The sequence below is a fragment of the Prosthecobacter sp. SYSU 5D2 genome, from assembly GCF_039655865.1.
Taxonomy (GTDB): Bacteria; Verrucomicrobiota; Verrucomicrobiia; order Verrucomicrobiales; family Verrucomicrobiaceae; genus Prosthecobacter.
Genome location: NZ_JBBYXL010000001.1, coordinates 287975 through 345645, shown reverse-complemented (window position 1 = coordinate 345645; position 57671 = coordinate 287975). Strand labels below are relative to the sequence as shown.

Sequence of the window (57671 nt, the reverse complement as noted above, 5' to 3'; positions counted from 1 at the left end):
TGTCCTCAAGCGTCCAGACGAAAAATACGTCACCGAGGCCGCCTACGACAATCCCGTTTTCGTCGAAGACCTCGTCCGCAGCATTGCCCAGAAGGCCTCTGCGCACAAAAAGATCAAATGGTTCCGGGTGGAGGCTGAAAACTACGAGTCCATCCACAATCACAACGCCTGGGCCGTCATCGAGAGCACCAATACGGTCGAAAGCTGATCATCGGGGGCATCTTCCCGTCTTGCGCAAAATCAGGCCCAGAAGCTGCGTAGGTTTCAGTTGTCCATGCCAGTTCCGCTATCATCATTGCGTCTGTTAACCTTGCTTGCCCTCGGGGCAGTCGCCGCTCATGGAAAAGACGCCCCCTCCTTTCGCAATGATGTCATGGCCGCCATTTCCAAGGCCGGTTGCAACCTCGGCACCTGTCATGGCAATGCCACCGGCAAAGGCGGCTTCAAGCTCTCCCTGCGCGGTCAGGACATGGACTATGATTTTACGGCCCTCAGCCGCGACGTCTCTGGCCGCCGCGTCAATGCCTTCTCTCCGGATGACAGTCTCATCTTGGTCAAAGGCAGCAACAAACTGGCCCACGAAGGCGGCAAGCGTCTGGACCCCAAGGGTTGGGAATATCGGGTCCTCCGGGATTGGATTGCCTACGGCATGCCCCCTGCCAGAGCCAAGGACCTGCGCGTCAAAAAACTAGAAGTCACCCCGCCTGAAGCCATTCTTGATGAAGCCCAGGACACCGTCCAACTGACCGCCAAAGTCACTTTTTCCGATGGCAGCCAGCGCGATGTCACCGCCCAGGCCGTCTATGAACCTTTGCAAAACGGCCTCGTGGAAGTCTCCCACGGCGGCCTCGTCAAGCGCCTCGAATTTGGCGAGCCCACCGTCCTCGTCCGCTTCCTGGACCAGAGCGTCCCCGTCCGCCTCACCTTCCTCCGCGCCAGTCCGGACTTTGTCTGGGCCCGCCCTCGCCGCGATAACTATGTGGACGGCCACATCTTCACCAAGCTGAAGACCCTGCGCATCAATCCTAGCGCCGTCTGCTCCGATGATGTCTTCCTCCGCCGGGCCTCGCTGGATCTCCTCGGCATGGTCCCCACTGCCGAAGAAGCCCGCACCTTTGCCGCCGACAAGCGCCCGGACAAACGCGCCCGTCTTGTGGACAAACTTCTGGTTCGCCAGGAATTCGCAGACTTCTGGGCCCTCAAATGGGCCGATGTCCTCAAGGCCGAAGGCCGCACCCTGGATGACACCGGCCTCAAAGCCTTCCATGGCTGGATCCGCGACTGCATCGCCCAAAACCGGCCTGTGGATTCCATGGTGCGGGACATGGTCGCCGCCCGCGGCAGCACCTACAAAGAAGCCCCGTCTAATTTTTACCGCGCCAACCGCACCCCCGCCGCCCGCGCCGTCGCCGCCGCCCAGGTCTTCCTCGGCACCCGACTCCAGTGCGCCGAATGCCATAACCACCCCTTTGACCGCTGGACCCAGGACGACTACTACAACTGGTCCGCCGTCTTCAGCCAGGTGGATTACAAAATCATTGGGGATAACAAAAGGCGTGACAAAAATGACAAGCACGAGTTCAACGGCGAGCAAATCGTCTTCTTGAATCCCAAGCTGTCCGTGGACAATCCCCGCACTGGGGAAAAAGCCAGCCCCCGCTTCCTCGGTGCCGATATGCCCAAGCTCGCCGGAGGTCAGGATTCCCTCCAGGCCGCCTCCGTCTGGCTCACCGGACCGGAGAATCCCCTTTTCGCCAAATCCCAGGTCAACCGCATCTGGTATCATCTCATGGGCCGTGGTCTCGTGGACCCTGTGGATGACTTCCGACTCACCAACCCCGCCAGCCATCCCGCTCTGCTGGATGACCTCGCCCAGGATTTCGTCAAAAGCGGTTTCGATCTCCGCCACCTGATCCGCACCATCATGCTCAGCCGCACCTATCAGCTGGACAGCAAGCCCAGCAGCACGAATGCCGCCGATGAGATCAACTACTCCCACAACCTCCCCCGCCGCCTCAGTGCCGAGCAGCTTTTTGATTCCCTGCACCTCGCCCTCGGCGTCCGCCCCTCATTGGATAAACAGGGCACCCGTGCCGGGCAGCTCGCCGGCCCCAAAGGCGGTCGCGGCAGCCCCGACCCCATGTCCCCGGAGGCTTTCCTCGTCCAGTTCGGCCGTCCCAAGCGCGAGCTGAGCTGCGAGTGCGAGCGCGCCAGCGATACCAATCTCGGCCAGATCTTTCAGTTCATCAGCGGCCCCATCGTGGGCCGGCTCCTCAGCGACAAGGACAACCGCCTCGCCTCCCTCGACAAAAACAACGACTCCGCCGCCGTCGTCCGCGACCTCTACTGGGCCCTCCTGACCCGCGCCCCTAGCCGCGATGAGTCCACCGTCATGGAGTCCCTCCTCTCCTCCGCCCAAGATCGCCGCGCCGCCCTGGAGGACATCGCCTGGTCCCTCATCAACGCCAAGGAATTCGTCCTCCGCCGGTGAGGGGCGGCAGATTGCCCCCACTCAATCGAGAGAAAACACCGCATCTACCGGCTGAGACCGTGCCGCCAGCACCTGCTCAATCAGCCCGTTTTCCCGGATCACCGTTTGGTTGAATTCGATAAACCGCTCATAGTGTTCCGTATTCAGACGCGGTGTTTCAAAGTCAGGTCCTGCACAATCAGGAAGCTCGAAATCGAAGTCAATTTTCATAAAAACGCCGCCAGTCGGATGGCCAGTTCAGGTGTGCCTAACTGTTCGCACAGTTGTTTCAGTTCTTCACGGGAAACTTTTCCTGGATTGAGAGTCAGGAATTACCTCACCTGCCCCGCCCCCTCAACCCACGAAAAAGCGCGATCCCTTTTGGAATCGCGCCCACTTTTTTCGTTCTCAGTCAGCGGAAAAATCCGCTTTTAGATTACAAGTTCGCTTCGATCAGCTTTTCCAGCTTCACGATGTCCTTGCCAAAGTTGCGGATGCCTTCGGCTGTCTTCTCCGTCGCCATCGCGTCTTCGTTGAACAGCCAGCGGAAGGTCTTCTCGTCGCTGCCGATGCGGTCAATCTTCAGGGACTTCGCGTTTTCCACGTTCAGCTTGGCCGTGATCGGCTCTTCAGCCGCCGCCAGCTCACCCAGCAGACCGGGGCTGATGGTCAGCAGGTCGCAGCCGGCCAGTTCGGTGATCTCGCCCTTGTTGCGGAAGCTGGCACCCATCACTTCCGTCTGGTAGCCGAAGTGCTTGTAGTAATTGTAGATCTGCGTCACGGATTCCACACCAGGGTCTTCGCTTGGTGCGTAGTCTTTGCCCGTGCTTTTCTTGTGCCAGTCCAGGATGCGGCCCACAAAGGGGGAGATGAGCTTGATGCCGCCCTCTGCGCACGCCACTGCCTGCGCCAGGCTGAACAGCAGCGTCAGGTTGCAGTTGATGCCTTCCTTCTGCAGGATCTCCGCCGCCTTGATGCCTTCCCAGGTGGAGGCGATCTTGATCAGCACGCGCTCGCGGCCGATGCCTTCCTTTTCATACATGCCGATGAGGTGGCGGGCCTTGTCCACATTCCCCTGGGTGTCAAAGGACAGGCGGGCATCCACTTCCGTGGAGACGCGGCCTGGCACGATCTTCAAAATTTCTGCGCCAAACAGGATCAAAATCCGGTCCATGATCGCTTCCACCTTCGCCGCTCCGGAAAGTGTGCCGCCTTTGTATTCAGCGATCGCCTGGTCCACCAGCGATTTATACTCCGCCTTCTGGGAGGCCTGGAGGATGAGGGAGGGGTTCGTGGTCGCGTCCTGCGGCTTATAGGCCTTCATGGCCTCAAAGTCGCCAGTGTCCGCCACAACGGTGGTGTGCTGCTTGAGCTGATCGAGCTGGTTCATACTTGGTATTTTGGGCAGGCAGAATACGTCCATGCCGCCCGGATGCAAGTAGTGGTGAATACGGCCTCAAATTGAGCCGGCTCAGCTCACGTCCCGGTCCGTCGGCTCCTTGCCCAGCATCAGCGCCAAAACCACCCCCGCAAGCGTCCATTCGATCACACAATCCGCCATCCCCACGACCACCTCCCGCAGCGGCAGCTCAAACCAGATCCGCTCCGGCACGATGCACACCACTGCCGCAAACAGCCCCGCGCCCGCACAGAAAGCCAGCCGTGCCGGGAAAGCCAGCACCGTCTGGTGCAGCAACGCCCCCAGCAGAAGCGCCGCCAGGAAGGACCGCCCAAAGCTCCACCCCAGGCTTTCATACAAATTCGCCTCCAGTTTCCCTGGCCGCACCGTCGCATACACATACGGTCCAGCCTCTTTGCGTTCGATGAGGGTGTCATTTAGCCGCTCCTTTTCAGCCGGGTCCGCATAGCTTACCGGCTTGCGCGGGAAGGGCAGGGTATAAATGCCCGTCCCATGGGTCGCATTCGCCTTGATCACCTCCGCCACCGCCGCTTCGTCTTTAAAATCATGCAGCCCCTGCTCATGCCAGTCCATGACCATCCAGGAGCAGGCACCCCAGGCAAAGGAAACAATCGCGGCCAGCAGTGCAGCAAGAATGACTTTCATGGGTTTATCCTGCAACGCCCCGGCAAATCTGACAACCTGCCATTTTCACACCACTGGCGTCAGCAGCGCCTCTCCCGCGAAGTGCGCTGCCACATTCCCCACACACAGCCGCGCCATTTCCCGCCGCGTCTCCTGCGTCCCGCTGCCCACATGCGGCAGCAGCACCACCCGCTCACTTTTCAGCAGCGCCTCCGGCACCGCCGGTTCATGCTCAAAAACATCCAGCCCCGCCCCTCTCAGGCTCCCCTTTTCCAGAGCCGCCACCAGTGCCCCTTCATCCACCACGCTCCCGCGGGCGATGTTGATCAGCGTCCCGTCCGGCCCCAGCGCAGACAAAATATCCGCATCCACCAGGTGCCGCGTCCCCGGTCCGCCCGGGCAGGCCACGATCAGGAAATCCGCCACCTCCGCCAGCTCCTTCAGGCTGTCACAAAACCGGTATGCCACCGCCTGCGCCTTCCGCCCGTGATAGGCCACCTGCATCCCATGCGCCCTCAGCCGCTCCGCGATTGCCTTGCCGATCCTCCCCAGGCCCAGGATCCCCGCCGTCTTCCCCCGCAGCGCATGTGCCAGCGGAAAAGCCCCCTTCATCCACTCCCCGTTCCGCACAAACCGCTCCGCCGCTGCCAGCCGCCTGCTGGTCATCAGCACCAGTGCCACCGCAATGTCCGCCACATCATCCGTCAGCACATCCGGCGTATTCGTCACCCGGATGCCGCGCTTTTCACAGTAGCCCACCGGCACCCCGTCATAGCCCACGCCAAAGACGCTGACGATCTCCAGTGCAGGCAGCCTCTCCAGCATCTCCACCGGTGCCACACTTCCCCCCGCCATCACCACACCTCGGATTCGCGGCCCCGCCTCCGTCAGCAGTGCTTCTTTGTCCGCATCATCCGCCTGCCAAAAATCATGACATACCGCCACCGCCCTCAGCGGCTCCATCAAAAAATCCGGCAGCGCCGCCAGCACCAGTACGTCTGGTTTCATGGCTGCTCCTCCCGGTTCCGCATGAAGTCCGCCGTCTGCGCAAAAAACGCTCCCACCACCGGCACCAGTTCCACCGGCATCTCAACCTCCCGCATCGCCGCCCCCATCAGGTCCAGCCACCGGTCCCTCTCCGCCACCCCGATGGAAAACGGCATGTGCCGCCCCCGCAGCCTCGGATGTCCCCGTTCCTCAATGTATGTCTGCGGCCCGCCAAATCGGTAGATCAAAAAGTCCGCCAGCCTCTTCTCCGCCCCCTCCCAGTCATCTGGCGGATACATCTTGCCGATCAGATCATCCTCCCGCACCCGTCTATAAAACGCCCCCACCAGCATCCGCAGCCGTTCCTCGCCCAGTTCATGATATAAATTGCCTACAGCATCCATGCCCCTATCCATGGCCAGCCCTGCCTTCATTTCCAGCATCGGATGGATTTTGCACAAGCCGCAGTTATAAAATCCCCGCCCCATGCCCCCCTTCCTCCTCTCCACCGATCCCATCCCGGATACCACCTCCCCCTTCGGCCCCGGTCTCGGTGCAGAGGTACGATTCCTTGGCGTCGTCCGCGAGCTGGAGGCTGACCAGGAAATCACCGGTATAGATTACACTGCCTACCTCCCCATGGCCTCCCGCATGTTGGAAGAGCTCATCGCCCAGGGCCAGCAGGACCACGGCTCCCACCAGGTCTTCATCCAGCACCGGCTCGGCTTCGTCCCCGCTGCCCAGCCTTCCATTCTCATCTGGGTGCGTACCAAGCACAGTGCCGCCGCCTTCGACCTCTGCCGCTGGTACCTCCATGAGATCAAGACGCGCGTCCCCATCTGGAAGCGCCCTGTAGCTCAGTTGCGCCGCAACTGACATCCCGGATATCCGCAGCACTTTTGCAAATTTTCGCCCGCAGCATCCCCAAACCTCAGTTGGAGCCCAACTGAGCCACGTAGCACTGCTGCGCCGCAACTGATTTTTATCAGGGAAAAACAGCCCATTGCCCGCAACCAACTCTTCCCCTCATTCCCATAAACTTCACCTCCGGCTACACCTGATGATCAACCAGCCTAAAAAAATTCCATCGAATTACCACAATCACCAAACTCACTCGAAATAAACGCACCTTCCTCCTTTAATCGTCAGTTTCAGAAGGCACACCTCTTGTTACATTTTCAGGCCTATGCTGCCTGAATTCACCCAACGCACGCTCCTGCTCTCCTCCTGCGTCGCCCTTTTGCTCAGCAGTTGCCAGCTTCCTGAGGAAGGCATCACCACCGTCCGCCGGGCGGAAGCTGCAGGCCGGACCAGCCTCTACACGGGTGCCGCGGCCCTCAACGTCCCCCTGCGCGCCTCCGCCATCAATGACGTCGCCCGCATGCTCGCCGGGCTGGAGTCATCCGGCCGCCAGTCCTCCGCCTGGCCTTACCACCAGCAGCAGATGAATGCCATGTGGCAGCGGCACGAGCTTGGCCGCGGCCAGCGCGTCCGCACCTGGGCCACTCAGGAGATCAGTGATTTGCAACGCTACCGAGCCCTCTTCTACCCCTTCAGCGGCCCAGATTATCTCTTTGCTCACCAGCTCTTCCCGTCAGCGGAAACCTACATTCTTTGCGGCCTCGAGCCCGCCGAGCCTCTTCCAGATCTCCGCACCCTCACGGAAGGGGAGATCGCCATAGGCCTCAACGGCCTACGCCAGTCCCTCGCCAGCATCCTGGGTGCTGGTTACTTCATCACCAAGGACATGCGCAGCGACCTCCAGTCCACCCGCTTCCGGGGCACACTTCCCGTCCTCCTCGCCTTCCTTGCCCGCACCGGTGCCTCCGTCGAGAGTGTGGACATTGTCCGCCTTGACGGCACCGGCACCCCAGTTCTGACGACCGTCAGCAATGGCTCCGCCCCTGGACTGATGATCCGCTTTCGCTCCGGCTCCGGCGGCATGAAGCGCCTCTTTTACTTCCGGCAGGACCTCTCCAATGGCAGCACCAAGCCCGGCGGCCCCTTCCTCACCTTCGTTGCCAAGCAGGGCACCCCGCCCGCCCTTGTCAAGAGCGCCTCTTACCTCATGCACGACAGCGGCTTCTCCAACATCCGCCACTACCTCCTTCATGGCACTCCCGGCATCGTCCAGGACCCCTCTGGCATCCCCTATCGTGATCTCATCCAGGCCGGCCTCACCGTGGATCTTTACGGCAACTACCAGGGCACCCTCGGCATCTTCGGCCAGCAGCAGCCCGACCTAATGGCCGCCTACCGCAGCGGCCAGCATCGCGTCCAGCCCGTGGATTTCGGCTTCGGCTACCTCTACAATCGCGCCACCACCAGCATCCTCGTCGCCCGCCGCAGGTAGCCCAGCCTTGGAAAATCCATAAAATCACCATTGGCTGATTGCCCTTGCCGCCTGGGATGTTAGCTTTCCGTCCGCGCGCCGGTTTGGCGCGTATAGATTTCTCTTTCCTTATGCAATGGCTTTCCTCTCTTGGCACCGTCGGTGAAGTGCTCCGCATCATCATCCTTATTTTTGAGGTGCTCCTCGTCTTCAATTTGATGATCCTCGTCCACGAGTGGGGGCATTTCCTCGCCGCCCGCTGGCGCGGCCTCAAAGTGGAGGCCTTCTACATTTGGTTCGGCAAGCCCCTCTGGAAAAAAACCATCAACGGCGTTGAGTACGGCCTCGGCAGCATCCCAGCCGGCGGTTTCGTCAAACTCCCTCAAATGGCTCCCATGGGTGCTATCGAAGGCGAATCCACCTCCGAGGAGCCCCTCCCGCCCATCAAGCCGCTAGACAAAATGATCGTCGCTTTCGCCGGTCCCCTCTTCAGCTTCGGCCTCGCCTGTGTCTTCGCCCTCCTGGTGAGCTGGCTCGGCAAACCCCAGTCAGAAGCCTTCGTCACCACCACCATCGGTTACGTCGCCGAGGGCAGCCCCTCTGCGGAAGCAGGTCTCAAGCCCGGCGATGTCATCAAGACCATTGACGGACTTCCCATCCGCCGTTTCGAAGGGTTTGTGGACAGCGTCCGCTGGGGCGTCATCGCCAGCGAAGGCAGCGAAATCCTCTTCGAAGTCGAGCGTCCGGGTGAAGGCATCAAAAAAATCCCCGTTGCGGCCCAATGGCCCGATGTGGACAAAAAACCCAGTTCCTGGTGGAAAAGCATCTTCGAGCGTCCCGTCCTTCGCGAGGTCGGCATCATGGGCAAGTCCACGCCCATGGTTGGCAAAGTACAGGAAAACAGCCCCGCCGCCGATGCCGGACTCCAGCCCCTTGACGAAGTCCTCAGCGTGGACGGCACCCCCCTTCTTGGCCCCATCCAGCTTTCCAAATACCTCGAAGACAAAGCCGGACAGCCCGTTCAGCTCCTGGTGCGCCGGAAGGATAAAAAGGCCACGACCGCCACCACCAACGAGATTTCCGTCACGCTGACCCCGCGTTTTCCTGACAAGCGTCCCGAAGGAGAAGCCTACAACCGCCCCATGATCGGGATTGAGTGGCACGCCACGGGCGAGCGCAAGCTGGCGTACCCCCCTGTCTCTGAGCAGATCTCCGATGCCGCTCGCAGCATGTTCAGCATGATCAGCAAACTGGTGTCCGGTAATTCCGACATCAGCCCCGCCCACATGAGCGGCCCTGTCGGCATTGGACGGGTGTATTACAATCTCCTTCAGGATCCCGCAGCCCTCCTGCAGATCCTCTGGTTCAGCGTCGTCCTGAACATCAACCTCGCCATCATGAACATGCTGCCTTTCCCCGTGCTGGACGGCGGCCATATCACCATGGCCATTGCCGAGGCCATCCGCCGCAAGCCCCTCCACTCCCGCGCCCTTGAGTGGGTCCAGACCGCCTGCGCCCTCACCCTTTTCGGATTCATCTTCTTCGTCACCTTCAAGGATCTCGGCGACATCTTCATTGGCGGCAATAAAAAACCTGCCCCTGCTGAAGAGCTCAAATGGCTCCCCAAAGACCAGCGCCCCGTGCAGTAATCAGCACTCCCCGAAGTACAGTATTCATCACTCTCCGAGTGATGCGATTCCCCTGCGTCCACCCCGAGCCCATGAATGCTTAACCACTCCAAGCAGAGGTGAAGCTGGCATTTCAACCTGCCATCTTTAGACCCGCTCCGCTTGTTCACCCGGCACCAGCCCTTCAAAAAGCTCCCGCACCGCCACCCTCACCCCCGGAAGGCTCTCGCAAACAACCGTTCCCTCCAGCGGAATGCTTTCAACCTTGATGTATCCCGCCGGGGTCGGCTCCCGGTAAACCTCAATCGCCTGCTGCCGGACATTCACGATCCAAAACTCAGCCACTCCGGCCTCAGCATAAATCAACGCCATCTCCCGGTCCTCCTCCAGCGTGGAAACGGAGACCTCCACCGTCAGTAGAGCGGTGGCAGGATGAGCCACATAATCAGTTTCGTGTCCTGACACATCTGATTCCGGCTCCGAATCGGTCAATGTGAGCGGGTCTTCCTTGCGCACCCAGTGAGTGCTGCCCACCCAAGTTTGCAACAACTGCAGCAGCCGCCCGACCAGTTTCACATGCAGAATGGATTTAGGCGTCTTCTCAACAATCATTCCGCGGATGAGTTCAGACCTCTTCGGCACCAAGTTCTTGGTGATTAATCCATGCCACGCCGCCACGGATAATGGCAAGGCACGCTTTTGAAAAGCGGGCTTGGTCAGCAAATCAATCATACCTCTAAATTGCTTCTTCTCCCCCATCTCGCAAGCCGTACAGGTATCCATCACTCCCTGTCCCGCGACTGCGGCGATCCGAGTGATGTGCCCCCCCGGGTCGGCCCCATACCCATCACACCCCACCGCCCCAATCCCTCTTCGATCCCCAATCCCCCATTGCACACGTGCCACCTTGGGGGTTTCATACCCGCTATCCCATGACCGCCACCAGCCTGCTCCGTTACTGCCCTGACCTTTACCATTACCAGCGCCGTGAGACGCGCCTGGTGACCGTGGGCAATGTCGGCATCGGCGGCGGCAACCCCATCCGCGTGCAATCCATGATCACCAGCGATACGCGCGATGTTGAGGCTTGCGTCCGCCAGTCTTTGGATCTGGCCGCCGCCGGGTGCGAGATCGTTCGCATCACCGCGCAGACCCGAGTCATTGCTGAAAATCTCCAGCACATCCGTGACGGCATTCGCGCCGCCGGTTGTGATGTCCCTCTCGTCGCCGACATCCATTTCAAGCCCGATGCCGCCATGGAGGCCGTCAAGTGGGTGGAAAAAGTTCGCGTCAATCCTGGCAACTACGCCGACAAAAAGAAGTTCGCCGTCAAGGAATACACGGACGAGCAATACGCCGAAGAAGTGGCCTACATGGAGGCCCAGTTCGTGCCCCTGGTGCAGGAGTGTAAACGTCTTGGCCGCGCCATGCGCATCGGCACCAATCACGGCAGCCTAAGCGACCGCATCATGAACCGCCATGGGGACACCCCCCATGGCATGGTGGAAAGCGCCCTGGAATTTGCCCGCATCGCCCGCGCCAACGATTTCCATAACTTCCTCTTCTCGATGAAGGCCAGCAACCCCAAGGTCATGATCGAGGCCTACCGCCTCCTCGTCGCCCATTTGAATGACCTCGGCAGCGACTGGAACTACCCCATCCACCTCGGCGTCACCGAGGCTGGCGATGGCGAAGACGGCCGCATCAAGAGCGCCATCGGCATCGGCTCCCTCCTTTCCGATGGCATTGGCGATACTATCCGCGTCTCCCTCACTGAGGACGCCATCTATGAGATCCCCGTGGCCCAGGCCCTGGTGAAATCCGTGCTCGCCGGTGTTCGCGATGGCCATTGCGGAGCCACCAGCACCAGCCTGCCCATCAGCTACGATCCCTTCACCTACAGCCGCCGCGCCACCGACCGCCTCACTATCAACGGCGTCGAGATCGGCGGCGGCGCGACCGTCGCCGTCTTCACCTCCCGCCGCAAATGGGATGCCGTTTCCCACAAAATGGACAAACTGGGCGACTTCAAACCCGAGGTCATCCTCGAAGACAGCGGCGTCATCGCCATTGACCCCCGCCAGGACAGCGCCCTGCACGACCTCAATGCCTCCGTCGGCCCCGCCCTCGTCACCATCGCCGACGGTCTCGATCTCGCCCCCATCCACGCCTTCCGCCTCCTCGCCGCCAAGCTCGACGCCCGCCACTCCATCCTGCTCAAGGATACCCTGTCACAGGCAGAGCCCTCAGAACTGAAAACTGAAAACGGAACACCGAATACGGACTCCGACTTCACCGCCAATCTTCTCACCGCCGCCACCAACATCGGCTCCCTCCTCTGCGACGGCATTGGCGATGCCATCCTGGTCCAGGGTGAGGAAGCCCCTGGCCAGTCCCTCCGCCTGAGCTACAACATCCTGCAGGCCGCCGGTGTCCGCATCTTCAAGACCGACTATGTCGCCTGCCCGAGCTGTGGCCGCACACTATTCAATCTGCAAAGCACCACCCAGAAGATCCGCGCCTCCACCGGTCACCTCAAAGGCGTTCGCATCGCCGTCATGGGTTGCATCGTCAACGGCCCCGGCGAGATGGCCGATGCCGACTTTGGCTATGTCGGCGGCGCACCCGGCAAGATCAATCTCTACGTCGGCAAAACCGCCGTCAAATTCAACATCCCTGAAGAGGAAGCCGTTGAGCGCCTTGTGGACCTCATCAAAGAGCATGGCCGCTGGTTCGATGCACCCCTTGCCGCCTGAAATCGCAGGTCGCAGATAATCAATGACTGTGCCTAACGTTCTTTGACGAAAAGGAGACGCAGGCTGTTCAGGCACACCACCACGGTGCTGCCTTCATGGGTGAGCACGCCGAGCGTCAGCGGGACGATGCCGAAGAGGGAGGCGACGGCCATGATGACGACGGAGCCGAGGGAGATGGCGAGATTTTGCCGGATGATGCGGCGGGCCTGCTGGCTGATGTGGCGGGCAGAGAGGAGCTTTTCAATCTTGTCCTGCATGAGCACGACATCCGCCTGCTCCAGGGCCGCATCACTGCCGCGCGCGCCCATGGCGATGCTGACATACGCGGCGGCGAGGCTGGGGGCATCGTTGACGCCATCACCCACCATCGCCACTTTTTTACCCTGGAGGGTCAGCTCGCGGATGGCGCTGACTTTATCCTCCGGATGCAGTCCGGCGCGGACATCCGCTACGCCCAGCTCCTCCGCCACCTGGATGGCAGCGGCGCGACGGTCGCCGGTGAGCATGATGGTGCGGACGTTTTGCTCCGCCAGGGCGGCAAGCACGGCCTTACTGCCGCTGCGGATCTCATCCTTCAGCAGCACGCGGCCCATGGTTTGGGCATTCAGCACCCACACTTCAGAAAAGCCCAGCGGGGCATCCGGCACATCCTTCAGCCATTTGGCGAAGTCGCCCTGGTCCATGAGTTCGCGGCGGCCCACGTAGGTGATGCCATCTTTGGTTAGGCCGCGCAGCCCCTGGCCGGGGATGGAGTGAAATTCGAGCAGCGTGCCAGGCTCGATGCCCTGTTCCTTCGCATGCCGGGTGATGGCGTGGGCGATGGGGTGGTTAGAGTTCGCATCCAGGGTCACACATAGGCGTAGCACCTCCGTTTCCTTGCCCGGAGGGAAACTTTCCACCTGGGCCACGCGCAGGTTGCCCTCGGTAAGTGTGCCGGTTTTATCCATGGCGATGACGTCCACCTCCGCCAGTTTTTCAATGGCCGCTCCACCTCGGAAAAGGATGCCCCTGCGTGCGCCCCAGGCGATGGCCGCGAGGATGGCCGACGGGATGGAAAGCACGAGCGCACAGGGGCTCATGACCACCAGTAGCGTCATGGCACGGTAAAAGGAGGATTTGGAAACCTCTGTGTTTTCAAACGGGGGGATGCCGATGACCAGCCACCAGACGAAAAACATGAGCAGAACGCTGGCCAGGGTGAAGAGGGTGTAGCGGGTGCCGAATCGGTCCGTGAAGCGCTGGCTGGGCGCACGCAGATGCTGGGCGGTCTGGATCATGGTGATGATCCGCGCCAGGGCGCTCTGAGTGGCCGGGCGGTCCACACGCATTTGAATCAGGCCCCACAGATTCAGCGTTCCGCCGAAGACCTCCGCGCCAACGCCTTTGTCAATGGGCACGGCCTCGCCCGTGAGGGTGGATTCATCTGCTGCGGACTCGCCGGTCGTGACGGTGCCATCCACCGGGAAAAGCTCCGCCGGACGCACCTGGAGGACATCGCCCACACGCAGGCCGGAGACGGCTCGTTCCTCCGTTTTGCCATCCGGCAACACGACGCGAGCGAGCTTGGGTGCGGCCTTGGTGAGGGCATTGATTTCACGATGCGTGCGGTGTAGGACGTAGTGCTCCAATGCGCCGGAGGTGGAGAACAGGAAGAGCAACAGAGCACCCTCTTCCCAAGCGCCGATGGCCACGGCTCCAGTCGCCACGGCGAGCATGAGGAAGTGCACATCCAGGCGCTTTTCTTGGATGTTTTCCCAAGCGTCCTTGGCCGCATCCCAGCCGCCGCTGATGAGCGCCACACCATAGAAACAGCGCACCATCCACTCCGGTACGGCGAATGCATTTTCGGCCACATATCCCGCCACCAAGGCCACCCCGCAGATGGCGGCCTGCACGGCCATCATTCGCCATTCCTCGGCGCTTTGACGCTCCAATTCCTCGGCCTCCGGCCATTCGAAATCGCGCCATTTCCAGAACTTCGGTGCAGTAATGCAGCTTGGTTTTTGCAGGGTCAGTTCGCCATCATGGCTGCTCATTTTCAGACCGCTGACTGTGCTGCCTGGGGACTCCGTCAGCAGGCTGGCGTCCAGGGAGCGCAATACCTGGTTAAGCTGCGCCTGCAAAAGCTCCGCATCCACCTGCCCCAGCGTGGCAATCTGGACACTGCGCTCGTCTGGATTCACCCGGATGGCCTCCACGCCCTGCTGCTCCAAAAGGAAATCGGCGAGCGCCTGGCTCCAGGAGTTTGAGGGAGGAGCGTCGGTGGTCATGCAGGATACACGATACGGTATTATCTGGGAAACACTGCGCGTTTTTTGGGAATTTAGGCGTCGTTTTGGAAGGCTGGCATCTCCTTTCAGATAATGGAGAGGACATCCACACACCTTGCCCAAAGCGGCTACAGCGTGTAGATTGGCCGAAATCTTGCGCCTGTGAGGCACGTAGTCTCTTGGTCCCCCCTTCATGAAAAATTCTTCCCAGTCTTCCCGTCGTCAGTTCCTGCGTGGTGCAGGCATCCTGCTCGGCCTGCCGTGGTTTGAGTCGGTTTCGTCCTTTGGCGCTCCGGTGGTCAAAGGTACGCCGCAGGCTCCACGGCGTCTGGGCATCTGCTTTTTCGGCAATGGGGTGAACCCGCATCATTGGGGTGCCTCGAACGGCCCTGGCGGCCTGGAGTTTCTGCAAACGCTGAAGCCGCTGGAGCCGGTGAAGAATAAAGTGATGGTCTTCAAAGGCCTGTGGAATCCGTCCACCGTTGCAGGTCCCGGCGGGCATTATCCGAAGATGAACATCCTCTCCGGCCTGAAGGTGAAGCAGACGACGACGGATGTGGAAGTGGGCCTGACGATGGATCAGATCATCGCCAACAAGATCGGCCAGCAGACACCCGTGGCCAGCCTGGCCATTGGTACCGAGGGCCCCCGCTACAGCACCGACAGCGGTTATACCTCCCTTTACTCCGCCTACCTTTCCTGGAGCAGCCCGACGACGCCTGCGCCCAAGGAGATCTATCCGCAGCAGGCCTTCGACCAGCTCTTTGATGACGGCAGCAAACGCGCCCGTGACAAGAGTGTGCTGGACCTGGTGATGCAGGATGCCAGCAGCCTGCGCGGCAAACTGAGCCGCCGCGACGGCCAGAAGCTGGACGAATACCTCACCTCCGTGCGAGACCTGGAGCAGCGCATCGAGCGCTCTGAAAAACTCAGCACTGCTGAGGCCACCACGCGCGGCTGGCATCCAAGTGTGACCAAGCCCTGGCTGGCACGCCCCGCCTCCGGCATCCCTGCGCAGCAGGAAGAGCATGTGAAGCTGATGCTGGACATCATGGTCCTGGCCTTCCAGATGGACCGCACCCGCGTGGTGACAAACATGCTGACCAATGACCTTTCCAACATGAACTTCGGTTTCCTGGGCATCAAAGGTGGCCAGCATGAGCTTTCCCATCACGCCAATGATGCCGACCGCCTGGCCTCCTACCAGAAGGCCAATGAATACATGGTAAAGGTGTGGTCTGAGGCCCTGCAAAAAATGGAAGCCACCCAGGAGGGTGAACGCACCCTTTTGGACAACAGCATGATCATGCTCACCTCCAGCCTGTATGATGGCAATGCCCACGACTCCACCCAGCTTCCCCTCATCCTCGCCGGTGGCGGTGGCGGCACGCTGCGCGGCGGACGCTACTTCGATTACAGCAAGGACCCCAACCGCAAACTCTGCCGCCTGCACCTGGCCATGATGGACCGCATGGGCGTGAAGACCAGCCAGTTTGGCGATGCGGACAATCCGCTGCCGGATCTGGTGTGAGGGGCGATTAAAGTGATGCGGGCATTCGCTTCCCAAACAGCGTCCCTTCAGCCCTGGATTCTATCAAGTGACATCATGGGTAATATACTCATCATGTCACTTGGTGAAAGAACAGGGAACTGCCATTCCCTTCGCCCTGAAACTGCGGCCTTGTGCAGCGGCTGATCCTTCGCAATTTCCGGGCTGACCTCTCCCGCCTATGAACCGCATTGACCGGCTTACCGGCATGATCCTGCTGCTGCAAAGCCACCGTGTCATTACGGCAGAACAGATCGCCGCGCATTATGAGATGAGCGTGCGCACGGTGTACCGGGACCTGGCGGCGCTGGGGGAGGCGGGGGTGCCCATTGTGGCGGAGGCAGGCGTGGGTTACAGCCTCATGCGCGGTTACCACATCCCGCCGGTCATGTTTACGGAACATGAAGCGGCGGCCCTTTTCATGAGCGGGGAGGTGACGGAGCAGGTGGCGGATGACTCCCTTCGCGGGGCTCTGCGTTCGGCTTTATTAAAAGTCCGCGCGGTGCTGCCCAAGGAGCGCCAGGATCATCTGAGCAAGCTGAAAAAATCCGTCGGGGTGTGGATCAGCTCGCCGCTGAAGGAGGAAGAAGGGCGCTCCCTCATGCCGCTGCAGCAGGCACTGGTGCAACGCCGCTGCGTGGCCCTGTGCTACAATGCCGGCGGGCGCGGGGAGCACACCACCCGCACGGTGGAACCGCTGGGCATGATGTTTTATGCGCGGGAATGGCACCTCATTGCCTACTGCCGCCTGCGGGGGGATTTCCGCGATTTTCGCCTGGACAGAGTGGTGAGCTGGGAGGTGCTGCCGGAGGTCTTCAGCGGTCATGATGACTTCTCCGTGAAGACCTTTCTGGCCAGTGTGCTCCATGAGCAGGAGCCCACCCGCGTCACCATCGTTTTTCATCCTTCCGTCATGGATCGGGTCCGGCGGGAGATGATGTGCCCGCAAGTGACCGAGGAGCCCCTTCCGGATGGCCGGGTGCGTGTGGAGATGGTGGCTTATTCGCAGGACTGGCTGGTGGGCTGGCTGCTCAGCCTCGGCCCTCAGGCCCAGGTGCTGCATCCGCCGGAGATGCGGGCCACGATGCATGAGATGGCGGTGAAGATCGCCCAGGCTCATGCCTGAATGAAAATTATTTCACTCTTGTAAAACCCTCCTGACATAGGGTTGTCAGCGGTCCCTGCTTTTATGCCTCCGACCTCCAAAATGGAGGGCGATCAAACCAAACACACATCCGTACCTTTATGAAAACCAACGCCATCAACTGGTTCGAACTCTACGTTACCGACCTCTCCCGCGCCCGCAGCTTTTATGAAACCATCCTCCATACCAAGCTCCAGGATGCCGCTATGGAAGGCTGTGAAATGGCCATTTTTCCCTATGACAACATGCAGGGCATCGGCGGTGCGCTCACGGTCATGGAAGGCTGCCAGCCCGGCCCTGGCGGCACCCTTGTTTACCTGAATGTGGAGGGTGATCTGGATGCCGTCCTTTCTCGCATCCCCGATGCCGGGGGGAAAGTGGTCCGTGGCCGTCTGCCCATTCCTCCTCATGGTTTCATCGGCATTTTTGAGGACACCGAGGGCAATGTCGTGGGCCTGCACAGCATGGTCTGAGGTCACCAGGATTTGAAGGTGCGAGAGGCAGATTTTCTGCCCCCGCACCTTCAAAACATTGCAGGCGTAGTGCCCGCATCACTTGCTGACGGGTGAGATTCTTTTCAAGGAATCAAAGCTGACCTGTTTCATCACGGAAATGAATTCCCTCATATAAGCAGTCTGGGAAAGGCTGCGGGTGGTGGCGGCGTGGAGGTTGGCAAAGAGGCCTTGTTTGCGCACGGGACGGGATTCGACATAGCCTTTTTCAAGATAAGGCTGCACGGCCCAGCCGGGCATGGCGGCGATGCCACGATGGCTGGCCACAAGCTGCAAAATGGCCACGGTGAGCATGGCGGTGCGGCGCACGGGGTTGACGCCAACGGGGCCTAAAACCTCCCGCACAATGTCAATGCGATCATCGGGAATGGGATAGGTGATGAGCGTTTCTTTGGCGAAGTCCTGCGCCGTGAGGAAGGTCTTGCGGGCGAGCGGGTGCTTGCGGGCGATGAGGGCCAGCACTTCGTAACGAAAAAGAGGGTGATAGACGACATCCTTGCGCGAAGGGGCCTTGGAGACGATGACAAGATCCGCCTGGTCCTCCAGCAGGAGGCCGGTGGGGTCAGGCTGGAAGCCGGAAACGAGGTCCATCTCCACCTCCGGCCAGGATTCGCGGAAGCGGTCCATGGCGGGCATCAGCCAGTCGAAGCACGAGTGGCATTCGACCGCGATGCGGAGCTGGCCGGCCTTTCCCTCGGCAATGCGGGCCACATCGCGCTCGCACTGCTGCATGGTTTTCATCACCTCATAGGCCGTGCCTAACAAACGCTCGCCGGCGGGGCTGAGCCGCAGCGGGCTGCTCTTGCGCTGGAAAAGCTCCACGCCCAGATGCTCCTCCACCGCCTTGATCTGGTGGGATAGCGCTGGCTGGGAAAGGTGCAGGCGGCGGCCTGCCTTGGACAGGTTGCCTGTTTCAGAAAGGGCGATGAGGGCCTGGAGATGGCGGACTTCGAGCATAGCTCATCATAACTCATTTGAATGATGATCCACAAAACTCTGTGGATTGTTTATATTCACTCTGGCGATAGTTGTCTTGTCGCCATGAGCGACATCCATACACACAACCTGGGCTACCCGCGTATCGGGCAGCAACGCGAACTGAAAAAAGCCACCGAAGCCTACTGGCACGGACGCCTGTCCCGTGAGGAACTGGAGGCCACAGGCCGCCGCCTGCGGCAGGACAACTGGGCCCGGCAGCAGGCCGCTGGCATTGACCTGCTGCCCTGCAACGACTTCACCTTTTATGACCAGATGCTGGATTTCTCCTGCCTCATCGGCAATGTGCCGCCACGTTTCGGCTGGAAGGGGGAGGGCATGGACCTGGACACCCTGTTCCTGATGGCCCGTGGCTCGCGAGGTGAAGCGCGGGAAACCTGCGGCAGCGGCTGCTCCCACCAGCCCTCCTTTGCCTGTGAGATGACCAAGTGGTTCGACACCAACTACCATTACATCGTCCCGGAATTCCGCGCCGACACCCGTTTTCAACTGGTGGGAGACAAGGTCTTCCGTGAATTCGAGGAGGCCGCCGGCCTCGGGCATAAAGTCAAGCCGGTGCTCCCTGGACCCGTGACGTACTTGACGTTAGGCAAGGTGCAGGATGAGGACCACCCCAACTTTGACCGCTACACCCTGCTTGACGGTCTGGTGGATGTTTACGTGCAGATCCTTCAGCGCCTGGCCACGCAGGGGGCGGAGTGGGTGCAGATAGATGAGCCGGTCTTTGGACTGGACCTTTCGCCGGTGCAGAAGGATGCCCTGCTTTCATCCTGGGAGCGGCTTTCCAGGGCGGCACCGGGGCTGAAGATCCTGGTGACGAGCTACTTCAGCGAACTGCACGAAAACCTGCCGCTCTTCCTTTCCCTGCCGGTGCAGGCACTGCATTATGATGCGGTGCGGGGCAGTGCTGAGCTGGAGGCTTTGCTCACCCGGTTTCCCAAGGACAAGATCCTTTCCCTGGGCGTCGTGAACGGACGGAATATCTGGAAAAATGATTTCTCCAAGTCGCTGGCCCTTTTGGAAAAAGCCAGGCATGCAGTGGGGGCCGATCGCCTCTGGCTGGCCCCTTCTTGCTCTCTCCAGCACGCTCCCATCACCCTGGCGAATGAACCGGCGCTGGATGCGGAATTGAAAAGCTGGATGGCCTTTGCGGATGAGAAGCTGGAGGAGGTCGTGATCTTGAACGGCCTCCTGCGCGGCACGGCGGATGCGGCCTTGCTGACGGCGAATCAGTCAGCCATCCAGTCCCGTCGTGAAAGCCCGCGCATCCATCGTGCGGCGGTAAAGGCGCGCCTGGCAGCGGTGAAGCCTGCGGACTCTGAGCGGCAGTCGCCCTTCGCCCAGCGGAGACCTTTGCAGCAGCAGAAACTGAAGCTCCCCGAGTTTCCCACGACGACCATCGGCTCCTTCCCGCAAACAGCGGAGGTGCGGGCCATGCGCGCCCGCTGGAAGAAGGGGGAACTCAGCACCGAATCCTATGAGGTCTTCCTCCAGCAGGAGATCCGCCACTGCGTGAGCTTCCAGGACGAGGCGGGCATTGACATGCCTGTGCATGGCGAGTTCGAGCGCAACGACATGGTGGAATACTTTGGCGAGCAGCTTGACGGTTTCTCCTTCACCCAAAACGGTTGGGTGCAAAGCTACGGCTCACGGTATGTCAAACCGCCTGTGATCTTTGGTGATGTCAGCCGGCCTGCGCCGATGACCGTTCGCTGGTCACGCTATGCGCAGTCGCTGACGGACCGTCCGATGAAGGGCATGCTCACAGGGCCGGTGACCATCCTGCAATGGAGCTTTGTGCGCGATGACCAGCCGCGCTCAGAAACCACGCGTCAGATCGCCCTGGCCATCCGTGATGAAGTCGTGGACCTGGAGGCGGCAGGGATCGCCGCCATCCAGATTGACGAACCCGCCATCCGCGAAGGCCTGCCCCTGCGCCGCAGCGACTGGGCCGCGTATCTGGACTGGGCCGTGAATGCCTTCCGCCTGTGCGCCAGCGGTGTGCGTGATGAAACACAGATCCACACGCACATGTGCTATGCCGAGTTCAACGACATCATCGAATCCATCGCTGCTCTGGATGCGGATGTCATCACCATCGAGACCTCCCGCTCCAACATGGAGCTGCTGGAGGCTTTTGTGGACTTCAAGTATCTGAATGAAATCGGCCCCGGCGTCTATGACATCCACTCCCCCCGAATCCCGGCGGTGGAAGAAATGGTGGCGCTGATGCGCAAGGCGGAGGCCGTCATCCCGAGGGCGCAGCTCTGGATCAATCCTGACTGCGGACTGAAAACCCGTGGCTGGGCAGAGGTGAAAACCTCTCTCCTGCATCTGGTGGAAACGGCCCGCCGCCTGCGTGTGGAAAAACCTGCATTGGTCTAACAATATGCACATCAAAGACATCCTGGCCGGCGCAGACCGCCCCACTTTCTCCTTCGAGTTCTTTCCGCCCCGCAGCCCGGAGGCGGTGAAGGACCTGCAGGAATCCCTGAACCAGCTCGCGCCCTGGCGGCCTGACTTTGTCAGCGTCACCTACGGTGCAGGCGGCGGCACACGGGACCGCACGCAGGCCCTGGTTGGGGAGCTGCGCCAGTCGGATGTCTTTGATCCCGTGCCTCATCTCACCTGTGTGGGGCACACGGAGGCCGACATCATGCGCCTTCTGGAGGGCTACGCCGCTGCCGGGGTCAGCAACCTGCTGGCCCTGCGCGGCGACCTGCCCGGTCAGCCCGTAGCTGAGGGCGATTTTAAAACCGCCGCCGATCTGGTGCGCTTCATCCGCCGGTTCAATGAGCGCGGCCTGCATCCCGGTCCACAAGGCTTTGGCATCGGCGTGGCCTGTTTCCCTGAAGGACACCCTGCCACACCTAACCGGATGTTGGAAATGGATTATCTGAAGGCCAAGGTGGATGCCGGGGCGGACTGGATGTGCACCCAGGTCTTCTTCGACAATCACGACTTTCATGACTTCCGCGCCCGTTGTGATCTTGCAGGCATCCGCTTGCCCATCCTGGCCGGCATCCTGCCGCTGACCCAGCCCGGCAGCCTGCGCCGCATGGCGGAGCTGGCGGCAGGATCCCGGTATCCGGCGCGTTTGTTGCGGTCATTGAAAAGGGCAGGGGATGATGCAGAGGCCTTTCAGGAGATTGGCATTCATCATGCGGTGATGCAGTGTGCAGATCTGCTGGACCATGAGGCGGCCGGCATCCATTTTTATACCCTGAACAAAGCGGCCGCTACGGTGCGTGTTTTACGAGGGCTGGGATACAGTACTCATCACTACCTGTCCCGCGACTGCGGTGATCCGAGTGATGCGAATGGTGACAGGTAAGCTTAATTGCCGAAAAGACATCATTCCTGGATCTCATCACTCGGAGAGTGATGAGTACTGTACGCTCCGCAGCACATCGGCCCATGGCTCACGCTGCCACTTGCCGGCCTCAGGCCGCAGACCGATACCGGCGGCGAAGTCGCCCCGGACATCATACATCTCGATGCATATAATCTCCTCACCTCCCAGCACAAAACGGGTGGCCCAGGTCTGTCCGCGATGCCCGCACCCGCGCAGGGTGAGCTGCGAGGCCTCGCCAAAAAACGTGATGCCGCATCCGCATTCCCCCCAGTGGGTGGAGTAAAAACCGGTGGGCATGAACACGGCTTCATTGCGTATCGCTCCGCCCAGCGGCACCTGGCTGAGCGTCATAGATTGTAGCGCCTGCCGCACCACCCTGCGCGGCAGACGCCAGGCCAGATCCTGCCCCACAGCTTCCAGTGCAGAGAGGCGTGAAACGCCCTCCAGACCGGGAAAAACGGTGTCAGGCAGGCTGCGCGAAAGTCCGTTCCAGAGCTGCCGCACCGTCTTCGCATCAGGTGCAGGCGTCTCCTTCCTGGTTCCAGGCTTCTGGCCAAATGAGATGGACCGCCGCCCGCTGGCGTGGCGGGCGACGAGGTCTTCAAAAACCTCATGGTCAGACCAGTTGGTGACGAGGATCTTCAGGCATCCCTCGCCACTGCGGTCGAAAAATTGAAAGCTGGCCACCTGCTGGTCACCCACGTCCTCTACGACCGCCATGGCACCGCCAAAAGCCGCCGGGCGGATCTCCGTGCCGGATTCCAGGCACAGCCATTCATCACTGCCAGGATAGCTTTGGAAGACAGGCTTCTCCCACGCAGTGGCCATGCTCACGGGACCGCGCGCCGCCGTCACCATTACTAGTCCCAGCTCACGCAGATTCTTGAAAAAGCCTGCCCAATCGCCATCCAGATGAATGGCCTGCGCCGCGCCGCCATCCGCCTCAAAACACCACTCCGCCCTCACCCGGCGCAGATCAAAGGTGAACGAGGGAAAGCTATACGCGATGCGCGGCGAAGGATGGGAGGTCGAATCCATGAAGGTGGTTTTATGAAGTATTGTTAGGCGGCAAGCATCCGTTCCTCCGCCAGCGCGGCGAAGACACCTTCGATCCAGGCCTCGCAGGGCTCGTCATAGTCAATGTCGCAGTCCACACGGGAGTGGAACCGGATGGCCCCCTGGGCCTCCAGCGCCTCATCGTAATCCTTCCCGCATTGGCAGAAGCGGTCATAGCAGGAATCCCCCAGAGCGAGCACCGCATATCGCAGATGGTCCAGCCGCAGACGCGGGCGGTTCACCACCTCCTCATAAAAACTCTCCGTGCCGTCCGGCGGATCGCCATCGCCATAAGTGCTGGTGATGAGTAATGCGGTGTCAAACTGCAGCAGCACATCCGCCGTGGAGTCCATCATGTTTTCCAGGACCGGATCATACCCGCGCTGCCGGGCGGCACGGGCCGCATTTTCTGCACAGGATTCCGAGTTTCCTGAGAAGGTGCCGAAGAGGATGAGCAGTGGCTTGGACATAGTTTCTTGATGCCCCATTCTTCCTCCGGTCCCAGAGTCGCGCTGCTGCTGGTTTGTCATGAATTGTAGTGGAAATGACCTGGCTCCGATGTCCGTATATACAGGCTCCCCACCATGAAAAATGTGTTTCTCCTTCTCGCTTTCAGTCTGTCCATCCAGGCTGGCGATTGGCCGCGCTGGCGCGGCGCATCAGGCGATGGCGTGTGGAATCCGGAAAAGGTGCCCGCGGATTTTGCCGCCCAGCAGCCGCAGGAGCTCTGGCAGGCGGACATCGGCGGCGGCTACGGTGGCGTGACAGTAAGCGATGGCCGCGTGTATGTGCTGGACCGGCCCAAAGAACCTGCGGACATTGAACGCATCCTTTGTTATGCCGCGGAAGGCGGCAAGCACCTCTGGTCACATCAATGGCCGGCAGTTTATGGGCGGATGGAGTATGGCACTGGCCCACGATCCTCCGTCACGGTTCATGAGGGACGGGCTTACGTGCTCGGAGCCGCAGGCATGGCTATGTGCCTGGAGGCCGCCTCGGGCAAGGTTGTGTGGCAGGTGGATACCGTGAAGGACCATGGAGCCATCGTGCCCACCTGGGGCTTTGCCGCCTCCCCCGTGCTGGATGAAAAACGGGTGCTGCTGCATGTCGGTGCCCAGCCGGATGGCAGCGTCATTGCACTGGATCAGGCCACCGGCAAACCCGTCTGGCAGGGCGGCCCGGACCCTGCCGGTTATAGCACCCCGGAGATCATCACGCATGAAGGCACGCGCCAGATTATCGCCTGGGGCCCGGAGCACATCCAGAGCCTGAACCCGGAGACCGGGGCCACCCTTTGGACTTATCCTTATAAGATCACGTATGGCGTCAGCATCGCCCAGCCATTGTATCGCGATGGCATCCTGCTGGTCTCCGGCTACTGGCACGGCACCAAGGCTCTGCGTCCCGACGCCCAACCAACCTTGCTTTGGGAAAATGAAAAGGACATGTGCGGCCTCATGTCATCCCCCTTGTACAAAGACGGCACCGTCTATCTGCTGGATAAAAAGACCGGCCTCCAGGCCATCGAACTGGCCACCGGCAAGATCCTTTGGAGCGATGACAACACCCTGACCCCCAAGGACCGCAACCCCCAAATGAGCCTCGTCTGGCTGCGCGAATCCGTAGGCCTCGCCGCACTGCTGAACGCCAGCGGAGAGCTGGTCTATGTGCGCCTGAAACCCGACGGCTTTGAGGAACTCGCCCGCCACCAGATCATCGGCAAGACCTGGGCGCATCCGGCTTTCGTAGGTAACCGCATCTATGCGCGGTCAGACACCTCGCTGGTCGCTTGGCGGCTGTGGCCAGACTGACCAAAACCAGGTCAAAGGTTCCTCAACTCGAGAACCCGCTGCCGGTATAACGCCGCCCACTTTTGCACTTCCTCATTCGTAAGCTGGCGCACGTTCTGAATCACAAAAGGCTCCAGATACTCCATGCCGCAGAGCCTGGCTGTCTGGTCAAAAGGGGCCAGCAGTTCCTTCAGGGTATAGTGATTGTATCCGCCGCGCTGATAGGCCTCCGCCGGTCCGCCCGTGGTCAGCGCGCTCATCACTTTTTTTCCCGCCAGGCGCGTGCCACCTTCACCATAGGCAAAGCCGTATTCCAGCACCACATCCAGCCATTCCTTCAGGATGGCCGGGGCAGAGTACCAGTAAAACGGATGCTGCCAGACAATGATGTCATGCTCCAGCAACAGCTCCTGCTCCGTTTCAAAATCAATGTTCAGATTCGGATACTCCTCATAAAGATCCCGAAACGTCACCCCTTCCATCCCCTGCACCGCCTCGATCAACGCCGCATTGATGCGGGAGCGATGTAACGCCGGATGGGCAAAGAGGATGAGGACACGGGTCATGGGATTTAATGGCAGAACTTTCAGCCTTCGCCAAGCTGAAGGATGGAAACAATAAGGGAGGCTGTTGCCAGCCTCCCTTGGAGTATTGATTCGATAAGGGGAAGGCGGACAAGAGTGTCCGCGCTCCAATCACGCCAGAGCCTTGGCCACCGCTTCACCCGTGATGCCGAGCTCTTTAAAGACGATGTTGCCGGGGGCGCTGATGCCGAAGCGGTCAATGCCGATGATCTGGCCGTGGGTGCCGACGTATTTCCACCAGAGACCGGACACGCCGGCTTCGATGGCCACGCGCTTGGTGCAGGCGGCAGGCAGGACGGACTCACGATAAGCAGCGTCCTGGCGGTCGAAGCGCTCCATGCACGGCATGCTGACGACACGGACACCGGACTTGCCCTTGGCACCTTCCACAGCCCACTGGACTTCGGAACCGGTGGCGATGACGATGGCCTCAAGCGGGCCGCTTTCCTTGATCAGGATGTAGCCGCCCTTCAGGGTGCCTTCGCGGCGGGTCTTCACACTGGCCACGCCCTGGTGGGGCAGGTCCTGGCGGCTGAGGGCCAGCAAAGTCGGTCCGTCCGTGCGGCTGAAGGCGGCGGCAAAGGCAGCGGCAGCTTCTTCCGCATCGCCCGGACGGATGACATCCAGGTTCGGGATCACGCGCAGGCCACTGACGGTTTCCACCGGCTGGTGGGTCGGGCCGTCTTCACCCACCCCCACAGAGTCATGCGTGAAAATATAGGTGACAGGCAGCTTGGCCAGGGCGGCCAGACGGATGCTTGGGCGGCAGTAATCCGCGAAGACGAGGAAGGTCGCGCAGCTGCCCAGGAACAGGCCGTCATAGGCGATGCCGTTGCAAATCGCGCCCATGGCGTGCTCACGGATGCCGAACCAAATGTTACGTCCCAGGGGATTTTCACCGCTGAAATCACCACCGTCTTTGATGTAGTTTTTCGTGGAGCCGAAGAGGTCGGCACTGCCGGTGATGAGATGCGGCACCGCCTTGGCCAGGGCGTTCAGGATCTCGCCGCCGCTGTTGCGGGTGGCGGCTTTGCCTTCTGCCGGATATTCCGGGATGGACTTCAGCAGTTCTTCAGCGCTCAGGCTGCCATGGCGGGCGGCTTCCAGCTCAGCGGCCAGGCCGGGATTGGCGGCGCTCCAGGCGGAGAAGCTCTGGTTCCACTCCGCATAGGCGGAAGCGCGTTGCGACTTGAGGTCGGCGAAGTAAGCCTTCACTTCATCGCTGACGTAGAAATGCGTGCCCTCAGGGATGCCGAGGCCTTTTTTGGCCGCGTCCACAAACTTGGCTCCGCCTTCACCGTGGCCCTTGGCGGTGCCTGCCACTTCCGGGATGCCTTTGCCAATGATGGTCTTGGCGATGATGATGGAAGGCTTGCCGTTGTCGCTCTTCTTGGCGTCTTCAATGGCGGACTTCACGGCGTCCAGATCGTGACCGTCAATGGTCACTGCGTTCCAGCCGAGGGCCAGGAAAAGTGCCTGCGTGTCTTCGCTCTGCGTCACCTTGGCCATGGCATCCAGCGTGACATCGTTGGAGTCAAAAATGATGATGAGGTTGTCCAGCTTGTTGTGGGCGGCAAAGGCAACGGCTTCACGGGCCACGCCTTCCTGAAGGCAGCCGTCGCCAGCCAGGGCGATGATGTGGTTATCAATGATCTTGTGCTCAGCCGTGTTGTACTTCGCAGCGGCCATCTTGCCAGAGAGCGCATAGCCCACCGCATTGCCGATGCCCTGGCCCAGAGGTCCCGTGGTGGACTCCACGCCTGGTGTTTCATGAAACTCAGGGTGCCCCGGCGTGATGGAATGCAGCACGCGGAAATTCGACACATCTTCAATCGTCACTGCATAGCCGCTCAGGTGCAGCCAGGAGTAAATGAACATGGAGCCGTGACCGGCGGAGAGGATGAAACGGTCGCGGTTCAGCCACTTCGGCTCGTCCGGATTGCACTGGAGGGAGTCGCCAAAAAGAACCGCGCCGATCTCAGCCGAGCCGAGGGGCAGACCGAGGTGGCCGGAGGAGCACTTGTGCACTGCGTCCATGGCGAGACCACGGGCTTCATTGGCGGCTTGAGCGAGGATGGCTTTATTCATGTCAGATGTCTGTCTTGGATCAGGATTTCAAAAAAGTGCGGCTAGAGGCGGCCAGGCGCGCGGGAGGGCGCTATTTACTGGCGCAGGGGGCGGATTCAAGAAAGAAAACAGAATGCAGGGGCGTCAGCCGGGTATAAAAACCCTCATTTAATATTCGGCGGCGCATTCAACTGCCAGTCCGGTGCCCCCCGGCGCTGGCGGATGAAGGTCTCTGGCGAGACACGATTCAGCGGACTGTCCGCATACCCCTGGCCCGGATTGACGTACGGCCCCTCTCGCACTTCAAAGTGCAGATGCGCCAGGTATAAACCGCCCCCGGTGCCAACCGTGCCGATTTGTTCCCCCCGCTGCACCAGCGCCTCCGGCTCCACCAAAATCTCATCCAGATGCGCATACACCGTCTGGTAAACCCGCTCCTGTGTCAGATCCTCCAGATCCGGCACCCGGTGCGCCAGGATCACCATCTTTCCCCAGCCCTGGCCCGGAATCCCTGCATATACCACCCGTCCGGTCCCGGCCGCATACACCCCATCTCCCAGATCAGAGTTTCCCCCGCCGATGCCATTCAGGTCATCCCCCAGATGCCGCGAGATGCGAAACGGCTGCGCATTGTAGGTCAGCGCCGCGTTTTGTGACCCCATCGGGTGGTCAAATCGCACTGCCAAAGGCAGGGCTGCCACCTCCAGCGGGCTCAGCCGCAGAAAAGCCGGGTCCAATGGTCTCGCAGGCTCCTCTTTTAACCGCGCCACCCAGTCTTTCAGCCCGATTTCCTCCCATACCACCCAGCTCAGCAGGGCGAGCAAAAGGAAGGTGATGAAAGTGGACAGACGCATGGTATTCCAAGATTCCAGTTTCCGGCCTTCGTGCGAACAAAATGAGCAAAAGGTGATCCAAACTTGCGTTCAGTCTCAATTAGGTTACACGTTTCTCAATATGGATCCACGAGTCAAAGAACGTCTGGAAGCTCACCTGACCGCCACCGGCCTTCGCCGCACGCGTCAGCGGGAGACCATTGTCGAGGCCGCCTTCGCCACGGATGATCACTTCAATGCGGAAGAGCTTTTGGAAAAGGCTCGCAAGCTGGATCGCACGGTCTCCCGTGCCACCGTTTACCGCACCCTCCAGCTCCTGGTGGACTGCGACCTGCTGCGCGAGGTAGATCTGGGCCGTGACCAGACCTATTACGACCCCAACTTCCTCGACAAGCCCCAGCACAACCACCTCATCTGCCTGGATTGCGACCGCGTGGTGGAATTTGAGGATGACCACAGCGCCGTTCTGCATGACTGCATCACCCGCCGTCTTGGCTTCCAGCCACAGATGAAAGCCATGCGCATCCAGGCCCACTGTGATGAATTTTCCAAAACCGGCCAGTGCAAATTCAAGACGGAACGCGAGTTGAGCCTGGCAAACGCCCACTGAGGGCGCTTCTTGTTGGTGACATATGATTAAGATGGATGCTGCCCATCAATAAAGTTGTATTCCTCTAAAAAGGGGCCTTTATAGCATGCCGTCGTTCCCCCCCCGGACAGGCACCCCCCAACCACCCCCCGCCCTCAGCCTGCGCTGATCTGTCATGGATCTGTGCATACGATGGTCCCCCCGTTTTCCATGCGTTCCCCCCAACCCCGCAGAGTCATTGCCGCTTGTCTCCAGGCACTTTCCATTTTGGCGTTATCCATCTTTGGGCCGTCCTTAAATGCAGCAAACGGGTCCTGGCTCAGCGGCCAGACGGGCACGCAGAATTGGGCGGATGGGGCCAACTGGACCGGAGGCATCATTCCAGGTTCCACCTCGGGCAGCACGAATGCGGATACGGCAACCTTTGGCAGCAATACAGGCGCGGCCTTCATCACCATTGATGCTGGTCGCATCATCCGCACCATGACCTTCAACGGCCAGAACACGGCCGGTTTGTACACATTGGGCAGCGCCGGGATCAATCTTGGGGAGGCGTTGAGCCTCAGCAGCGGCGGCAACATGACGATGCCTTTGAATACCACCACGGCCCTGACAGTACATGCTCCCTTGATCCTCCAGCCTGCCAGTTCCACCACGGCCGGTACTTACACCATCACAAACAATTCCACCTCGGCTACGAATGTAAATTCCGATACGAATACTTATAAGATCAACCTTTTAGGGGATATTACCGGAGGGACGACATCCAGCACCATTACATTGACACTCGGCGGCACCGCTGGAAACCGTACCCACAATCCCTCTGCCAATGTTCTCAGCGGTCTCGTCTCCGATGGTGGCGCGGCAGGCGGGCTGGGCATCTCAGTGACCGGGCCTTCCGGTGGCAGTCTGGGTGCCTGGACCATCACGAATGCAGCTAACAGCTATACCGGCCCCACCACCATTGGTAACGGCACTCTGATTGTGGATTCCATGACGAACGCAGGCGTGAACAGTGCCATTGGGGCCGGCAGTGTCATCAATCTGAATTCCAATGCCCAGTTTAAATACACCGGTTCCGCCACCAGTACAGACCGCAGCATCATCAGCAATGGCGGTGTTTTTTACGCCAGCGGTTCTGGTGATGTCACTCTCACCGGCACGATCCAGCTTAATGGCAATCTCACTTTCCGGGGCGGGCGGGCTTTCCATGTGGATACGGTCATCACTGGCAGTGGCGGCATCAGCCGGACGGACAGTGGCGTCGTGAATCTGAACCGGATCAATACCTTTAGCGGAGATGTGGGTATTTCCGACGGTGCCTTTCGCATTGCCAGCATTGCCGACGTTGGTGTGGATTCTCCCCTGGGAAGCGGGAACACCATCCGCCTCAGCCAGTCTAGCGGCACGGTGGGGCGTCTGGAATTCACCGGTCTTTCTGGCGGCTCCAGCAACCGCGATTTCACCCTCAGCAATGGGGCGGGCGCCAGCTCAGGAAACGGCCGTATTAATAATACTGTGGCCGGGCAGACCCTGGCCCTGAGCGGCACGGTGCGCGCCACCAGCAGCACAGCTGCGCATGTCTCCAAGCTGAATCTTACCGGTGTGGGGGATGGCCTTATGAGCGGCGTCATCGGCGGTACGGTGGCCTCCCCGGCCACTGCCACTAACACCTCCCTTGTCAAAGATGGCACCGGCACCTGGGCACTTTCCAACGCTAACAACTACTACGGCGGCACCACCATCTCTGCTGGTACCCTTCTGGTTCTCAATACCACCGGCTCAGCAACCGGGACCGGGGATGTCATCCTTTCGGGAACGGGTGCGCTGGGAGGAACAGGGATCGTGACTGCTTCCGCTGGCCGGAGCATCACCATGGGAGAAACCAACCGACTCATCGTAGGCACCACCCATGGGCAGCAGGTCGGCACGGCCGGTCCTGCCGGCACCAGCAGCGCCCCCGGCCAGCTCACTCTTGGCAGCATGGCGGATGTCGCACTCACCCTCGCTGGCAACCTGCAGTTTGATCTATTCGGAAGCTCTTCTGACCGTCTTGTCCTGCAAACGACCGCCCCCACGGTCACGCTGGGCGGCACGCTCACGGTGGCCGATGCCGCCCCGCGCCTGCTGCAGGCCGGGAGCTGGCAGTTAATAGACTGGAGCGGCATCGGCACCGCCACGCTGGCAGGGGGCCTCTCCTATGACCTGCCCACCTTCCGGCTGGCCAGCGGCTATGAGTGGAATACATCGGCCGTTCTGACCACAGGCATCATTTCCATCGAAAAAACGGCGCTCAACCACACATGGACCGGAGCCGTGGACAATTCCTGGGCCAATGCTGGCAACTGGGAGGCAGGGACCGTGCCCTCTGCCTCCACCGATGTCTTTTTCAATGCAGGCACGCAAAACCTCTCGCACCTCCTCAATGCTGACAAGAGCGTCAGGGACATGTTTTTCAGCGGCGAGTCCAACCATACCATCAGCCGCGGCAGCGGTGGCGTGCTGTATGCCCATGGCAGCATCATCCAGGTCCTCGGTGGCACTCAGCGCTTCACCGTCGCGGTGCGGCCGCGCAACGGTAATATTGGGCAGTTTGACATCGTCAATGAAGGCACACTCTCTTTTGATGCGGGCATGATGTATCACCGCAGCAGCGGCAGCGGGAACATGGCCTTTGCCTTCAGCGGCAGCGGTGACACCACCCTGAGTTTCATCCAGCGCCGCACCAGCTCATACGATGCCAGCATCATCATCAACGGTCCCGGAACCGTCACCTTCACTAGCGGAACCAATACGGTGGCAAGTGGCACAGAAGGTTTCATCACCGGCTCCACCACGGTCAATGGCGGCACCCTGCGCCTAAATGCCGAATTCAACCTGGGCGGCAGTCCAGCTGCCTTCAATCCGGCTCAGCTCACGCTGAATGGCGGCACCCTTTCGGCCTATGCCACCTTCACCATGGATGATGAAAATCGCGGCATTACCTTCGGCCCTGTAGCCAGCACCGTCCATGTCGAAGACACACATGCGCTCACATTGGCCACGCCTGTCACAGGGGAGGGAAATTTGACCAAGACCGGCCCAGGCACTCTCATCCTCAGCGGTGCCAGCACGCACAGCGGCAGCACCACGGTCAGCGCCGGCATCCTCCAGGTTGGCCTGGCAGGGCAGGGGAGCAGCGGCGCGGGAGCCACCACCATCGCCACCGGTGCGCAGCTCACCGGTACGGGCACCGTCCAGAGCTCCGCCTTTACCTTGCAGAGCGGCGCCACCCTGCAGGCAGGAGATATTACCACCGGCACCCTCACCGGCAATGGCATCCTGACGTTTGCTCCTGAGGGAGTCGCCACCTTTAACTTCCAGGCCGGGTCCAGCACCCTGCTCAGCCTTTCCACCGCCACCAATCAGGCCGACCTAGCCCTACCCTTCGGCGGGCACAGCCCAGGCACTCCGGAATACAATGCCTATCTGGACAGCCTGACGGGCATTGGCAGCGGCAGCCATGACCTCCTTGTCTTCAATGGTAGCGCCGGTTCAACCCTCACTTTCAGCGGCGGCCTGGAAGTCACCGCCACGGATTTCACCCCTGCCTACGGCCAGGTTTACAATCTGCTGGACTGGTCCGAGCTGCTCAACGCTGACTTCTCGCTCTTCGATGCTGGTGTGAACCGTGACGGCTCCGGCGATGATCTGGCCCAGTTCAACCTTCCTGATATCAGTGCTTCCGGCTTCTTTTGGGACGTCAGCCGCTTCACCCTTTCCGGCACCATCGCCATCATTCCTGAGCCCTCCCGTGCCCTCCTTGTGTGCCTCGGTCTCGCCACGACTCTGATGCGCCGTCGGCGGCAGGTGTGAGTTATCGAGCCACTGTGCTGGCCAGAAAGTGGGCCGGGCTTTTCGCCCGCCCCCAAAATCCACCCCCAGGCTTGCACCGGCCCGCATTGCCGCTACCATCTCCGCCCCGTCTATGTGGAAAGGTCGTTTTGCCCAAGAAACCAGCCAGCTCGTGCAGAGTTATGGAGAGTCCGTGTCCTTTGACTGGAGGCTTTTCGCGCATGACATTCGCGGCTCCATTGCCCATTCCAAAGGCCTCGTGAAGGCGGGCATCCTGACGGATGAAGAGCAGGCCGCGATTGAAAATGGTCTCCTCGAAATCCGTGCCGAAATTGAGACCGGCAAGTTCGAGTTCAAGAAGTCCCTGGAGGACGTGCACATGAACATCGAGTCCGAGCTGACGCGCCGCATCGGCCCGGCCGGGGCCAAGCTGCACACCGCCCGCAGTCGCAATGACCAAGTCGCCACCGATGTGCGGCTTTACACCCGCGATGCCGTTACGGAGATCGTTGACCTCGTCGCCGGTCTCCAGCGTTCCCTCGTTGAGGCTGCCGAGCGCGCAGGCCCCGCCGTCGTTCCCGGGTATACCCACCTCCAGCGCGGGCAGCCCGTCCTCTTCGCCCATCATCTCCTGGCTTATGTGGAGATGCTGGAGCGGGACGCCCAGCGCTTGCTGGATGCGAATGACCGCCTCAATGTCATGCCCCTGGGCTCAGGCGCCCTCGCCGGGTCCACCATCATCCTGGACCGTGAATACGTCGCCGAACTGCTGGACTTCGATTCCGTCTCCCAAAACAGTATGGATGCCGTCAGCGACCGCGACTTCGCTGCCGAGGTCCTCTTCGCCATCGCGCTCTGCGGCGTGCATCTCTCCCGCCTGAGCGAGGACATCATCCTCTGGTGCAGCGCCGAGTTTGGCTTCGTCACCCTCAGTGATGCCCACACCACCGGCTCCAGCCTGATGCCGCAGAAAAAGAACCCGGACGTGGCTGAGCTGACCCGTGGCAAATCCGGCCGCCTCGTCGGCAATCTCATGGCGCTGCTGACCCTTCTCAAAGGGCTGCCCATGACTTACAATCGCGACATGCAGGAGGACAAAGAACCCCTCTTTGATTCTCTGGATACCATCCAGGCCGCCCTGTCCGTCTTTGCGGAAATGATCTCCGGCATGGAGGTGAATGAAACCCGCACCCGCGCCGCCACCAGCGACCCCATGCTGCTCGCCACGGATCTGGCGGATTACCTGGTCAATCACGGCGTACCTTTCCGTCAGGCACACGAGGTCATCGGCAAGCTCGTCGCCCATTCCATCGCGGAGAAGGTCGCCTTTGCCGATATTCCCCTGGCCCAATACCAGGCATTCTCCCCCGCTTTTGAGGCCGATCTCTTCGATTGTCTCAATCTGGATACTGCCCTGGCCGCCCGCAAAGGCATCGGCGCACCTTCACCCAAAAACGTGGCGGCGCAGATCGCCTTCTGGAAAGAAGCCCTCAGCGAATGAGCCTGGACGCCACCGATTTCCCCCTGTTCAAAGTCGAGGACCGCGACGGCTGGAAACGCGTGTCCAATGAGCGCCTTTTTGACAATCCCCACATCAGTGTGGACAAGGTGGAATGCCTGACCCCGCACCGGCAGGAGAAGGCCGTGCCCTGGCTGGTGGTGCAAAGAAAGGCCGCCGTGGCCATCGCCCCTGTCACCGAGGACGGCCAGTTTGTGCTCATTTCCCAGGAGCGCATCCCCGTGCAGCAGACCCTGTGGGAATTCCCCGCCGGCCAGATTGACGTCCCCCTGGACGCGATCACGCCGGACATCATTGTGGACACCGCCATGCGCGAGCTGCTGGAAGAGACCGGCTACGCCCTCGCCCCCGGTGCCGAACTCGAACCCCTCGGCTGGTTTCTTCCTTCGCAAGGTTTTACCGACGAGCACGTTTACTTATTTCAAGCGAAGCCCGTGTGCGTCGTCAGCCGTCCCACCCCGGATGGAAGCGAGCACATCAGCGACGTGCGCTTGGTCAGTTCAGGAGAATTGCGGAGGATGATCGCTGCCAATGAGATCACCACCGCCCTGACGCTGGCCTTGTATGCGCGGATGGCGGCCAAGGGAACGGTTTGAGGCGTTAACCAAAACCTCCAAAAACTTCACCTGATATGTGGCAAGGCATCCTGAACAAAGTCTTTCAAGTGCGCGAAAAAGTCGCGATGAACCTCAACAAAGAGGACGAGGAAAAGCCGTTCCTGGAGCACCTGGATGATCTCCGCACCATGCTTATCCGCATGGCCACCACGCTGCTCACCGTGGCCGTCGTGACGTTTATTTTCTACAAGGAGCTCTTCAAAGGGATCCAGTATCCGCTGGTGCTGTCTGGACTGGTCGAGTCCATCGAGCAGGCGACAGAGTCCGGTTATCTGATCAATACCGACATTGCAGGGCCGTTCATGATGGCGGTGAACGTGGCGTTGATCGCCGCAGTCATCGTGTCCTTTCCCCTGCTGCTCATTTTCCTGTTGCAGTTCATCCTGCCGGGTCTCAAGGACACAGAGAAGAAGCTCCTGTTCCCGGCTATCGGCATTGGCACAGGGCTGTTTTTGGGTGGAGTCAGTTTTGCCTTTTGGGTGGTGCTGCCACGGGCGCTCCTTTTCTTCGATGAATTCGCTCAGAGCCTGGGCACAAAACAGATGTGGGAGCTCAGCAACTACGTCACCTTCAGCACCCGCTTTATCCTGGTTTTTGGGATTGCCTTTGAGCTGCCCGTGCTGGTCATGGCCCTGGTGAAGCTGGACATCCTGAACTTCCGCATCATGAAGTCCACCTGGCGCTACGCGATGGTGGCCATCATGCTTTTTGCCGCCATCATCACGCCCACGCCAGACATCCTGACCCTCCTGCTCATGTCCGGACCGCTTTACCTGCTGTATGGTGGCTGCATGGTCATGGCCTACTTCATGGAGAAGAAGGACAAGGAAGCCTACCCCGAATACTACGCCGAGCTGGAAAAAGACCAGAAGGAGCTGGAGAAAGAAGGCACCGACGACTGGGACAATGAAAACTACAATCCCTGGTTCTCCGAGGATGAAAAAGACGAGGACGATGAATATCAAAAACCCCGCGTCACCCCCTCCGCCCCGCCACCAGAGATCGAGAAGGCCCCGAAAACCGTCTCCATGAGCGACCCGCTGGACGAGCCCGTGGATGAAGGCGAAGACCAAAGCTCCGTCATGCCCGATGAGGATGAAATCGAGCCCGAGCCACCCGCTCCTGCTCCTCCTTCGGCTCCGGCGGATGACAAACCCGCCACCGAGAAATCCACCGAAGAACTCGCCCGCGAGGACGAATCCCGCAGCGGCAATCCTCCAATGTGATTTGGGCACGCCTTGCAGGCAGTCAATTAACTCATCGGCATTGAGTCCGCTGAACCGTAATCGGCTTACTCGGCCAGATGCTCCTGCACCGTGCGGTACAGTTCCACCACATGCTGATCTTGCAGGCGGTAAAACACCTGCCGACCTTCGTTGCGATAGCCCACCAGTCGCGCTGCGTGCAGGCTCCGCAGCGGGTGGGAGATCGCCGATTCCGTCATGCCCAGCCGCTCCGCCAGGTCGCACACGCAACACTCCTCCGCAGCCAGCAGGGAGACCAGCCTGAGCCGTGTCGTGTCCGCCAGCGCGGCAAAGAATTCTGCCATTCGCTGCGCTTCAGATACCTCCAGTGGCTCCAGCACCAGCGCCTTCGCATGCACATGGTGCTCCGTGCACACTGCAGCCTCCTCACCCGCTGTGGCAGCAGCGGAGGCCAGCCGTGAGGCCCGCGTGCTCCTGAAGGCGCCCCCCGCCTTTAACGCCCCCCGTCCCCGCATCCCCAGCCGCAGAGCGGCGTCCGTCCATTAGCCGCGCCTTTCAAGGCATTTCCCCCCCATCGCCGCCTACGCTCATCGCTTCGAAGCGCGATGCCCGAACCGCCGAACATCTCCCAACCAATGAACAAGGTCAAAATGAAGGACGGCAATTTATGGCAGGCAACTGGTGAACCCGGCTGGCTGATGGTGCTACCGGATCAACCCTGGAGCGCGCGGAGACGCTCGATGAGGGGCGGGTGGCTGTAGTGGAGCCAGACGGCCAGGGGATGCGGCTGCGGGTGGGCCAGGTGGTCGCGGGAGAGGCGCTTGAGGCCCTCGACGAGGGGCTGGGAACTGCCGACGGCCTTGGCTGCGAAGGCATCCGCCTCGAACTCGTTTTTGCGGCTCATGGCCAGGCCGAGCAGGCCGGTGAGGACGCCGAGGGGCTTGTAGATCATGCCGAATAGGACGAGGCCCATGCCGACGGGCGTGCCCTGGACGCCGAACGCGGCGAAGAACTGCGGGGACTTCAGCGCCCAGCCGATGAGGGCGAGCATGAGGCCCATCTCTGCCAGGCTGAGGGCGATCATGACGGGTACGTGGCGGCATTTGTTATGGCCGATCTCGTGGGCCAGGATGGCCACGATCTCCTCCGTGGTGTGGCTTTTCAAAAGGGTGTCGTAGAGGGCGATGCGGCGGGTTTTGCCAAAGCCGGCAAAGAAGGCATTGGCCTTGGTGGAGCGGCGGGAGCCGTCCACGACGCTGACTTCCATGACCGGGAAATCCAGCTTCTTGGCGAGGTCAAAGATAGCCTCGCGGAGCTGGCCGTCCTCCATGGGCTGAAATTTAAGGTAGATGGGCATGATGACGCGGGGGGACAGCCAGGTCATGAGGATGGTGAAGGCGGCGATGAAGAGCCAGGCGTAGAGGGCGGCCAGGGCCTGCGTCTGGAAGAACCAGACGATGACGGCGGCGACGGGCAGGCCGATGATGGCCATGAGGGCCAGGCTTTTAAAATGGTCGCTGATGAAGGTGCCGACGGTGGTCTTGTTAAAACCGTAGCGGGCCTCCACGCCAAAAGTGTCCCAGGCCTCAAAGGGCAGGCTGAGCCAGGTCTGGACGAGCAGGATTAGGGCGATGACGAGGACGCCGGTGATGACGGGCCCGTGGCCCTGCGCCTCCGCCCAGGTCTGCAACCAGCCGAAGCCGCCGCTCCACCAGAAGACGAGGAGCAGGCCGAGCATGGTAACGTCACGGCTGAAACCGACGCGCTTGGAATCGCGGATGTAATCCACGAGCTTGGCACGGGTTTCGTCGGAGAAAACCTCTGCCAGGGAAGCGGGAATGGGCCGTCCGAGGCGGGCCAGGTTAAGCAGGGTGGCGAAGAATTCGAGATGGAAGACGCCGATCACGCCGATGAGGGCGGCGATGAACCAGGGGTTGGACAATGACATGGTGGGAAGTGTTTCCTGGGGTGGGTTGGGAAGTCCAACAACAAAAAAGCAGACGGTCTCCCGTCTGCTTTTCTGAAATTGAGTTAAGAAGGCGTGAGGATTACTCAGCGTTTTCTTCGACGTAACGGATCACGTCACCGACGGACTGAAGCTTTTCAGCCTCTTCATCAGGAACGTCAATGCCGAATTCTTCTTCGAAGGCCATCACGAGTTCAACGGTGTCCAGGGAATCAGCGCCCAGATCTTCGATGAACTTGGCTTCTGGAGTCACCTGCTCAGGGTTTACGCCGAGCTGTTCGACGATGATGTCACGGACTTTTTCTTGGATGTTGTCTGCCATAAAATAAGGGGGATGGTGCGGCGGAGAGGTAGCGGCTGGTTATGGTTTGGCAAGGGCGAATTCGCTCTTTTTTTAAAGGGGGGCAAATGCCTGAATCTAAAGGGCTTGGTTTGGCGGGGGTGTATCCGCAGGATTGGAGGCCGGAGCATCCGGGATCTTCTCGATGAGTTCTCCTTTAAAACGTGCGATGAGGCGCTCCAGGATGTGTGCGGCCCCGTCGAATTTTAAATCGTCAATCACAGCTTTTTTTTCGGGACCGTCGGAGGTCTGCCGATACCAGGCGTAGGCCAGTCCCTTGTTGTCCCATTTGCGTTTGTCCACACGAAAGACATCGGCAAAGCGGATGGTCTGCCCTTCCGGCGTGATCCAGTGGTCCTCCGCACCGCGCAGCACTTTTTTCCGGTTCAGCAGCATGTTGATGCCCACAATGAGGCCAATAAGGATGGTGCCGCCGCCCCACCAGAACTGCTCGGCGATCTCGCGGTCGGTGTATTTGTGGGGTTTTTCCGGCCAGCCGCGTTCGGCCGCGTAGGAGACCCAGCGGGGCGGCTCGCCATTTTTACCGGCAGGGAGGCCTTTGGCTTCCGTCTCTTTCACCCAGGCGTCCAGCCGGTTGGCAGCCTTGGCCTCGTCGTAGCCTTTGAGCACGGTCTGCTCAAACCAGTCTTTCTGCGCGGCAATTTCGTTGGCTTTCGGATAGCCGTATTTGCCATCGTAAAGGAAATAGAGGCCCATGCCGACGAGCATGGCGGACATCAGGCCCAGCCGCCGGAAGTACCACGGCGTGACGCGGCAAACGATGGGCTCAGTGGATGAGACAGGCGGGGCGGACTCCATGTGTATCATTCAATGCCGTTGCTGTGCCGGGATGCAACCTGGGATTTTTTTGGCGGCACCGGTTCCAAAAATGACATCTGTTTACACCTGAAATGAATTCGGCGGCGATTATATCCATGAAGTCGTAATTTCATACGACAACTCCCCCTAATCTTATGATGACAATGTTACTTCTGTTCTTCGGAACCATGGCCCTGTCGCTCTACGCCTCCTGGAAGGTGCGCAGTGCCTATAACCGCTATTCCCAGGTGCCCGCCTCCAGCGGCTACACCGGCGCCGAGGTGGCGCAGCGCATTCTGGATCTGAACGGCATCCGGGATGTGAGCATCCACTCCACGCACGGGCATTTGACGGACCATTACGACCCGTCCAACCGCCGCCTGGTGCTTTCGGAAGAAAACTACCACGGCACCTCCGTGGCCGCGCTGGGCATCGCCGCCCATGAGTGTGGCCATGCCATCCAGCACCAGCAGCTCTATGCCCCGCTGAAGTGGCGCATGGCGGCCGTGGGCATCACGGGCATCGCCAGCCAGATCGTCATGTGGGTGCCGCTGATCGGCCTGTTTGGCGGGTTTTTCCCGTATAAGCTGGCCATCACCATCATGGCCGTCAGCTTTGGTATCCTCATGCTGTTCCAGCTCGTGACGCTGCCCGTGGAGTTTGACGCCACCGCGCGCGCCAAGAAGGTGCTGGCCGGCACCGGTGCCGTGGCCGCCGGGACGGAATTCAAGGCCATGAGCAAGGTGCTGGATGCCGCTGCCCTCACTTATGTGGCCGCCTTTGTCAGCACCCTGGGCTACTTCCTCTACTACCTCCTGCAGATGACCGGCATGCGAGGGAATGACGAATAAGACGCATGTAATGCACGGCAATGGCAGAAACGGTCTGACAGACAGGCTGTTTCTGCCTGGCAAAAGAAAAGGCACGGGACGTTGGATCCTGTGCCTTTTTTGGATGCGGACGTGTGGCATTTACACTTCGCTCATTCGTCGTTTACTCTTCTGGACGCCTCGAAACAGGCTTCTCATCATATCAAGTTCATGAAAGGTGGGGGCACTAAATGCAGTGAGCCTGCGGCTCGCCCCATCATCCCCGCACCATTAAATAATGCTTTGGCTTCCCATGCCGCTGCTTGTTCGTCAGCGGCGGCAGATCCAGATGGAACAGATGCCTTAAGGTTTTGTTATGCTGCTTGAGGGCGCTTGTAGCCGCTTCTTGCAAAGCCAGCCAGCGGCGCCAGGGGTGAGCGGGGGCGTGGGTGATGTGGCGGAGGAGGCTGAGCCACTCCACATAGGCGCGGGACAGGTCGCCGGCGGCGACGTCCTGGCGGAGGTCGCGGCTGCCAGGGCGGTCAGGGTGCAGCAGGGTGTCCAGCAGTTCGGCGGCACCCTCGCCATAGTCCAGGGGCAGGCCGTTTTCCAGATAACCGGGGTGGTTGATGAAACCGAAAGTGTTCCGGCAGATGGCCCCGAGGCGCTCGGAGCCGCAGGCAACGGGGAGGTCAAATTTGGTGCCGCTGCGCAGGTTCGCCATGTGCGGGATGAGCTCATCCACCGGGTAGCTTTCGTCCTCCAGCGCAGCGGCGATGGCCAGGCCCTCTCCCCCCTGGAAGAAGGAAAAAATCTCTCCGCGCCGTGTGGGCACACCGCCTTCGTCAATGAGGCCGAGCGAGCGCCACGCATGGATGGGTGACCCAGGACGCGGCTGGCGATCCGTTGCCGTGGTCGCGCTGTCATCTGTGTGGATGCCTGTCTCATTTTTCACCACAATCGTGCGCTCACGCGGCTGAAGGATTGGCCGGGCATGGCTGTCATGATACACGGGCACCTCCACCTCGCCGAGGTCGAAGATGGCAAATACCAGCCCCTCCTTCGCCGCCGTGCCCGTGAGACGCGGCATCACCTCCGGAAAAACATCCCCGTTCTGCCCCTCCAGCAGCAGCGCCGCCAGGGCAGGGGAGTGCAGGATCTCGATCTCCTCCAGCGGCACCGATTCCACCTTGCGCGGCAGCTTCAGCAGCTTGCGCAGACTTTTAGTTGGGCGCAGATGCCCCGGCTCCTCCTCCAGCGGCTGCCCCAGCGGAATCTCCACCCCATAGCGGTCCTTGCCCAGCTTGCCCACACGGCCAATGCCATGGGCAAAACGCGCCACAAAACCCGGCACACTCAGCGCCAGCGCACTCTTCTCCGGCCCCGCCAGCCACGCCTGGCCTAACGGCATGCGTTGCAACGGAATATTCGTCCGCCTCTCCCACTCCCCCTGCGAATTCAGGATCTGCTTTTGCGTCGCCTCCAGGCCAAACAGCGCCTTTACCGCCTGCGGCGCATTCAGCATCTCCGGCGCATCCGCCTCCAGGCCTAACAAAGGAGGTGTTTTCGCAAACAGCCGGCTGGCAAACAGCCCCGCCGCCTCAAACGTATCCGCTCCCGTCTGCGAGGCATGTTTCATCACCCGCAGAAAAATCGGCCACGCCAGCAGCTCCCCGCGATGCAGCCGCGCCGGCCGCGCATCCATCAGCGTCGGGCTCTGCCGCGTCGTCACCACATAGCCCTTTTCATCCAGCCCCCGGCGTCCCGCGCGGCCATACATCTGCAGCAGCTCCGCCGGCGTCAGCTTATGCTCCCCCTTGCCATCATGAAAAGTCGTCGCCGCCACATGCACACTCCGCACGCTGAAATTGATGCCCGCCGACAGCCCCATCGTCGCCACGATCACCCGCAGCTGCCCCGCCTTCGCCAGCGGCTCGATCACCCCCGCGCGCGCCGCATAAGACAGCCCGCTGTGATGAAACGCGATGCGCTTCTCCAGCAGCGCCGTCAGGTCCTTGCCACACACCGCCCGCTGCTCATGCGTCAGCTCCAGCGAATCCCCCGCCGGCAGATCCGCCGCCAGCCGCCGCGCGATCGATTCCGCCTCCTTCCGCCGTGGCGAAAAAATCAGCAGCGGCGCCAGATCCGCCAGCATCACCGCCGCCGCAAATTTCGGCCAAAAGTGCTCAAAATGTCGCGCCATCCGCTGCGGCAGCGCCTCCCACGGCGCCTCCTCCAGCGGCACCGGCCGCTCCTTCGTCTGCACCACCTCCGCCGCCCGGCCCAGCCGCCGCAGCCACGCCACCACATCCTCTGGATTCGCCACAGAGCCGCTCAGCAGCAGCAGCCGCGTCCCCGCCGGAGCCAGCGCAATGGCCGCCTCATAATGACTCCCCCGCGTCGCATCCGCGATCATCTGATACTCGTCAATCACCAGCAGCGCCGGCCCCTCCCCACGCACCAGCCGCTCCAGTTGCGTCTCCAGCGTCGCCACCACCACCGGTGCCCCCACATTCTCAGACACATCCCCTGTCGCGATCCCCACATCCCACTTCGCCTCCTTCCATTCCGCAAATTTGTCATTCGCCAGTGCGCGCGTCGGCACCGTGTAAACTGCCTGCCCCAGCAGCGAGCGCGACTGGTGGAGCAGCTCAAAGATGTACGTTTTTCCCGCCCCCGTTGGCGCGCTCACGACCACATCCGTGCCCTCCCGCAGCAGGTTCACAGCCTGGTGCTGCCAGGGATCAGGGAGCTTGAGGGTATTGAGGGAAGGAAGCATTCAAAAGTGCCGCCCTTTTGATTACGAACGGGAAGGCCAGCGCGCAAGAAAAGGATGGGCGGGCTGCAGGAGATCGTCCAGCGCGCCGTCTTTGCGCTGGAGTGTGATCTTTTTTTGTGATACATTTCCCCAATTATGAAAACCGCCTCCATCCGCGATCTCCGCTACAACTTCCCCAAACTGGAAGCCTGGCTCCGCAATGGCGAGCAAATCCAGATCACCAAGCACAACAAACCCGTCGCCATGCTGGGCCAGGCCACGCCTTCTGCGGGCGTGGTGCCCAAACTCACCGCAGACGAGCGCCTGGCACGCATCCGGCGCACGTGGGGCGACCGCGTTTTCAGTGAGCAGGAAGTGGAAGAGATGCGGGCCTTTGAAACCGGCGAGCCATGATCGTTTACCCAGATACCAGCTATCTCTGCGCCTTGTATCGCGAGCAGAATAACACCGAACTTGCTCTCGCCTATGACGAGCAAATGACCGCCCCCCTCCAAGTCTCCACCTTGCTCGAGTTTGAGTTCCGCCAGGCCGTCCGCTTGCAGGTCTGGCTGAATGACCAGGACCGCAGCAAAGGCTACCGGCAGGACGAGGCGGACCGGATGCTCGCCGACTGGGAAATAGACATCGCCGCCGGCCACATACGCATCGTCCCCGTGGACATGGATGCCGTCCTGCGCATGGCCGAGCACCTCTCCCAGACCCACACCTACCGCACCGGCAACCGCACCCTGGACATCCTCCATGTCGCCACCGCCCTGCATCTCTCCGCCCAGGCCTTCCTCACCTTCGATGACCGCCAGCGCAAGATCGCCCGCGCCGCCGGCCTCCAGGCACCGTTGTAAAGGAGTGGCACCTTTTTCCTTCCCCCGCACCCTCACCTCGGTGCAAGATAGCACCCTTGCCCCCTGTTCAATACGCAACCCATGAAGTCCCGCCTCGTCACCCTCCTTGCCCTCACCGCCCTGGCCAGCCAAGCCGCGCCCACCTTTAAAAAACACACCCTCACGGAGGAATTCGTCGCCGAGGGAGCCCACTTTGCCGACTTCGACAAAGACGGCCACAACGACATCTGCGCTGGCCCTTACATCTGGAAAGGCCCGGACTTCAAAGAGCGCATCGAATACACCGCCCCCGCCGAGAAGCCCTATGATCCCGGCAAAGGCTACAGCGACTACTTTCTTACCTACACCTACGACTTCAACAGCGACGGCTGGCACGACATCCTCGTCTTCTCCTGGCCCGGCAAAGAGACCTGGATTTTCGAGAACCCCCAGGGCAAAGCCGGCCACTGGCCCCGCCACAGCATCTTTGACATCACCGACAACGAATCCCCCACCATCGGCGACATGAACGGCGACGGCAAACCCGAGCTCATCTGCCACACCAGCAGCGGCAGCCAGCCGCCCAAAGGTGGCCGACTCGGTTACGCCGAGATTGACTGGGCCAATCCCTTCGGCAAAGCCCGCTTCCGCCCCATTACCCCCGTCACGGAAGAGAATAACAAAAAGTACTTCCGATATACCCATGGTTATGGCTTCGGCGATGTCAATGGCGACGGCCGCCCCGACCTCCTTACCAAAGAAGGCTGGTTCGAGCAGCCCGCCGACATGAAAGAAGACAAAGACTGGACCTTCCATCCCGCCCCCTTTGCCCCGGAGGGCGAGCGCGGCGGCTCCTTCATCCTCGTCTATGACGTCAATGGCGACGGCCGCAACGACGTCATCAGCAGCCACAATGCCCACGGCTTCGGCCTCAGCTGGTATGAGCAGAATGCCGACGGCACCTTTAACGACCACAAGCTCATGGGCAGCACCGTCGAGGACAGCGCCGTCGGCGTCAAATTCAGCCAGCTCCACGCCATGCAGATGGCGGATATGGATGGCGACGGCATCCTGGACCTCGTCACTGGCAAGCGCCGCTGGGCTCACGGCCCTCTCAAGGACGATGAGCCCAATGCCCCCCCCGTCCTATACTGGTTCAAAATCCAGCGCGACCCCTCCGGCAGCGTCGAGTTCATCCCCCATCTCATTGACGACAACAGCGGCGTCGGCACCCAGGTCACCCCCGGCGATGTCAACAAAGACGGCAAGCTCGATGTCGTCATCGGCAACAAAAAAGGCGTCTTCGTCTTCCTGCAGGAATAGGTCAAAGAATTACCAGAGGCAAATCCAGAAAGTATCGTCGCAAGTAGACCCGGTCACTTGCGGCGAGCTGGTCCGCCTGCACCTGCGCATAGGCCGTCCGGTGTTAAGAAGAACACCACGCTTGCTGAAAGCCATTCCAGATAAAGATGACGACCAGGAGCGTCAGATGGTAACCGGAGGGAAGGGAACGCAGAGACATTCATGTGAAGGCATGCTCCCAGACGGTATCATGCATGAAAGGGGAGGCATCAGGCCGGGTCCGACTTCATTTGCAGCTTCAAAACGGACTTTGACTTGGAGGGCGGTTATTGGGATATAGTGTCACATTTTTGACACCATCCGCCATGTCTGCTCCATTGCCATCCAACCACCAGGTCGTTCCCTCCTACGCACAGCCTCTGCCCAGGTGGCTGGCATTCGGGGTGCCGGTGCTGATGATGATCTATCCGTTTGTGCTGATGATCCCAGGCCTGAACTGGGAGGAGGGGCTGGACCGTGAATTTGGCCTGGTGGAAAACCTCACCGTGGTGTTTCTGCTGGCGGCATTCATCGTGGCTTTGCGCACGCTGCCCTACCGGGTGGGGGTGCTGCACGGGCTGGCCTTGGGGCTGCTGGCTTTCGGGGCTTTTATCTTCATGGGCGAGGAGATCAGCTGGGGGCAGCACTTTTTCGGATTTTCCACGCCGGAGAAAATGATGGAGCTGAACCGCCAGCACGAGACGAACATCCACAACATCAATGGCACGGTGGAGTTTATTTTCACCAAGGTGATCCGCAGCGCGCTGTCCATCGGCAGCGTGGTGGGCGGTCTGGTCATTCCGTTCATTCTATCCCGGAAGAAAGTCCACTTCGCCCCCGGAAGCCTGCATTTTTGGCTCTGGCCTTCGTTGAGCGCAGCCCTGGCCAGTGTGCTGGTCAATACCGTGGGGGTGCCAAACAAAATCGCCAATCACTTCGATTCAAAGCTGCCGAATTACTTTGGGCCGCATACGGGGGAGATGAAGGAGGCCTTTCTGGCGCTTATCATTCTTCTGTATGCGGTGGCGCAGTATCGTGTGAGCCGTCAGTTGAAGATGAAAGCCTGATGCCCCGGCGGGGGCTTGCCGCAGGATTGGAGGGGTAAATCGGCCTGCGCAGGCATCTGCCTGAGCCGAAGTCCTTGCCCTTGTGTCTTCCCCGTGCATTTCTAGCGGCCCCTTTTCGTTTTTCCCACCCGCCATGACCGTCTCCACTCCTCCCCGTACCATTTACATCGGCCTTGCAGGATTAGGAAATGTGGGCGCCGGGGTGTATAAAAATCTGCAGCAGAACGGGGATCTGATCCTGCAGCGCACCGGGGCGGACATTCAGGTGAAGCGCGTCATCGTGCGCGATCCCAGCCGCCCACGTGAGGTGCCGGTGCCTGCGGAGATGCTGGGTACGGACTGGCGGGAGCTGATCGAGGACCCAGATATCCAGGTCGTTGTGGAGCTGATCGGTGGCACCACCACGGCGTATGACCTCGTTTGCGCTGCCCTGCGGGCGAAAAAGATTGTCGTGACCGGCAACAAGGCGCTGCTGGCGGAACGCGGCCAGGAGCTCTTCGCCCTGGCGGAAGAATGCGGCGTGCCGATCTATTTTGAGGCAGCAGTGGCCGGCGGCATCCCCATCATCCAGGTGTTGCAAGAGGGCTTGGTGGGGAACCGCATCCTCTCCATTCACGGCATCATCAACGGCACCTGCAATTACATCCTCACCCGCATGTCGCAGGCGGGGCTGAGTTACGAAGATGCACTGAATGAGGCCCAGGAAAAAGGCTATGCCGAGGCCGACCCCACCCTGGACGTGAGCGGCTGGGATGCGGCGCACAAGGCGATCATTCTGGCTTCCTTGAGCTATGGGTTCTGGATCCCCACCTCCTGCGTACATGTGGAAGGGGTGGACAAGATTGACATCCAGGACTTCAAGTTTGCCAAGCGGCTGGGGTATACCATCAAGTTGCTGTCTGTTATCCGTGCGGACAAGGACGGCCTGGTGGAGGTGCGCACCCAGCCCACCCTGGTCCCGCTTTCCCATGTGCTGGCTAATGTCAGCGGCAGCTTCAATGCCCTGCTGGTGAACGGGGACATCGTGGGCGAGACGCTCTTTTACGGACGTGGCGCCGGGCAGGATCCGACCAGCAGTAGCGTCATCAGTGATCTGTGCGAAGCGGCTGCGGTGCTTGTTTATGGTGCCCGGCACAGCGGCTTTGTGCCGCATGGACTTTATGGAAAGAGCAAGCCCATTGAGGATACCGTCTCCCATTACTACATGCGCCTGACCGTGGACGATGTGCCGGGCGTGCTGGCCCAGGTGGCCACACTGCTGGGGCAGCGTAACATCGGCATCTCCTCCATGATCCAGCCGGAGGACCTGGAGGACACCAGCGGCAGCACCAGCCTGGTGCTGATGCTGCACGATGCCCTCCTCAGCGACATGCTCCAGGCCCTGGATGCCCTGCGCGCCCTGGACTGCGTGCGCGGCCAGCCGAGCTGGATGCGGGTGGAGACGTTGCAGGGGTGAGGTATGAGCTCCTCTGAGGGAGCGAATCGCCGAGATGGGATTGGGACATTTTTAAACCACTAATGCCCAGCAATAAGCACTAATGTAAGACTGAGATTGGACCTAATAGTGTCCAATGCTGGCAATTAGTGGTTAAAAATGCATTAGGATGAAGCGGAGATAGCGAATGAAGGATGTCCTGCTCAATCGCTGACTTCGGATTCAAAGTGGATGATCTTGCCTCCGCCAGTGCGGGCTTCTTCAATGAGGCGCTGGTCTGTTTTATCCCGCTCCCAGGCGCGGGCTCCGGCATTGGCCAGCACCCATTCGGCCGTCTTTTCCGCAGGCCGGGCCGTCAGTGACGGAGGCCAGTTTGGGGGAGTGTCAGACATGCGTACATTGTGGAGGGGCTTGGATGCGGTTTTCACTGCGACAGGAAGGGGCTCACCTTCGGCATTGAAGTAAAGGTTGTCGGCGAGGTGGACATCGCAGGGGCCGCTGGCATTGAGGAATGCGACCTGTCTGTCCGTGCTGGGGCCGCAGCGGGCCACGTTGCCGATGATGGTCATGCTGCCCCGCTGCCATTCATGGGTGCCCCATTCGCCGGGGCTGAGTCCATATGATATGATCCGCCTGCCGGGATTGTGGATGAGGTTGTTGACGATCACGCCCCTGGCACCGCCTTTGAAGAGCGGGTTCCGGTCGTGATTGCTGATGTAGAGGTTGCCGATGATGGCGATGTCAGAGGTGTTGTCGTGGATGAGGGAGCCTTTGGAATGGGGGCCTTTGGAGTGGGTGGAATCGTGAAGACCCTCACCAATGAGGCAGTGGCTGAAGGTGATGCGGTGGGATGTGTTCTTTCTCCATTCCTCGGGGGTTTTGCCCTCAAAGCGGGGGCCGGAGGCGCTGAGGTTTTCATCCGTTGACCAGGTGATGGAGCAGTGGTCCACGATCACATCATGGGCGGCATTGGTGGCCAGGCCATCCACTTCCCAGCCGCTCTTTTTGGCCCGGTTGCCCGCACCGGGGCGGATGCGCAGATGGCGCACAATGACATCATGCGTGCTGATGCCCAGCCCGCCGTTCACCAGCGTGATGCCCGGGGAGGGGGCGGTTTCTCCGGCGATGGTCAGGTGCGGGTGGGAGGCTTTCAGGGAGCGGCCTTCCAGGTTGATGGTACCAGCGATGCTGAATTCCACGACTCTTGCCCCATCGGTCTCCAGGGCTGCCCTCAGGGATCCTGGGCCCTTGGCTGAGAGGGTGGTTACGAGAACCGTTTTTCCGCCTTCTCCACCACGAGTCTGCGTCCAGCCGGGCGGTGTTTTCCAGTCTGCCGGTGGTGATGCCTCGGCAGCCACAGGCGTGAGGGCTGCATATGCCAGTGCGGCAAGTGCTGCAAAGTTGGTCGTGAAGGAGCGGGATTTCATCAGGAAACTAAACGCCAGGAAAACCCGCATTATTTGGCCGCTGGCACGGGGGCGGGTTTGTCTGGGATCATTTTTTCCCTTTCGTCTGCACAAAGCCCGTCGGCACCAGCTCTTTCACGGCCTGGGCGATGATTTCTTCCACGCCGGAGGCGAAGCGGTTGGGGCGGCCGTAATAGACCATGGCACCGGCGGCTTCGTAGCCGCCTTCTTCCCAGACGCGCTGGGAGGGAATGTAGCAGGGCACGTCGTTGGTATAGGAATTGACCCAGGTGCGTGCGGGATCGTTCTCTTTTTTGAAACGGAGGCCATAATCCACCACCACCTCACCGGGCAGGTTGATGGTCAGCAGGTCGTCATTAAAGGACCAGACTTGAATCATGTAGGGGAGGGCGGCGGGGATTTTTTCGCCCCGGTCCAGGGTGGCCAAAAAGTGTTTGGCGTGCTGGGCGGTCCATTTGTTTTTATCCTGGGCGCGCTGCTCCCACGTCGTGCGGTCATGGGGGGTGTCAAAGGGCAGCATGACCTCACGGCTGGCGCAGGTGATGGGGCCGCGGATGGCTTTCATCGGCTCGTTGATGACCCTCACGGCCTCCTTGGCCAGTTCCACACCATGCCGTTCAACATGCTCCATTTCACGCCGGGGATAGGGGTTTTGATCCGCCCCGCAGCCGATGGCGGTCATGGCGATGGCGTCTGGAAAACGGAGTTGCAGCTCTTTTTGGGCGCAGCCTGCCCAGTCAGCATGGATTTTATTGATGGAGAGGGTGGTGCAGTGGCAGGCATAGCTGGTGTAGATGGCGCGCAGTTTGCCATCGGCCGTGGTGACCCGCAAGACGGGCAGGGCGTGGTCCACAGGGCCATAGGGGTTGGGGCTGTTGCTGTAGCCGCTGGCATTTTTTAAACGCCGGTTCATGGCAAAGGAGACTTTGCCGCTGGACCAATGAAGTTTCGCGGGCTCCTGCTTGTCCAGAGCGTCTTTGACTACCTTCACAAGACGTAGCGTGAGGTCTTCCGCATAGCGGTTGATGGCTGCCTGTTCCTCCCCGGACAGCTCATTACCAAACAAAAATGGCAGCAGGCCCGGCAGAGCCGGCGCACAATGAGTGTGGCTGGAGTGCAGGGAGAAGCGCGCGTCATCAATGGCATGTCCGGCGGCTTTGAGCCGTTGCAGGACCTCCGCCCGGATGGTGGCGGGCACACCGCAGTTGTCCACCGTCAGGATGACGGCTGGCGGGGTGTTTTCCCAGGTCAGGGCCAGGGCCTTGGCGCGGATGCGCATTTCCACGCCTTCATGCGGGGTGGTGCGGCTGCCGTAGCCGCTGAGGCGCACGGGGTAATCCGGAGTGATGTCCACACTGGCGGCACCGGCTTTCCATCCGGCAGGGCCGACGGTCTGGCCACCCGCCATTACCGTGCAGAGCTGCGTGACCATCCATCCTGTCAGAAGTAATTTTGCCCACATGCAGTGAGCTTGCTAAAAGCCCGCCCTGATGCCAAGGCGGGAATGTGGTATTATTGAAATAAGTGATGACTTTTTTACCGCACATCGTCTCCGGCGGAGGTCATTCACTCGTCATCCTCAGTCCATTCCTGCATCAGGCGGCTCAGCTTGCGCTTGAGGCCGACCTTGGCGGTGGCGGATAGGCGGTCAATAAAGAGGATGCCATTGAGATGGTCAATCTCATGCTGGAAAGCACGGGCCAGGAGACCGTCCGTCTCCCATGTCTGGGTTTCTCCATCCAGGGTCTTGAAGGTCACTTTGATCTCCTCGCTCCGGCGGATGTCACCGCGCAGGCGCGGAAAGCTGAGGCAGCCCTCTTCATCCACATCTTTGTCCTTACCCAGTTCCAGTTGCGGATTGAGAAAAATCACCGGCATATGTGCGGGCATGTCCACACTTTCGCCATTGATGCGCAGGTAGGTGATGCACTGGGGATTGTGGGAGACGTCAATGACGGCCAGCTGGATGTCCCGGGCCACCTGCGGTGCTGCCAGGCCGACTCCGTTGGCGGCTTTCATAGTCTCAATCATGTCCGCAGAGAACTGGCGGACATCCTCCGTCACGTCAGTGACAGGACGGCATTTGGCGCGAAGGACGGGGTCAGGATAACGGACGATGGGCAGGACCATGGGAGGGCAAAAAAAAACGGATGGCAGATGAGGCTCGGCAGGCGGCAGACCTTGTTTTTAGCGCAAAATGCCGCGTTGGAAAACAGGTTTTACTGGGTGCTCTGGATACGCGCCGGGACGTCGTTGATGGAATACCCGGCCTCCCGCAGCGCATCCCAGACTTTCATGAGCATGCCGAGGGCAGTTTCCGTATCGGCCTGAAGCTCCAGTTTCACGTCCGGATTCTGCTGCTTCAGTTTTACGATGGCGGCAGCCAGCGTGTCTGCTTCCACCGGGTTGCCATCCAGGATCAGGTCCTGGGTTTTGGTGATGGTGAGGGTCTTGCGCACTTCCTGCCGGGGGACGATTTCCCCAAGGGCTTTGGAAGCTGGCAGGGTGATTTTCACCTGCTTTTTCTCCTCGTTAAACGTGGTGGTGGCGATGAAGAAAATCAGCAGGATGACCATGATGTCAATCAGGGTCACAATAGGGATGGTGGGGACCGGGCGGCGGCGGGGGCGCAGGTTCATCGCAGGCGTTCGGGTTCCGGAGTGCGTACCTCGTGGGTATGCTTGACTTCAAAATGGGCAAAGAAGGTCTGGATGGTCTCGTGCAGGATGGATTCCAGCCGTACGGCGATGTTGTCCAGGCGACGGACAAAGTAAGTATGGGCGAGGACAGAGGGCACGGCGACGAAAAGACCGGCGATGGTGCAGCGCAGCGCCACGCCAATCTCCTTGGCGATGGTGGCCGTGTCCGGTCCGGCCTCACCCCCGAAGGCAGAAAACATGCCGACCAGGGCGGCTGTGGTGCCCAGCAGGCCCAGGAGCGGCGCAACGGTGACCATGACCTCCAGCACGGAGATGCCGCGCTCCAGATGATGCAGGTCCTCCTTGGCCCGGGCGGTGATGGTGTCCACACATTCCTGGCGGCTGGAAAAGGTGCCACTGATGGCCAGGGCACCGAGCTTGGACAGCATGGACGTATCTTTTTCCAAGAACTCCTGCAAAGGCCTGATGTCACCTTTGGCCGCATACTTGGGAAGGCTGCGTAACTGAGCCGCGACGGAGGCGGGCATGACCAGGGGATCCCTCAAGCGCAGTCCGGCGGAGATCATGACCGTGACGGAGGCCATGGAGCACAGCACGATGAAGAGCATGACAAATCCGCCGGTGGAAAGGAAATCCAGAACCCTGGCGAAGCCACCAGGGGCATCTGCCGTGGCAGCGGCGGCGAGGTAAAAGTGGGCAAGCAGGTCAGTAAATAATGGCTTCATATTCGATCTTCACCCGTTCGTCATCTAGTGTGGGCAGGAGGTCCGGAGGGATGGGAGGTATTTGCGCATCCAGGATGGCCCGCAAGGTCAATTCTCTCATGCGCGGGTCGGCATCGCGGGCGTCGGAAAGGATTTTGAGATCCTGGGGAACTCCTTTTTTATCCACATAAAAGCGGAAGCGCACCCTGCCAAAGGTGACGGAGTCTTTGCCCAGACGTACATAGAGGTGCCATTTTCTCTCCACGGCCCCGGTGACCTGGCGCATGTAGGCTCCCAGCGGGGTGGCCTCGGCATCCACGGCGTCCATGCCTTCGCGGCTGATGCCGCCGTCCCTCTTGCTGGTGCGGGTGAAGGGGGAGAAAGCGTCCGCCTCGGGATTGGGGGTGTTCATTTCCACCGGGTCCTCCACCGGCACGGCTTTGACGATCGGCGGCGGCATGTCTTCGGGCACCCTCACCTGCGGCAGGGCGGGAGGGGTGGCATCGGGGGCGGGAGCGGGCGGTTGAGATTCGGTTTTGCGCACTTCCAGGGGCAGGCGGGCGGGATCGGCGGCCATGGCCTTGTCCATCTGCTCCATCATCTTGGTCAGCGGGGTGGGGGCGGTCTCTGCTCGGGCTGTCTGCGGCGTTGGCGGGGTGGGCTGGGCGGGCTGAGCCTGCTGAGGTGGCTGCGGCTTGAGGATGCTGGGGGGCGGCGGGGCTGGGGTAGCGGGGGCGGCAGCGGCGATGGGGGCCGAATCATTTTTGATCTCGCCGTTTTTATAGTCCCGGTTGGCCAGCTCACGGATGTCCGGCGCGGTGCCTGTCTGGGTGGGCATGGGGGCCAGGGTGCCGGGGACTGGCGGCAGCATACTGGCGGCGACCGTGTTGCGGTCCGACTGGAACGGGGTGTTCTGCGGCTTGACCGCAGACTCCTCATTCTGGGTGGTGCGGATGAAGAGCTGCGGTTTCTTTTCCACCTCCGGAGGCGGTTCCAGAATGATCTGATCCGGGAAAAGCAGGACGACCTCCGGCTCTTTTTCTTTTTCAGCCTCAGAATCCTTGCTGAATTCATAAGGTGCCTGCGTGCTGGCGGCCCAGACCAGGAGCAGCAGTAACAGGACATGGATCACCAGAGATCCGGCGATGCCTGTCTGAAGATGCCTGTCGTGCGCGAGTGTCACAGAATACTTACGATGCCGCAGAGACGGCGTGAAGCAACCGCAGGAATGGCGTCTCAGAGGGGGCGAATGAAAAGGTCCTTGAACCAGGTCAGTCCGCCATTGCTCTGAAGGCCGATGGTGCCGCTGCCCAGTTCGGCGGTGGGCACACTGGGTGGCGGACGCCAGCCAGCGGGCTGGGTCCATTCATTGACCTGCCTGCCGTTGATGAAGACGCGGATGGTTTTCTCCTGAACGACGATTTTGAGATCAAACCACTGGCCGTCGCGTGCCAGCAGTCTGGTCTGTGGCTGGACGGAATAGATGCTGCCGGTCTTTTGCGAATCCACCCCGTTATTGCAAATCTGCACCTCCAGGCCGGGTTTGCTGATGTCGCGTGGATTCTTCGGGGTGTGGATCCACACGCCGCTGTTCCCCTGAAGCTCGGTCATGACCTTCAAATTAAGCTCGAAGTTTTTCCATGGGCCTTCCGTGCAGATGAGGCTGGCTTTTTGCCCGTTGGCTTTGAGCAGGCCGCCGACAACGCTGAAGGCTTTTTTTTCCCCTTCGATGCGCCAGCCGGTCAGTGTTTTGCCGTCAAAGAGCTGGGTGCCTTTGGGGTTGGGGGGGGCGGTGGCCGCCTGCTTTTCAGGGTTCTGCGTCCGCTGCAGGGACAGTTTCTCGCGCACTGTCCGCACTTTCATGGCATCGTCTAACAGACGTTGCTGGGTTAGCTCTGTCTGGTAGGCGGCCAGGACTGCATCATAGCGCTCATAGAGAGGCTGGGCGTCCATTTTACTGGCCAGGATGAGTCTGGCCAGGGCTTCGCGATAGGTCTTGCGCAGGTTTTTCAGGCTGGCGGGCAGAGTATCGAAGTCGTAGGAGGGCAGGGCAGCCTTGTTCTGGACGCGCTTTTCTTCCTCGCGGAGCTGTACGGCTTCGTCCAGGCCGCCTGCGGCGCTGGCGGACTCCAGGGCGCGCTGGACGGCGGCGAGGTATTTGCGGTCCAGATCAGCCACGTTGATATTGAGACTGCTGCCAATGTCCCGGTCATAGGCGGCCTGGAACTGAATGGCGAGTTCGGCCAGACGCCCGGCGGCATCTTCAGCAGGTTTGTCGCCGGACTTTATCGGGATGGCTGCCGGGGGCGTGGTGGTCATGGGAGCGGGGGTGGCGGCCACCTTTGGCGCAGGATCAGCAGAGGGGACGGATCCTGAAGTCGCTTCGATCCACATCATTACTCGGGAGATGCCAGGCTGGTAATCGTAGTCCACATCCAGCATGAGGCCGTTGCGCTCGGTTTGGGAGATCAGGTCTTCAGCGTGACCCCAGGCGCACCAGGTGCCGTCCGGGCGCTGGGCGGCATACATGGTGCGGCCGGCTTTCACTGCGATCATGGGGCCCAGGTCTGGAGGTACTGAGGTTTCCGTGGCTGAGGGGGCCCGGTCTGAGAGTGAAAAGACGGAGGGGCTGCCGCTGCGGGTCAGCGTGATGACGGACTGGCTGGTCGCATCCATGGCGACAACGTCCGTCAGACGGGCGGGAAAGCGCGTACGACTGCCGTCGGTGATGTTCCAGCCTTCAAGCGGCTGGCCAGGCTTGGCGACGAGACAGTGATCCTGGGTGGAGGCTACGGCGGTGAAGCCACGGAAGAAGTCGGACGGCGGTATTTTTTTGCCAGATCCTCCCCATTCACTGGTCTTGAGGATGCGGCCATCCTGGCTGAGGGCGAGGACGAGCTGGTAAGGGTGCAGACAGGTGTAAGCCTGTGGGTGGACCACCTCATCCCGGCGCAGGCTTTCCCCATGCCACAGGATTTTGTAGCCCAAGCCGTCACTGTCTTTCAGCAGCAGTGAGATCAGGTGGCCGCCGCTCACGTCCTGGGTCTGAAAGGGGGGCAAATGCCCATTGGGCCAGGTTGCGGCATAGGTCTCACCGTTTTTTCTCACCGCTGCCCAGCCGTGCTCGGAAGTCACGACCTTGACAAAATCATCAAACTCCACCGCTTTGCCCAGACTGATGGCCTGGCCCTTCCAGGTGCCGAACAGCTTCAGCCGGCCACCTTTCTGCCTGGCTTGCTTCAGCCAGTCCGGGACGGGAACGGCCAGTTCCAGGGCGGCTGTCTGCTGCGGAGGTGTGGCGGTGGTGGTAGGCGGTGGCGCAGGTGCCGTGGTCATGGTGGCGGTCTGCGTGGGCGGGACTGGCAGAGATGGTGCCAAGGCTCTCTGCGGGTCCGCTGCCGGTGCTGGGGCTGGCCTGGCGGGTTCCTCCGCCCGTCTTGCTTGAGCCTCATGCTTGCGGGAGAGCCATCCATAGCCGCCAGCCAGGAGAACGAGTGGCAGTGTGACACCCAGGAAGACCAACCGTCCATTGCTCTTTTTCCGGTGTTTGCGCGCGGGGGATGCCGGAGGGGCTGCAGCCTGTTTGGCCGCCGGTTTGGCCGGGGCGGCTGCAGGAACTGCCTTTCCAGGCGCGGCCTTCGGGGAAGCGGGCGGGGTGAAGCGGATCTGGTCCACGTCCGTCTTCATTTCACTGGCCTGCTGATAGCGCAGGGAGACATCCTGCTGGAGCGCGCGCAGCACCACCTGGTCCAGCCGCACATCCACCCGCACCCTCTGGCTGGGCAGGGACCAGGCTCCGCGCGGGGTCTGGCCGGTGAGCATTTCATACAGCATGACGCCCAGGGAAAAAAGGTCCGCCCGGTGGTCCGACTGACCGTAAAGTTGCTCCGGGGCGATGTAGTCCGGCGTGCCCATGACGACGTTGCTGCGGGTGAAACCGCCGCTGTCCTCCTGAGTGGGACGTGCCAGCCCGAAGTCGGCCAGCTTGGCCCGGCCGTCCTGGGTCAGGAGGACGTTGGCTGGCTTGATGTCCCGGTGCATCACTCCCTGGCTGTGCGCGTATTGCAGGGCTTCACACACCTGGGCCACGATCTCCAGCACCTGGGCTGGCTTCAAACCGGGACCGTGGATGACGCGGTGCAGGTCGGTCCCGTCCACATACTCCATGATGAAATACAAATGGCCCTGCGATGTCTGCCCGAAGTCATAGACGGAGACGATTCCCGGATGCTGCATGCGGGCGAGCGTGCGCGCCTCCCGTTGGAACCGGCCCACAAACTCCGCATCGGCAGTGAGTTCGGCAGGCAGCAGCTTGATGGCCACCGCCCGGTCCAGTGCCACCTGTTTCCCGCGATACACTGCGCCCATGCCGCCCCGGCCCAGCAGCGACTCGATCTGATACTGCGGCAGCAGTTGCGCCAGCACTTCCGGCTCAGGCGGCTGCCAGTCCAGGGGAGTGCCCGAAGGAGGCTTCACCGTGTCCAGCCCGCGCTTCAGCAGATCGGCAGGTTTCAGGCCCTCCAAAAGAGGATCGTTGGGCGTGCTCATGATTCGGGAGAAATTTGAGTTTTAAGGAAAAACACGGCGGATGTGAAGCATTTGTTAGGCCGCATCTCGCCGGGAGCTGTTGTTCATACACACTGCATCAGTTCCGCCAGCTCCGCCTTGATCTCGTCTGAGCTAGGTTCGTCCAGGGTCAGGCTCACCTGTTCGAAGAGCAGTTCCCGCCACCGCTGGCGCAGCCGGAAGATCTGGGTCTTCACGTTGTTCACGGTCAGGCCCAGGCTGGCGGCCGCCTGCTCATAGGTGGGGCCGGGTTCCCCGCTCATGCCTAAAAATGGACGCAGTGTCCCGAACTGGTTTTCCTTTCCCCGGCTGGCATACTCCTCCTCAAGCAGGCGCAGGGCATGCTCCAGCACGGTCAGCGCCCAGCGCCGCTGGAAGAGCCGGTCCGGGCTCATATTGTCCCGGGGTTCGTGCCGGTAGCGGTCTTCAGCCCATTCGGCATCCAGGCTGGTGACCAGGCCGCCGCCGCGCTTTAGGGCCCTGGCCCGCTCATGCTCACTGGCCATGTAACGGCGCAGGCATGTCAGCAGAAAGGAGCGCAGCTTTCCACGGCTGGGATCGGCCGACATGAGGATGTCCCGGTCAAGCATCCGGGCAAAGAATCCCTGGGTCAGATCCTCTGCATCCTCCGGCTTGTAGCCGCTGCGGCGGATGAAGGCGTAAAGCGGATACCAGTAGGCCTCGCACAGCGCCTCCATGGCCTGCATGGCTTCCACCGGCTCCTCCGCAATCGCCAGCCGCACCAGGCTCCAGCGCGTGGTGCGAAACGAACGGGGCGTAGCCAGGACGGAGGACAGCTT

48 protein-coding genes and 1 pseudogene (2 of these 49 running past the window's edge) are annotated in these 57671 nt (G+C 60.8%); 23 read left to right on the top strand and 26 right to left on the bottom strand.

The window, feature by feature from the left end:
• Positions 1-208, top strand: the end of a protein-coding gene (gene folE2, locus WJU23_RS01500; RefSeq protein ID WP_346330755.1) for a GTP cyclohydrolase FolE2. It extends 584 nt beyond the left edge of the window; 208 of the gene's 792 nt are visible here — the last part of the coding sequence; its start codon lies beyond the left edge, outside the window; its stop codon occupies positions 206-208.
• Between the two features lie 165 nt (positions 209-373).
• Positions 374-2491: a DUF1549 and DUF1553 domain-containing protein gene (locus WJU23_RS01495; protein WP_346330754.1), complete on the top strand. Its 2118-nt coding sequence runs from the start codon at positions 374-376 to the stop codon at positions 2489-2491.
• Positions 2492-2512: 21 nt separating this feature from the next.
• Here WJU23_RS01495 and WJU23_RS01490 read toward each other — a convergent pair whose 3' ends face one another.
• From WJU23_RS01490 to WJU23_RS01470, 5 genes are all read right to left on the bottom strand, one after another.
• Complete coding sequence (locus tag WJU23_RS01490; protein WP_346330753.1) at positions 2513-2701, bottom strand: hypothetical protein; 189 nt, start codon at positions 2699-2701, stop codon at positions 2513-2515.
• 205 nt (positions 2702-2906) lie between these two features.
• Complete coding sequence (gene tal, locus WJU23_RS01485; protein ID WP_346330752.1) at positions 2907-3860, bottom strand: transaldolase; 954 nt, start codon at positions 3858-3860, stop codon at positions 2907-2909.
• Between the two features lie 81 nt (positions 3861-3941).
• Entirely contained in the window at positions 3942-4535 is a 594-nt protein-coding gene (locus WJU23_RS01480; protein ID WP_346330751.1) for a hypothetical protein, read from the bottom strand.
• A 45-nt stretch (positions 4536-4580) separates the two neighbouring features.
• Entirely contained in the window at positions 4581-5522 is a 942-nt protein-coding gene (locus tag WJU23_RS01475; RefSeq protein WP_346330750.1) for a 2-hydroxyacid dehydrogenase, read from the bottom strand.
• Positions 5519-5905: a globin gene (locus WJU23_RS01470; RefSeq protein ID WP_346330749.1), complete on the bottom strand. Its 387-nt coding sequence runs from the start codon at positions 5903-5905 to the stop codon at positions 5519-5521. Before WJU23_RS01470 ends, WJU23_RS01475 begins: the two co-directional genes overlap by 4 nt.
• A gap of 82 nt (positions 5906-5987) precedes the next feature.
• Here WJU23_RS01470 and WJU23_RS01465 point away from each other — a divergent pair, with 82 nt between their 5' ends.
• From WJU23_RS01465 to rseP, 3 genes are all read left to right on the top strand, one after another.
• Positions 5988-6377 carry a molybdenum cofactor biosynthesis protein MoaE gene (locus WJU23_RS01465; RefSeq protein WP_346330748.1) on the top strand — a complete coding sequence of 130 codons (390 nt, stop codon included), beginning with the start codon at positions 5988-5990 and terminating at the stop codon, positions 6375-6377.
• Positions 6378-6687: 310 nt separating this feature from the next.
• Positions 6688-7854, top strand: a complete 1167-nt coding sequence (locus WJU23_RS01460; protein WP_346330747.1) for a hypothetical protein — start codon at positions 6688-6690, stop codon at positions 7852-7854.
• A 110-nt stretch (positions 7855-7964) separates the two neighbouring features.
• Entirely contained in the window at positions 7965-9482 is a 1518-nt protein-coding gene (gene rseP, locus WJU23_RS01455) for an RIP metalloprotease RseP (RefSeq protein WP_346330746.1), read from the top strand.
• Between the two features lie 126 nt (positions 9483-9608).
• On the opposite strand, the gene WJU23_RS01450 is transcribed toward rseP, so the two are convergent.
• Positions 9609-10220 (bottom strand): Uma2 family endonuclease, encoded by a 612-nt coding sequence (locus tag WJU23_RS01450; RefSeq protein WP_346330745.1) that lies wholly within the window; start codon positions 10218-10220, stop codon positions 9609-9611.
• A gap of 173 nt (positions 10221-10393) precedes the next feature.
• Here WJU23_RS01450 and ispG point away from each other — a divergent pair, with 173 nt between their 5' ends.
• Entirely contained in the window at positions 10394-12217 is a 1824-nt protein-coding gene (gene ispG, locus WJU23_RS01445) for a (E)-4-hydroxy-3-methylbut-2-enyl-diphosphate synthase (protein ID WP_346330744.1), read from the top strand.
• Positions 12218-12249: 32 nt separating this feature from the next.
• On the opposite strand, the gene WJU23_RS01440 is transcribed toward ispG, so the two are convergent.
• A complete protein-coding gene (locus tag WJU23_RS01440; protein WP_346330743.1) occupies positions 12250-14487 on the bottom strand; it encodes a heavy metal translocating P-type ATPase in 2238 nt (745 codons plus the stop codon).
• A gap of 193 nt (positions 14488-14680) precedes the next feature.
• On the opposite strand from WJU23_RS01440, the gene WJU23_RS01435 reads away from it, so the two are divergent.
• The 3 genes from WJU23_RS01435 (at position 14681) to WJU23_RS01425 (ending at position 17653) form a co-directional block, all read left to right on the top strand.
• Entirely contained in the window at positions 14681-16018 is a 1338-nt protein-coding gene (locus tag WJU23_RS01435) for a DUF1552 domain-containing protein (RefSeq protein WP_346330742.1), read from the top strand.
• A 199-nt stretch (positions 16019-16217) separates the two neighbouring features.
• The gene (locus tag WJU23_RS01430; RefSeq protein ID WP_346330741.1) at positions 16218-17162 is read left to right on the top strand and encodes a YafY family protein; all 945 of its coding nucleotides are present in this window, start codon (positions 16218-16220) and stop codon (positions 17160-17162) included.
• 119 nt (positions 17163-17281) lie between these two features.
• Positions 17282-17653 carry a VOC family protein gene (locus WJU23_RS01425; RefSeq protein ID WP_346330740.1) on the top strand — a complete coding sequence of 124 codons (372 nt, stop codon included), beginning with the start codon at positions 17282-17284 and terminating at the stop codon, positions 17651-17653.
• Between the two features lie 78 nt (positions 17654-17731).
• On the opposite strand, the gene WJU23_RS01420 is transcribed toward WJU23_RS01425, so the two are convergent.
• Positions 17732-18649 (bottom strand): LysR family transcriptional regulator, encoded by a 918-nt coding sequence (locus tag WJU23_RS01420; RefSeq protein WP_346330739.1) that lies wholly within the window; start codon positions 18647-18649, stop codon positions 17732-17734.
• An 84-nt stretch (positions 18650-18733) separates the two neighbouring features.
• On the opposite strand from WJU23_RS01420, the gene metE reads away from it, so the two are divergent.
• Together metE and metF are read left to right on the top strand one after the other, a co-directional pair.
• Complete coding sequence (gene metE, locus WJU23_RS01415) at positions 18734-21073, top strand: 5-methyltetrahydropteroyltriglutamate--homocysteine S-methyltransferase (protein ID WP_346330738.1); 2340 nt, start codon at positions 18734-18736, stop codon at positions 21071-21073.
• Between the two features lie 4 nt (positions 21074-21077).
• Positions 21078-22022 carry a methylenetetrahydrofolate reductase [NAD(P)H] gene (gene metF / locus WJU23_RS01410; protein WP_346330737.1) on the top strand — a complete coding sequence of 315 codons (945 nt, stop codon included), beginning with the start codon at positions 21078-21080 and terminating at the stop codon, positions 22020-22022.
• A 36-nt stretch (positions 22023-22058) separates the two neighbouring features.
• On the opposite strand, the gene WJU23_RS01405 is transcribed toward metF, so the two are convergent.
• Both WJU23_RS01405 and WJU23_RS01400 read right to left on the bottom strand, forming a co-directional pair.
• Positions 22059-23081, bottom strand: coding sequence for a ChuX/HutX family heme-like substrate-binding protein (locus WJU23_RS01405; RefSeq protein WP_346330736.1), 1023 nt, complete (start codon positions 23079-23081; stop codon positions 22059-22061).
• 23 nt (positions 23082-23104) lie between these two features.
• Positions 23105-23569: a flavodoxin domain-containing protein gene (locus WJU23_RS01400; RefSeq protein WP_346330735.1), complete on the bottom strand. Its 465-nt coding sequence runs from the start codon at positions 23567-23569 to the stop codon at positions 23105-23107.
• A gap of 114 nt (positions 23570-23683) precedes the next feature.
• Between WJU23_RS01400 and WJU23_RS01395 the strand changes: the two genes are divergently transcribed.
• Entirely contained in the window at positions 23684-24910 is a 1227-nt protein-coding gene (locus WJU23_RS01395) for a PQQ-binding-like beta-propeller repeat protein (RefSeq protein WP_346330734.1), read from the top strand.
• Positions 24911-24921: 11 nt separating this feature from the next.
• On the opposite strand, the gene WJU23_RS01390 is transcribed toward WJU23_RS01395, so the two are convergent.
• The 3 genes and pseudogenes from WJU23_RS01390 to WJU23_RS01380 form a co-directional block, all read right to left on the bottom strand.
• Positions 24922-25455, bottom strand: coding sequence for an NAD(P)H-dependent oxidoreductase (locus WJU23_RS01390; protein ID WP_346330733.1), 534 nt, complete (start codon positions 25453-25455; stop codon positions 24922-24924).
• A gap of 129 nt (positions 25456-25584) precedes the next feature.
• Positions 25585-27570: pseudogene (tkt, locus tag WJU23_RS01385) on the bottom strand (transketolase); the annotation flags it as partial.
• Between the two features lie 134 nt (positions 27571-27704).
• The gene (locus tag WJU23_RS01380; RefSeq protein ID WP_346330732.1) at positions 27705-28394 is read right to left on the bottom strand and encodes a M23 family metallopeptidase; all 690 of its coding nucleotides are present in this window, start codon (positions 28392-28394) and stop codon (positions 27705-27707) included.
• Between the two features lie 100 nt (positions 28395-28494).
• Between WJU23_RS01380 and WJU23_RS01375 the strand changes: the two genes are divergently transcribed.
• From WJU23_RS01375 to tatC, 5 genes are all read left to right on the top strand, one after another.
• Positions 28495-28983 carry a transcriptional repressor gene (locus tag WJU23_RS01375; protein WP_346330731.1) on the top strand — a complete coding sequence of 163 codons (489 nt, stop codon included), beginning with the start codon at positions 28495-28497 and terminating at the stop codon, positions 28981-28983.
• A 189-nt stretch (positions 28984-29172) separates the two neighbouring features.
• Positions 29173-32817, top strand: coding sequence for an autotransporter-associated beta strand repeat-containing protein (locus tag WJU23_RS01370; RefSeq protein ID WP_346330730.1), 3645 nt, complete (start codon positions 29173-29175; stop codon positions 32815-32817).
• Positions 32818-32929: 112 nt separating this feature from the next.
• The gene (argH, locus tag WJU23_RS01365; RefSeq protein ID WP_346330729.1) at positions 32930-34297 is read left to right on the top strand and encodes an argininosuccinate lyase; all 1368 of its coding nucleotides are present in this window, start codon (positions 32930-32932) and stop codon (positions 34295-34297) included.
• Positions 34294-34911, top strand: coding sequence for an NUDIX hydrolase (locus tag WJU23_RS01360; RefSeq protein WP_346330728.1), 618 nt, complete (start codon positions 34294-34296; stop codon positions 34909-34911). The genes argH and WJU23_RS01360 overlap by 4 nt, the downstream gene beginning before the upstream one ends.
• 35 nt (positions 34912-34946) lie before the next feature.
• Complete coding sequence (tatC, locus tag WJU23_RS01355; protein ID WP_346330727.1) at positions 34947-36158, top strand: twin-arginine translocase subunit TatC; 1212 nt, start codon at positions 34947-34949, stop codon at positions 36156-36158.
• A 65-nt stretch (positions 36159-36223) separates the two neighbouring features.
• On the opposite strand, the gene WJU23_RS01350 is transcribed toward tatC, so the two are convergent.
• The 4 genes from WJU23_RS01350 to WJU23_RS01335 all read right to left on the bottom strand — a co-directional run bounded on the left by WJU23_RS01350 (position 36224) and on the right by WJU23_RS01335 (position 39262).
• Positions 36224-36553: a metalloregulator ArsR/SmtB family transcription factor gene (locus WJU23_RS01350; protein WP_346330726.1), complete on the bottom strand. Its 330-nt coding sequence runs from the start codon at positions 36551-36553 to the stop codon at positions 36224-36226.
• A 296-nt stretch (positions 36554-36849) separates the two neighbouring features.
• The gene (locus WJU23_RS01345; protein WP_346330725.1) at positions 36850-38085 is read right to left on the bottom strand and encodes a M48 family metallopeptidase; all 1236 of its coding nucleotides are present in this window, start codon (positions 38083-38085) and stop codon (positions 36850-36852) included.
• Positions 38086-38185: 100 nt separating this feature from the next.
• Positions 38186-38425, bottom strand: a complete 240-nt coding sequence (locus tag WJU23_RS01340; RefSeq protein ID WP_346330724.1) for an acyl carrier protein — start codon at positions 38423-38425, stop codon at positions 38186-38188.
• A gap of 96 nt (positions 38426-38521) precedes the next feature.
• Positions 38522-39262 carry a hypothetical protein gene (locus tag WJU23_RS01335; RefSeq protein ID WP_346330723.1) on the bottom strand — a complete coding sequence of 247 codons (741 nt, stop codon included), beginning with the start codon at positions 39260-39262 and terminating at the stop codon, positions 38522-38524.
• A gap of 155 nt (positions 39263-39417) precedes the next feature.
• Here WJU23_RS01335 and WJU23_RS01330 point away from each other — a divergent pair, with 155 nt between their 5' ends.
• Positions 39418-40113 carry a zinc metallopeptidase gene (locus tag WJU23_RS01330; protein WP_346330722.1) on the top strand — a complete coding sequence of 232 codons (696 nt, stop codon included), beginning with the start codon at positions 39418-39420 and terminating at the stop codon, positions 40111-40113.
• A gap of 235 nt (positions 40114-40348) precedes the next feature.
• Here the strand turns inward: WJU23_RS01330 and WJU23_RS01325 are convergent, their stop codons facing one another.
• Positions 40349-42850, bottom strand: a complete 2502-nt coding sequence (locus WJU23_RS01325) for a DEAD/DEAH box helicase (RefSeq protein WP_346330721.1) — start codon at positions 42848-42850, stop codon at positions 40349-40351.
• A 135-nt stretch (positions 42851-42985) separates the two neighbouring features.
• Between WJU23_RS01325 and WJU23_RS01320 the strand changes: the two genes are divergently transcribed.
• The 5 genes from WJU23_RS01320 (at position 42986) to WJU23_RS01300 (ending at position 47535) form a co-directional block, all read left to right on the top strand.
• Positions 42986-43243 (top strand): hypothetical protein, encoded by a 258-nt coding sequence (locus WJU23_RS01320; protein WP_346330720.1) that lies wholly within the window; start codon positions 42986-42988, stop codon positions 43241-43243.
• Positions 43240-43692: a type II toxin-antitoxin system VapC family toxin gene (locus WJU23_RS01315; RefSeq protein WP_346330719.1), complete on the top strand. Its 453-nt coding sequence runs from the start codon at positions 43240-43242 to the stop codon at positions 43690-43692. The genes WJU23_RS01320 and WJU23_RS01315 overlap by 4 nt, the downstream gene beginning before the upstream one ends.
• A gap of 81 nt (positions 43693-43773) precedes the next feature.
• Positions 43774-44994: a VCBS repeat-containing protein gene (locus WJU23_RS01310; RefSeq protein WP_346330718.1), complete on the top strand. Its 1221-nt coding sequence runs from the start codon at positions 43774-43776 to the stop codon at positions 44992-44994.
• A 344-nt stretch (positions 44995-45338) separates the two neighbouring features.
• Positions 45339-46079, top strand: a complete 741-nt coding sequence (locus WJU23_RS01305; RefSeq protein ID WP_346330717.1) for a hypothetical protein — start codon at positions 45339-45341, stop codon at positions 46077-46079.
• Between the two features lie 133 nt (positions 46080-46212).
• The gene (locus WJU23_RS01300) at positions 46213-47535 is read left to right on the top strand and encodes a homoserine dehydrogenase (RefSeq protein WP_346330716.1); all 1323 of its coding nucleotides are present in this window, start codon (positions 46213-46215) and stop codon (positions 47533-47535) included.
• Positions 47536-47717: 182 nt separating this feature from the next.
• Here the strand turns inward: WJU23_RS01300 and WJU23_RS01295 are convergent, their stop codons facing one another.
• The 8 genes from WJU23_RS01295 to WJU23_RS01260 all read right to left on the bottom strand — a co-directional run.
• Entirely contained in the window at positions 47718-48941 is a 1224-nt protein-coding gene (locus WJU23_RS01295; RefSeq protein WP_346330715.1) for a pectate lyase, read from the bottom strand.
• A 67-nt stretch (positions 48942-49008) separates the two neighbouring features.
• Positions 49009-50373 carry a neutral/alkaline non-lysosomal ceramidase N-terminal domain-containing protein gene (locus WJU23_RS01290; protein ID WP_346330714.1) on the bottom strand — a complete coding sequence of 455 codons (1365 nt, stop codon included), beginning with the start codon at positions 50371-50373 and terminating at the stop codon, positions 49009-49011.
• A gap of 134 nt (positions 50374-50507) precedes the next feature.
• The gene (gene def, locus WJU23_RS01285) at positions 50508-51071 is read right to left on the bottom strand and encodes a peptide deformylase (protein ID WP_346330713.1); all 564 of its coding nucleotides are present in this window, start codon (positions 51069-51071) and stop codon (positions 50508-50510) included.
• An 89-nt stretch (positions 51072-51160) separates the two neighbouring features.
• Positions 51161-51580 carry a biopolymer transporter ExbD gene (locus tag WJU23_RS01280; RefSeq protein ID WP_346330712.1) on the bottom strand — a complete coding sequence of 140 codons (420 nt, stop codon included), beginning with the start codon at positions 51578-51580 and terminating at the stop codon, positions 51161-51163.
• Complete coding sequence (locus WJU23_RS01275; RefSeq protein WP_346330711.1) at positions 51577-52326, bottom strand: MotA/TolQ/ExbB proton channel family protein; 750 nt, start codon at positions 52324-52326, stop codon at positions 51577-51579. The genes WJU23_RS01280 and WJU23_RS01275 overlap by 4 nt, the downstream gene beginning before the upstream one ends.
• Positions 52307-53488, bottom strand: coding sequence for a hypothetical protein (locus WJU23_RS01270; protein ID WP_346330710.1), 1182 nt, complete (start codon positions 53486-53488; stop codon positions 52307-52309). Before WJU23_RS01270 ends, WJU23_RS01275 begins: the two co-directional genes overlap by 20 nt.
• A 53-nt stretch (positions 53489-53541) precedes the next feature.
• A complete protein-coding gene (locus tag WJU23_RS01265; protein WP_346330709.1) occupies positions 53542-56853 on the bottom strand; it encodes a family 16 glycoside hydrolase in 3312 nt (1103 codons plus the stop codon).
• 83 nt (positions 56854-56936) lie between these two features.
• Positions 56937-57671, bottom strand: partial view of a sigma-70 family RNA polymerase sigma factor gene (locus WJU23_RS01260; protein ID WP_346330708.1) — the 3' portion only. It continues 3 nt past the right edge of the window; only the last 735 of its 738 coding nucleotides appear in the window; its start codon lies off the right edge, out of view; the stop codon is at positions 56937-56939.

What these genes read in the sequence shown, in the direction of transcription:
- WJU23_RS01290 (WP_346330714.1), bottom strand. Translation starts at nt 50,373, where the DNA reads ATGGTCACGCAGCTCTGCACGGTAATGGCGGGTGGCCAGACCGTCGGC.
- def (WP_346330713.1), bottom strand. Translation starts at nt 51,071, where the DNA reads ATGGTCCTGCCCATCGTCCGTTATCCTGACCCCGTCCTTCGCGCCAAA.
- WJU23_RS01405 (WP_346330736.1), bottom strand. Translation starts at nt 23,081, where the DNA reads ATGGATTCGACCTCCCATCCTTCGCCGCGCATCGCGTATAGCTTTCCC.
- WJU23_RS01480 (WP_346330751.1), bottom strand. Translation starts at nt 4,535, where the DNA reads ATGAAAGTCATTCTTGCTGCACTGCTGGCCGCGATTGTTTCCTTTGCC.
- WJU23_RS01330 (WP_346330722.1), top strand. Translation starts at nt 39,418, where the DNA reads ATGATGACAATGTTACTTCTGTTCTTCGGAACCATGGCCCTGTCGCTC.
- rseP (WP_346330746.1), top strand. Translation starts at nt 7,965, where the DNA reads ATGCAATGGCTTTCCTCTCTTGGCACCGTCGGTGAAGTGCTCCGCATC.
- argH (WP_346330729.1), top strand. Translation starts at nt 32,930, where the DNA reads ATGTGGAAAGGTCGTTTTGCCCAAGAAACCAGCCAGCTCGTGCAGAGT.
- WJU23_RS01395 (WP_346330734.1), top strand. Translation starts at nt 23,684, where the DNA reads ATGAAAAATGTGTTTCTCCTTCTCGCTTTCAGTCTGTCCATCCAGGCT.
- WJU23_RS01340 (WP_346330724.1), bottom strand. Translation starts at nt 38,425, where the DNA reads ATGGCAGACAACATCCAAGAAAAAGTCCGTGACATCATCGTCGAACAG.
- tal (WP_346330752.1), bottom strand. Translation starts at nt 3,860, where the DNA reads ATGAACCAGCTCGATCAGCTCAAGCAGCACACCACCGTTGTGGCGGAC.
- WJU23_RS01425 (WP_346330740.1), top strand. Translation starts at nt 17,282, where the DNA reads ATGAAAACCAACGCCATCAACTGGTTCGAACTCTACGTTACCGACCTC.
- WJU23_RS01470 (WP_346330749.1), bottom strand. Translation starts at nt 5,905, where the DNA reads ATGGATGCTGTAGGCAATTTATATCATGAACTGGGCGAGGAACGGCTG.
- WJU23_RS01315 (WP_346330719.1), top strand. Translation starts at nt 43,240, where the DNA reads ATGATCGTTTACCCAGATACCAGCTATCTCTGCGCCTTGTATCGCGAG.
- WJU23_RS01370 (WP_346330730.1), top strand. Translation starts at nt 29,173, where the DNA reads ATGCGTTCCCCCCAACCCCGCAGAGTCATTGCCGCTTGTCTCCAGGCA.
- WJU23_RS01490 (WP_346330753.1), bottom strand. Translation starts at nt 2,701, where the DNA reads ATGAAAATTGACTTCGATTTCGAGCTTCCTGATTGTGCAGGACCTGAC.
- WJU23_RS01495 (WP_346330754.1), top strand. Translation starts at nt 374, where the DNA reads ATGGCCGCCATTTCCAAGGCCGGTTGCAACCTCGGCACCTGTCATGGC.
- WJU23_RS01375 (WP_346330731.1), top strand. Translation starts at nt 28,495, where the DNA reads ATGGATCCACGAGTCAAAGAACGTCTGGAAGCTCACCTGACCGCCACC.
- WJU23_RS01320 (WP_346330720.1), top strand. Translation starts at nt 42,986, where the DNA reads ATGAAAACCGCCTCCATCCGCGATCTCCGCTACAACTTCCCCAAACTG.
- WJU23_RS01450 (WP_346330745.1), bottom strand. Translation starts at nt 10,220, where the DNA reads ATGGGGGAGAAGAAGCAATTTAGAGGTATGATTGATTTGCTGACCAAG.
- WJU23_RS01325 (WP_346330721.1), bottom strand. Translation starts at nt 42,850, where the DNA reads ATGCTTCCTTCCCTCAATACCCTCAAGCTCCCTGATCCCTGGCAGCAC.
- WJU23_RS01390 (WP_346330733.1), bottom strand. Translation starts at nt 25,455, where the DNA reads ATGACCCGTGTCCTCATCCTCTTTGCCCATCCGGCGTTACATCGCTCC.
- WJU23_RS01475 (WP_346330750.1), bottom strand. Translation starts at nt 5,522, where the DNA reads ATGAAACCAGACGTACTGGTGCTGGCGGCGCTGCCGGATTTTTTGATG.
- WJU23_RS01275 (WP_346330711.1), bottom strand. Translation starts at nt 52,326, where the DNA reads ATGAAGCCATTATTTACTGACCTGCTTGCCCACTTTTACCTCGCCGCC.
- WJU23_RS01400 (WP_346330735.1), bottom strand. Translation starts at nt 23,569, where the DNA reads ATGTCCAAGCCACTGCTCATCCTCTTCGGCACCTTCTCAGGAAACTCG.
- ispG (WP_346330744.1), top strand. Translation starts at nt 10,394, where the DNA reads ATGACCGCCACCAGCCTGCTCCGTTACTGCCCTGACCTTTACCATTAC.
- WJU23_RS01460 (WP_346330747.1), top strand. Translation starts at nt 6,688, where the DNA reads ATGCTGCCTGAATTCACCCAACGCACGCTCCTGCTCTCCTCCTGCGTC.
- tatC (WP_346330727.1), top strand. Translation starts at nt 34,947, where the DNA reads ATGTGGCAAGGCATCCTGAACAAAGTCTTTCAAGTGCGCGAAAAAGTC.
- WJU23_RS01305 (WP_346330717.1), top strand. Translation starts at nt 45,339, where the DNA reads ATGTCTGCTCCATTGCCATCCAACCACCAGGTCGTTCCCTCCTACGCA.
- WJU23_RS01465 (WP_346330748.1), top strand. Translation starts at nt 5,988, where the DNA reads ATGCCCCCCTTCCTCCTCTCCACCGATCCCATCCCGGATACCACCTCC.
- WJU23_RS01440 (WP_346330743.1), bottom strand. Translation starts at nt 14,487, where the DNA reads ATGACCACCGACGCTCCTCCCTCAAACTCCTGGAGCCAGGCGCTCGCC.
- WJU23_RS01345 (WP_346330725.1), bottom strand. Translation starts at nt 38,085, where the DNA reads ATGTCATTGTCCAACCCCTGGTTCATCGCCGCCCTCATCGGCGTGATC.
- WJU23_RS01430 (WP_346330741.1), top strand. Translation starts at nt 16,218, where the DNA reads ATGAACCGCATTGACCGGCTTACCGGCATGATCCTGCTGCTGCAAAGC.
- WJU23_RS01265 (WP_346330709.1), bottom strand. Translation starts at nt 56,853, where the DNA reads ATGAGCACGCCCAACGATCCTCTTTTGGAGGGCCTGAAACCTGCCGAT.
- WJU23_RS01295 (WP_346330715.1), bottom strand. Translation starts at nt 48,941, where the DNA reads ATGAAATCCCGCTCCTTCACGACCAACTTTGCAGCACTTGCCGCACTG.
- metF (WP_346330737.1), top strand. Translation starts at nt 21,078, where the DNA reads ATGCACATCAAAGACATCCTGGCCGGCGCAGACCGCCCCACTTTCTCC.
- WJU23_RS01310 (WP_346330718.1), top strand. Translation starts at nt 43,774, where the DNA reads ATGAAGTCCCGCCTCGTCACCCTCCTTGCCCTCACCGCCCTGGCCAGC.
- WJU23_RS01380 (WP_346330732.1), bottom strand. Translation starts at nt 28,394, where the DNA reads ATGCGTCTGTCCACTTTCATCACCTTCCTTTTGCTCGCCCTGCTGAGC.
- WJU23_RS01335 (WP_346330723.1), bottom strand. Translation starts at nt 39,262, where the DNA reads ATGGAGTCCGCCCCGCCTGTCTCATCCACTGAGCCCATCGTTTGCCGC.
- WJU23_RS01360 (WP_346330728.1), top strand. Translation starts at nt 34,294, where the DNA reads ATGAGCCTGGACGCCACCGATTTCCCCCTGTTCAAAGTCGAGGACCGC.
- WJU23_RS01435 (WP_346330742.1), top strand. Translation starts at nt 14,681, where the DNA reads ATGAAAAATTCTTCCCAGTCTTCCCGTCGTCAGTTCCTGCGTGGTGCA.
- WJU23_RS01300 (WP_346330716.1), top strand. Translation starts at nt 46,213, where the DNA reads ATGACCGTCTCCACTCCTCCCCGTACCATTTACATCGGCCTTGCAGGA.
- WJU23_RS01420 (WP_346330739.1), bottom strand. Translation starts at nt 18,649, where the DNA reads ATGCTCGAAGTCCGCCATCTCCAGGCCCTCATCGCCCTTTCTGAAACA.
- WJU23_RS01280 (WP_346330712.1), bottom strand. Translation starts at nt 51,580, where the DNA reads ATGAACCTGCGCCCCCGCCGCCGCCCGGTCCCCACCATCCCTATTGTG.
- metE (WP_346330738.1), top strand. Translation starts at nt 18,734, where the DNA reads ATGAGCGACATCCATACACACAACCTGGGCTACCCGCGTATCGGGCAG.